The organism is Arthrobacter sp. NPDC093128 (genome assembly GCF_040683875.1).
GTDB lineage: Bacteria > Actinomycetota > Actinomycetes > Actinomycetales > Micrococcaceae > Arthrobacter.
In genome coordinates this window covers 224,214-281,884 of sequence record NZ_JBFBEY010000004.1, presented here as the reverse complement: position 1 = coordinate 281,884, position 57,671 = coordinate 224,214, and the positions used below count along the sequence as shown (strand labels likewise).

Below are 57,671 nucleotides of genomic sequence, written 5' to 3'. Positions count from 1 at the left end.
GTTGATTGTCGAGGCCGCATGGGCTTCCAGAAGCCGGAGCACACGATCGTTGGAGGCGGGATCGGCAACGGTGATCCGCACGCCGTCGCCCTGGTACGCCCGGACCATGATGCCCGCGCGGTCGAACGCGTCCACGAGCCCCGCCAGGAGGGTTTCATCGGCACGGATCCACAGGAAATTGCCCTGGCTCGGCTGCAGTTTCCAGCCCTGGGCCTCCAGTTGCGCGGCCATCCGTGTGCGCTCCTGCCTGACGGCGGCCACCCGCGCTTCCATGTCCTCCCCCGCGTCCAGCGATGCGACGGCCGCCTTCTGGGCCAGCGCGCTCACGGAGAAGGGAAGGGCGGTCCGGCGCAGTCCCTCGGCGATGGCCGGCGCCGCCACGGCGTATCCCACGCGCAGGCCAGCGAGTCCATACGCCTTGGAGAAGGTGCGCAGGATGCAGACGTTCGGGTACTGGCGGTAGAGCGCCAGAGATTCGGGGCCTGTGCCCGCTTCGGCGTATTCCACGTAGGCCTCGTCGATCACCACGAGGATGTCGGAGCGGACGGATTGCAGGAAGGCCTCGATGCGCTCGTGGCTGATCGGCACGCCGGTGGGGTTGTTGGGGGTGCAGAGCAGGATGACCTTGGTGCGGTCAGTGACGGCCGCGGCCATGGCGTCGAGGTCGTGGCCCTCAGCGCGGTCCAGCGGAATGCGGACCGGCCGGGCGCCTGCCAGCTCAACCAGGATGGGGTAGGCCTCAAACGAACGCCACGCGAAGATCACTTCATCCCCCGCGTCGCAAAGTCCGGTGATGATCTGCTGGAGGACGCCGACGCTGCCGGGTCCCACCGCCACCTCTCCGGCCGTGACGCCGAGGTGGCGGGCAAGCCGTTCACGGAGTTCGACGGCGGCACTGTCCGGGTAGCGGTTCATGGTACCGGCCGCTGCGGCCACCGCAGCGGCGGCAGCGGGCAGTGGCTCGTAGTGGCTTTCGTTGCTGGCGAGGGCTGCAATGTCCATGCCGGCGCTGCGCCGGCCCGGGACGTAGGGCGGAAGTCCGGCCACCGCACCTCGAAGGGTTGGGAGCGCGGTGTCCGGTGCGGTCTGGAGCTGATCACGGGTCATGAGGACTGATCATGTTGTGACCCGGCCCACAATGCAAGATACGCTCTACCCATTGGGACTTCTGCTCAACTTCTACTGTCTGCGGTGAAAATATGACCATCCCGAACCCTCGAACCTTGGATTCCCTTGATGGCAGGATCATTCTGGCCCTCGACAAGGATCCGGAAGCCAGCGCCCTGGCACTCTCGCGGACGCTCGGCGTCGCACGGAACACGGTCCACGCCCGGCTTTCACGGCTCGAGCGCAGCGGCGCCCTCCGCTCCTTCAGCCGCAGGCTGGATCCCGCCGCGCTTGGCTATGACCTGATGGCCTTCCTCTCACTGTCCATCAGCCAGACCCGGACAGGTGCGGTGGAAGACGGGCTCGCCGCGATTCCGGAGGTCATCGAGGTGCACGCCACCACCGGGGACGCGGACCTTATGGCCAAGGTGGTGGCGCGCAGTACGGCCGATCTCTACCGCATCACCAACCAGATCCTGGAAATCGAGGGGATCCAGCGGACCAGCACGGCCATTTCCGTGCTGGAACTCATGCCGCCCCGCTACGACGGCCTCCTGAGCCGCCTCTCGGAGCAGGAATCCCGCCTTTCGACCTAAGTGCTGGTGATGCACGCCACTAGTGCGCATATTTTCAGTTCAATCGGCACTCGCCTGCCAAATATCCCAATCTAACTCGACTCTCTTGCCTATTTGTGAACCAGCACACAAGATTCCTGCATGACTACACTTACCGTCTCCGGCCGCGTGGCACAGGTTCTCAGCAGCTACCTCAGCGACGTTTTCGGCGTCATGGGCAACGGAAATGTCTACTTCCTGGACGCCGCGGAAAAGCTGGGCCTCCGCTTCTCCGCCGTCCGGCATGAGGGCGCCGCCATCGCCGCGGCCGACGCCTACTACCGGGCGTCAGGACGCCTCGCAGCAGGCACCACCACCTACGGCCCCGGCTACACCAACGCACTCACCGCCCTCGCCGAGGCGGTCCAGGCCCAGATCCCCGTGGTGCTGGTCACCGGGGACGCACCGAGCAGCGGCGCCCGGCCCCAGGACGTGGACCAGGCGGCCATCGCTGCGGGCCTGGGCGCGGCGACCTTCACTGTCACCCGCGAGGCCGCGGGCTCCATCACGCAGCAGGCGGTGGAGTACGCGCTCACCAAGCGGACCGCCGTCGTCATTGCCATTCCCTACGACCTTGCGGCACTCGAGGCTGCGGACGAAGAGCTTCCGGCGCCACTGGCACCGCAGGTGACGGACGACGTCGTCGGCGGCCTCGTGCAGGTGGCCCGGCTGCTCGCCGGGGCGAAGCGGCCGCTGGTCCTCGCCGGCCGCGGTGCGCATCTCGCCGGCGCCGGCCCAGAGCTCCGGGAGCTCGCCGACCGCCTGGGCGCGCTGACCGCCGGAACCGCCCTGGCGCTCAACCTCCTCCGGGGCGAGGGGTATCTCGGCGTCGCGGGCGGCTTCGGCACGGACACCGCGGCCGGGCTCATGGGTGAGGCCGATGTGGTGCTCGTGGCCGGGGCAAGCCTGAGCCCCTTCACGATGCGGTTCGGGCACCTGCTCGGCCCGGACAGCACCGTCATCCAGATCGACGCCGCCCTGCAGCCGACGCACCCCCGCGTGGATACGTTCGTCAGCGCGGACGTGAAGTCTGCCGCTAAACGCCTACTCCGGATTCTGGATGGGCCGGCCTCGCCGGACGCCAGCCGCGGAGAAGCCTGGCGTGCGGAGGCCCGCAAACGCCTGGCCGAGGGACCGGCGCACCACCCAGGCTCCGATGAGACGCCGGACGGTCGACTGGACCCGCGTTCCCTTGCCACGGCACTGGATGCGGTGCTACCGGAGCGCCGCACGGTGGTGCAGGACGGAGGGCACTTCGTCGGCTGGGCACCCATGTACTGGCGCATCCCGAGGCCGCAGGATCTGGTCATGGTGGGGACCGCGTACCAGGCCATCGGGCTGGGCCTTGCCAGCGCCGTCGGGGCAGCCCGCGCAGTGGAGGACGGCCGCACCCTGGTGCTGGCCTCCGGCGACGGCGGTTTCCTGATGGGCCTGTCCGACCTCGAATCCCTGATTGGGGCGGCCAGCAGCGCCGTCGTGGTGATCTACAACGATGCCGCCTACGGCGCCGAAATCCACCAGTACGGCTCCCAGGGCCTGACCGAAAAGCCCATGCTGATCCCCGAGGTGGACTTCAGCGGCATCGCCCGTGCGCTCGGTGCCGAGTCAGCGATCATCCGCTCGCTGGCGGACCTTTCCGCGCTCCAGGAGTGGATCGACGCCGGCGCCCAGGGGACCTTCGTGGCCGACTGCCGCATCACGTCGAGCGTCCGGGCCCCGTGGCTGAGCGAGTGGATGAATGCCAAGCAGGAGGCAAAGGCGGCGGTGGCGGGGTAGCTGCCAGGCTGGCACGAAAAAGGAGGCCGACGACGACACCCAGTGTCGCCGTCGGCCTCCTTTTAAGCCCGCGGTGGTGCTATCCCACGCAGGGCGCTGGGGCTCTATGCCGCCATTGGAAGCGATACGTAGCTGCCCTCGATGACGCTGGCGGCAACAACGGGAGTGCCGTCAACTGTGACATAGCTGCCACGGGTGACGGGAGCCAGGTTTCGGGCGCCAGCGACGGTGACATAGGTGCCCTCAACGCCGACGGGGACGCTGCCGGCCGGGAGAGTCACGTAGCTGCCGCCGCGCACTGCGGTGTCAGCGACAGCGGTAGCGGTCGTAATGGTGGTTTCGGTGGTGGATGAGGAGGTTGCGGGGCGTTCGGTCAGCAAAGTCATGGGTTCTCCGTGGGGTTTCGGGATGAGGGCTATACAAGTTCTTGTGCCGCTCAAGCAGGAGGGCGGTCGCGCATTGTGTCGCCTGCCCCGCTGGCCCGGGTGTCTTCACCGGTGCGGTACTCAAGGGCTACGGCGGCCTGTACCTAACTTTACAGGCTTATCGCGAGCTACTCAGAATAAGGTGGGAAGGCTCACGTTTACGCAAGGCGGTTGACCAGAACGGGGTGAGGGAAAGATCAGCGCAAAATTGCCTCAAGAACGAATCTTTCAATCCCCTGAAGAACTAGCATCACGGTATTGGCTGCACAAAACAGTAGGGGAAAAGATGAGCGAATATGGTCTTGCGGAGGCAACGGCAGTGCTTGACGAAGTCAACGGGTGGCGGCCGAACACCCCCGAGACGCGGGTCTTCGATACTTCGTTTGACTACAGGACCGACCAACCGGCGAAGAGCAATCCCGACCCGGACAGGGACAGTCCCAGGCTCCGGTCGCTCCATCAGCGGCTGTGGACCAAGCAGCTAAACTCCGGCGTCCTTTTCGCCCCGACCGTGCCGCCGAATCGTGGGGACGGCTACCTCATCTTCACCGACACCTCCGGGAGGAGGCATTGGTACGGCAGCGACGCCATCACCGCCTCCTACACCCACTGGCTACGTCCGAGGCCTCTGGTCGACGCCATCGCCGGGCTGAACGACGAACAGCGGGCCCGCTACCTCAACCCGCCGTACACCATCGGCAGTGCGATGATCTGGCCCGTCAGGAAGGCGGACCGACCCACCATAAACCAGGCACGAGGGATCAGGTCGCTGATCGCCGACCGGATGGACCTCACCCTTGAGTGCATCCGGCGCCATTACGCAGGAGAGCCCGAAAGCCCCCTCGCCGATGTCATCGACGCCTACGCTGACTTCTTCGCGCTCTTTGACGGGTTCAAAGAGCTCGTGGACTTCTTCCACCTGCAAGACCTCGTGTCGCCCGACTACGACAAGGTTCTGTTCTTCCTGCCCTTGGACAACTTCAAACGCCCCGGGACACCGGCCACAACGGAGGAGTACGTGACGTACCGCGAGGCCACGCTCGAGTTCATCGCGAAACGAGGTCAGCGGATAGCAAGGTGGCTTAGGGACAACGGCCCCGAAACCGGGGTTGGCGCGGTGGTTCCTTAGCGGGGCTTCCAAGAACGGCGCCGGCCGCCTAGAGGAATTCACAGGTCCACGGCACCAGCGCGTTGTTCGACGGACCGGGCGCCGCGGACTGGCCGGCGTCGTGATTCCCGACGGCGGAAGGTTGTGACTAGCGGCGAACAAGCCGCCACAGGGACGTGACCTCGGCCGAGCGCGCCTCGAACAGGGGATCCTCGCGGTCCGATGCCTTCGGATGCGTTGGCTTGGTGTCGAGCCGTTCCACCACCTTCAGCCCGGCCGCAGTGATGGCGGCCAGCAGATCGTCACGCGTCCGAAGGCCAAGGTGCTCGGCCAGGTCGGAAAGGACAAGCCAGCCCTCACCGCCCGGCTCCAGGTGGTCGGAGAGTCCGTTCAGGAAGCGGAACAGCATCCTGCTCCCGGGGTCGTAGACGGCGTTGTCCAGGGTGGAATGCGGCGTGGCCGGAATCCAGGGCGGGTTGCACACGACAAGCGGTGCCCGCCCGGGCGGGAACATATCGGTCAGGACGGCCTCAGCACTGTCCTGGACGCCGAGGTTCCGGAAATTCTCAGTGGCGCAGGCGATTGCACGCGGTTCATTGTCCGTCGCCACCACGCGGTGGACGCCACGGCCCGCGAGGACGGCAGCGAGCACCCCGGTGCCGGTTCCGACGTCGAACGCCAGCGTGTCAGAGGGCAGCGGCGCGGCGGCCACGAGATCAACGTACTCACTCCGGGTGGGGAAGAACGTGCCATAGTGCGGGTGGATGCGGCCCTGGAGGGCATCGACGTAGACGCCGTTCCGTCGCCACTCGTGGGCGCCAATTGCCCCGATGAGCTCATGCAGGGACACAATGGAAGATTCGCCGATCTCACCGTACGCTTCAGCGGCGGCCTGCCGGATGTCCGGTGAGCGGCGCAGCGGCACCACCGGGCCTGGATCAAGAGGTATCAGCAGCAGGCCGAGAACGCGTGCACGATGCGAGCGGAACTGGCGGTGCCGGTAGAACTTATCGGCCGGAGTTGCTGCGGTGTCTTTCTTTCCGGCGCCCATCCGCCGGTCCATGGCGTTGAGGATCTGCCGTGCGTTGTGGAAGTCACCGTGCCAGAGCATCGCGATCCCCTGCGACGCCATCCGGTTCGCTTCATCGGCCGTGAGCGAGTCGGAGACCACTTCGACTCGCGTCGGCGCCGGTCTGCCGTTCGCCGAACGCCATCGCGCGGTCATGCTCTCACCGGCCTCGGCCCAGGTCACGACGGCGGGATCATCCACCGCAACTCCGCGTGAGGGCTTGCGGACCGACGTCGGGATTTCCGCGGGAGCTGGCGTGTCGGTAGCGATAAAGATCCATTCCAAGCGTCTGAGGAGCCGATCGGCGACTGACGATTGCGGCGGTGATTCCACGGCGTGGATGGCTGCGGCCCAGGGTCCCGGACCGTCATCCGGCCGTGAACCGAGCTTGGTTGATGGCCGCTGTAGCCATTCAACCTGCATTGTCAGGATACAGGTGTCCTAGATCCCACCCAGTCCCCTGCGGGAATTCACAGGTCCACCGCCTACGATGATCCGCATGAAGTCTGCCCGCGACGCACGCTCTGCCGCCGTTGTGATCAACGCCGGATCACGCCGAGGGGCGGCACACGAACCTGCTGTGGACGCGATGCGCAAGGCAGGCGTGCCGATCTCCTCCGTGCACACGTCCTGTCCGGGGGCGACCTGGCCGCGACGCTTGACCGGGTGGTTGCGGACGGGCACGACATGATTGTTGTCGGTGGCGGCGACGGGACAATGACCTCCGCCGCCGGCCGCGTTGCCGGCACCAACGTTATGCTCGGCGTTCTTCCCCTGGGCACCGCCAACGACTTCGCCCGCACGCTGGAGATACCAAATATTCTTGCCGAGGCGTGCGCCACCGTCGCAGAAGGGAAGGTGGTGGACATCGACCTCGGCAGGGCTAACGGTGAGCCATTCCTCAACGTCGCGTCCGTGGGCCTGTCGGTGGCTGTGACGGAGGCTCTGAGCCCCCGCTTGAAGCGTTACATCGGGCCATTGGCGTACAGCATCGCCACGCTTCGGGCTTATGCCCGGCACAAGCCGTTCCGGGCCCGCCTCGAGTTCCCCGAGGGGGATCACGAGCCGATGGAACTGGAAAACCTGCTGCAGGTGGCCGTCGGCAATGGCCGGCATTACGGCGGCGGCAACACGGTCTCTCCCACTGCAGGGATCGACGATCACACCCTCGACATCTACGCCATCCTTGCCGGCCCGCTCCGGGAGCATGTGAGTATCGCGCGGTTACTCAAGGACGGAAGCTTCATCGAACACGACCGGGTGTACCACCTGACCAGCCGACGTGTCCGACTGGTCACCGAGCCGCCGCTGCCGGCAAACCTCGACGGCGAGATCGCCACCACCACGCCGGCCGATTTCACTGTCCAGCGCAACGCCGTCCACGTCGTGGTACCTCAGAGCAGCACCAGCGCATTGTTCGACGGACCGGGCGCCGCGAACTGGCCGTCCGGTTGAAAGCTTCTTAGCTAGACTCCCCTCCAACCTGAGGCCCCAGCACGCAACCTGCCCTCCCTAGCGTGGACGGGGCACCGGCCACCAGCCGGCCCCCGCCACCCTAGGAGGAACCACCCATGCGCCCAGCCCTGACTGCAGCGCCAGCCGCCGCCCTGATCTCGCCCTGGCGAGCCCTGCCTCGCCGCCCCTGTGAACGAAACCGGCACGCCGTCGTCGAACGCTGTAGGAACGGCCACCTCGACGATCGAGGTTGGCAGCTGCAGAGGGGTACGACGCCGTCTCCGTCAGTTGGAGGACACCGCCCACACCTCCCCCATCGGCGCAGGGAGGCTGGCCGGCATCGACCGCCGCAGCGCCACCGACGCCGACCGGCTGCGGATCGGCATGGCGATTTCACTGGGGCTGCTGAAACCAGGTGAGCGACTTCCCGACCAGGAGGACGTGGCCCTGGGCCTGTCGGTCAGCCCGATCACCGCCCGACGCGCGCTGGCGAGCCTGGCGGGGCAGGGCGTGGTGGTCCGCCGCCGGGGCCGGGCCGGGGGAACATTCGTGGCGGATGAGCCTCCGCGGAGCGTGCTGGCCGAACTCTCGGCATCACCGGCCGAGTCCCGGGCGGTGAACCGGCTGGTGGACCGCAGGCAGCTGTTCGAATGCGCCTGTCGCACTTCACGACGCTCAATGCCACGGCTGAACAGCTTGATGAGCTCGACCGGCCGACCCGCGACATGGCCGAGTCCTTGGACTGGTCCGACTACCATCAGGCCGACGAGCAGTTCCCCCAGCTGCTGGGCACAGCGTCCAGGCTGGGTGCCGCCGTCGAGGCGTACCACGAGACGCTGGCGGAGCTCTACGCCTACTTCATCCCCTACCCCATCGAGCTGCTGCACAAATCGAACTGCGACCACGTCGCGCTGGTGGCAGCCCTGCGTGCCGGCGATGTCCAGGAGGCGGTGGAGGTCTCGCGCAGGCACGTTGATGTGCTTCACCGAACGATATTTATGGGGCTGACGGAGGGCGGAGCTCAAGCCAGCTACGAGGGATGAACGTCTGGTGGCGTATTCAGGCGATCAAAGGCAATTACCATAGCCGACGGTCACGACTTTAGCTTCGTCGTCCGTACCAGAGGAAACTTTTGGCGTCAGGATGTCCTTGTGGACAACTACGTTGTCAGAGCTGACGAAGCTGGAACCATTCTCGGCATAATCTGGCAGACACCAAGGCAACGACCCCCGGCCGAGCACCCTTCGGTCCCCGTCAATTTCCTTTCTTTGCCAAACTTCCTTGCGCTTTCTTGACTCGGCGCATTTCCGAGAAATGAGTCGCCACTTCTGGGGACATCGGCAGAAATTCCAGCGCATTAGGTGCCTATGCACGGCGTCGCCGGTTACGGTTGTGGCAACCGCGGACATGACCGAATACATGGGGGACATTTGATTCGTCGAAGATCAATCTTTCTGGTTTTTTTCGCGGCCGGTTTGCTGCTGCTAGTGGCCGTTCTGGTTCTTTGGGTGATTGGATCAGCCAACACCGTGGAAACAGCCAAGGAAGCGCCCACCCAGGCCCCAAGTTTGCCGTCACAATCACTTTTCCCCTCACCTTCCATGCCGGCAGGTAGCAACAGCGCCGCTCCACCGTCCAGCCAGGAGCTTGACGAGCTTGAAGCTGCTATGGCCTCTTCCAAGCTGTCAGTGGTCGGCCCGTACCTTCCCCTCGGCCCTGGCCAAGACGCCGAGGCTGACTTCGCTGCCCAACTTGCAGATTTGGGCCTAACAGTGCGCACCTCATCCTTAGAACAAATCGAGCCAGGCCTGTGGTCAGTAGTTGCAACGGACTCGTCGGGCCAAGGATGGTCCATAGGGCTTGTCCGCGCCGAGGGTCACCTGCGAATGTTCTCTGCGGAAATGGTCGCCGAATGAAAAAGCTATTGTCTGTACTGCTGCCATTGCTCCTGCTGGTGACACTGCCGGCTCCCTCTGCTTATGCGCAGGACGAGGCAAGTACTCAACATGAATGCAGCCACGCCCAACCGTCCCCGCTTCCGACTCGAATATCAGGCCGGCCCGTAATTTACGTTCATGGGTGGCTGGGCTCCTCGTCCGGCCACGAAAACGGACCAGAATTGCTGGAGGAGGGCCTGGAACCCGGGTACGAGGTATTCGCATTCGACTATTCGTTCGCCAACACAGTTTGGGGTGCCTCTGGAGAAGCGGCATCATGCCTCGCCGACTACATTCGCCAGGTGTCTGCCGCGATGACCGGTGGCGACGGAAAAGTCCTTGCGGTGGGACATTCAATGGGCGGCATTGTCATCCGGGCGGCCGGGGGAATTTTGGCCGGGTCTGGTCAGGGCAGCATCCTCGGTGGGGTAGTGAGCCTGGGGACCCCATACTCTGGCTCACCATGGGGCGGAACCGTCTATGCGGAGATGCTGCAAAACATGCGCAGCACCGGCATTGATCCCGTGAAGGTTGGCATGCCTGAGGCTGAAACCTCCGCAGCAGTTTGTCTGGCTGTCCCCCTTCCAAATAATTGCGCTCCGCTCCCTTATCTTCCAGGGAGCACAAAATATGCCATGGTCGGATCGCAAATCATCATCGAAAGACGACTCTTCGGACTCAAATTCATGTCAGCTGACATACCGCTCTTCGGTGACGCAATAGTTCCCAAGCTGTCGGCGACGGGGTACGTGAATACTTCCGCCGGCACACGGCCATCGGGCAAATTTTGGGGAGAAACGATCGTCGAATGCAAACATACGGCTGGTTATCTTTCCCAGCAGTTGTTGCGGACCCGATCAATCGCAGGCACCGCTGCTTCCTTGATCGGCACCACCATCGAAGCGCTGGGCGACCAGCGGGCTCTGGACATGATGAGAGAGGGCAAGGCCGATGTGTCGCAAATGCCCCTACTCGTATACGGGCTGTTCTCAGACTGTTTTCACATCGCACTGCCCGACAACGAAGATGCAATGACGGCGGTGGTCGGCTACTTGAAAAAGATGGAGCCGCCGATCACCGCAACCGACGGGTCAGGAGGCACTGCTGATGATGGCCAGAGTCTGGGCGACCTCTCGGCTCTGACGGGGTTGTGGCGAGGTCCTGTCTATGGTTCACAGGATGGCTACGATCTCGTACTTGAGCTGACCCACAAGAACGGAACGCTCTCAGGAACTGTTGACTACCCGCAGCTTGCCTGCAGCGGAACATGGACCCAGACTGATCGAACCGGGATGACGGTGCGGTTCGAAGAGCAGATACTAAAGGACGAAAGCGGGCGCTGTGTGAGGCGACTGGATGCGACGCTCACGCGAACCGCGACAGGACTCCACGTCCGGATCAAACGGTTCTGGGCAGTCATCGAGGCCGACCTTGTCCGGCGCTGATGTTGAGGCCCGTAGCCGAGGGACTTCCCGATCCGTCCACGGCGCGGTCTCCCGGCCCCGGGCATGCCAACCGTCAATGGCCCGCACCGAACCACGAAACCTCACCCGCAACACCCTGTCGCCCGAGCTGCGACGATGACCGTGTCGATCGCCGAGCCCGGACGCAGTCAGCGCGGACATTGTCGCCTTCGCTGGCACCCGGAGGGTGACGGCTTGTTTCCCCGCCACCCTCCGGGTGACGCGGATTCAACACGCTGACATAGCGTTCGGGCCCTTGGGCACGCTCTGGTCACCACTGCTTCGCGGACCAGTCGACAGCCTTGTCGAGCGGGTTGCTGCCGTTCTTTTTGGCGGCTTCTTTGTCCTTGATGCCAGTCATCCCGCAATATGAGTTGATGGCTTGGGAAACGCCCAGTGCATTGCCCATCGCGTTGGGCTCAAGGTCGTGAGCTTCGAGAAGTCCTTTCTGCGTTGCTGACTTTTCGGTGCGGGACTGTGCCGCGTATTCGTCACAGGTGACGGCGCCTGGGTTTGAGCAGCCCGACAGGCTGACAAACGCGAGGGCGAGGAAACCGGCGACGGTTGCCGCTTTTCTTCGGCGAATCGGCTGTGCGCGGTGGGACATGGGTGCATCCTTTCCCGGGGCGTTAACTAAATTTCGGCCAGCTATTTGGAAGGGAGTTTGTGCCCGATGAAGGCGCACACACTCCCAACGATTAGAATGCCCACAAACAGCGGGACCTCACGTGGGTAGTAGCCGATGATGGACATTTTGATGATGCCGATGCCAACCAGCACGATGCCGATGGCGCTAAGGATTCGTTTCGCGTTCATTGGAGCCCTTTCACGTGGCGGATTTCATGCGTGCTTCGGGGTATCCGCCTCTGCGCTTTCACCCCTGCTGGATGGTAGGCACGCGGGGACCGGCCACTGAAGGGGATCGACAGTTACTGGGCCAAACTGTCCCCGGAAGCGCGTACTATCAGCTTCTTTGTGACACGGGCCAAGATCAGTTTTGGGCGTGCCGTTCCGGGAACTCTACAAAGGTCGCATCGTCCGGGTTCTCCGGCGTCGACGCGTAGATAGTGACGGCGAGGGTCCCTCCCTCGGGCCTGGCACGCGCTGTGACCGTCCCTGTCCGGGCTTCATTAAGGATCTTCACCACGCGGTCTGAGACGGCGGCGAGCATCCTGGGTGCAAGGTCCTGCCGGCGGTCATCCAATAGCTGCACCGTCACACCGCGTTCGCGTGCATGCCGCGCCGCTTCGACCACCTCGTCCGTAGCCAAGACGCGGCCGCGTATCTCGTCGCGGAACTGCGCCTCGATGAGCTTGAGTTCTTGCCGTTCAGCCTCTGTGACGTCATGGCTGGCATCGGCGATCCGTCTTAGTCCCGGTCCTGCAACATCCCTTACGTGCTCCAGCCATTCGGTCCGGGCAATGTGCAGGGCCTGCTCAGTTGCAAACCAGTCGGCTGCCCTACGGGCGTCAGCGCTGTACTGGCCCACCCTCCGGTCGTTGGAGCGTAGGAGGTGGCCAATTCCGGTACTGACCGTAACCCAGCCGGCTGTCGCTATGTTCAGCATCAAGCCGCCCACCACTCCCATGCTGGTGCCAGAAGCCCACAGCGTCATTAGGGCCGCCGAAAGGAGGACACCGATCCAGGACACGAGAACTCTGCCTCGAACGTTGAGGATCACCAGCACTGTGTAGGTCGCAGCAAGGTGCCAGGAGGCATACCCGGGCCAGCGGTCCGTGGGCAGCACGCTATTGACAAGTAACGTTACTAAGACGACAGCAACCAAGGCCGCGATAGCTGAGCCCAGCGGGAGCTTGCCAGGGCGCGGGATTAGCAGCAGAGCCACCGCGCCGAGGTAAATGGCCATCGCGAAATAGACGGGTCCCGATGCGGAGACCATGTCCAGCGAAAGCAGGCCAAGCGTGATGTGCACGGCAACGAACACGGCGCATAAGAGGCTCATGACCTTCGTAGAAATGGCCCGGATCATGCCGTATCCCCTTGCCATTCCAGGCGCACTTCGGTGCCAACCCGGTGTCCAGAGTGGATCACTGCAGATCCATCGGCCGCTTGCATTCGCCCGAGGATGCATACTTTAATGCCGAGCCTGCGGTCCGAGACGAGTGCCGGATCAAAGCCCGTGCCGTTGTCTTTGATCGAGACGCTCACCCGTGTCTGGCCTGCACAGTGGTGCCCGGCCAAGCGGACGTCGCATCTCGTAGCTCCGGAGTGGCGCACTGCGTTCTTGACGGCTTCGGTGGACGCCTCGAAGATGGCTCGGACGGCGGCAGTGGGCAAAAGAAGGTCTTCTGGTGAAACGCAGGCGACGGTAACGACGGGATGCTCCGGAGCACTGTCAACGGTGAAGCGGATTCGAGCAGCGATTTCGGTGAGCGTGGCCGGGGCTGCCTCGGACACGGTTCCCTGCTCCTCCAACCTTTTGAGGGCGCTGCCTGCCAGCCGGGCACTGGCATGACGCTCTTCGGCGGACCCGGCATGGGCGGCGGTGAGCAGCGCCGTCATCACGCTGTCGTGCAGGAGTCCGTCAAGCCGCAGCCGTTCATTACTCAGGGCGGTGGCCGCGGCGGCCTCCCCATATCGGCCAATGGCATTTTCCGCGGCAGCGTCCGCCCGGGCAGCGGCACGGCGGAGAATACCGATTGTGACGCAGATGATGAGGCCGAGAACGGTGGCAAACAGGGCATCCTCTAATGCGACCAAACTGGATGCAGCGCCGCCCTGACGGGTGGTCCGTACGGTGCTGAACACCGCCCCGATGACCAAGGTGTAGGCACATCCAACGCGCGTACCGGCTCCGTATGCGCACCAAGCGGCGCCGACATTGATCATCGCCCAAAGCCACGGCGTGCCGAAGCCCTCCGGAGCAGTGTACGGGACGGCCAGCGGCCACAGCGCGAGCCCAGCCAGAACCAGTATCGCCAAGGCATCAGCGATCCTCACCAGGCCGATTCCCTTGACCGACGCGCCCGTGAACGCGGCCACAAGCGCCAGGAACAGCCAAAGAAACAGGATGTTCCACCAGTCGGCGACCTGCGGTGTCTGGCTGATGATCGATCCGGCTGCCTGGAGCAGGAGAAGCAAGGCGAACGCGCTGATGCCCCTGCCCATCAGGCGGTGTGTGTCGAGGGCCGAAACGCCGCTCAGCGCCGGCGCGAGCCCTCTCACTTCTTCCGCAGGGGAAGCAGAGGAGGCAGTATGCCGTCCTCCACGGCCCGGCGGTAGAGGTCAATCTTCGTGCTGGCAGGCCGGCCGGCTGCCTCGTACTTTTCGCGGATCCGGTCTATGTTCTTCTTCACCGTGCTCTCGGCGATGTTCATCCGGCGGGCCACCTGGTACTGGCCCAGACCATCCGCGTACAGTCCCAAGCACTCACGTTCGCGGTCGGACAGGTTTGCCTCCACGAAATCAGAGTCCACCTCAATGGCGGCGGCCAGCTCCTGACTGGCAATGGTTTCCCCTGCCGCAATCCGTCGCAGCTTGGAGAATGTTTCCGCAACGGGCTCAGATTTCAGGGATACCCCCATGGCACCGTTTGCCAGGGCGTCCTGCAGGAAGCCCACGTTGTCACCCAGAGTGAAGATCAGGACCCGGTAGCCGGCGGTGGTTAAACGGACCACGTTCTCTCCCGGCCGCGAACCGTCGGCCAAGGACATGTCCAAGGCCACGACGTCGCAAATGTCCCTGCCGGCACCCAAAAAGGCGGTGACGGTCGGCGCGCCGCCTGTCACCGTTACCGGCGTTGCATTCAACCGGGCATCCCGGCCGGCTGAGGCCGCAAAACCGATCCGCACCGCTTCATGATCGTCGATGATTCCTGCGCGCACTGGTTCCAATGCATTGCCCCCTTTGCAATCGGACGGCTCCGATGCACTTAGTTTGGGGCGAACTCCAAGATGTTCCAAGTGTGACGCCCTTCATGTCCCTAGCTCGTCACAGGAACCACTTTTGTCCACTCTTCCGGTGACAACGGTTTGTTCCCTGCGCCGAAGGGGTGTCTGCCCGCAGCCCGGCGTCGCTAATCTCAAGACTAGGCCTGGAGAATGGCCACGACCACGGTGGAGGCAAACATGAAACAGTCATCGAAAACGGCCCGGGCCTTCTACGCGGCCGCCGGGCTGATAGCCGTTGCGGCCGGGCTAACGGGTTGCGCCGGAACACCGGACCTGACCGGAAACTGGGCACCGGACGATGGCACCGGCACAAAAGTCATCAACGAAGCGGGATCCTGCGAGGGCATGTTCTACTCCGGCAACAAGCCCTTGGACATTGGCGGCGGAATGTCCTGCTCCTTGTCCGACAAAAAAGGCAGCAACGGCAGGTACTCTCTGGTGGTCTCGCAGCCACCGAACCGCGCTTCTTACCAGGTCGAGTTCGACGGCGACGACGCAGCAACCGTCTTCGACGTCTCCGGTACGCGTATCTTCTCGATGAAGCGTCTCTGACCAAGATCCTCTTGCGATGGCGGCCGGGAATCGAGCAGTTCATTTGGGGGCTGTTGGGCCCCGGCCGCTTTCCGCTCAAACTCACCCATCTCTACGACAGGAAAGACAATGGCAGCCATCGACGACAAGATCCAAGCAACGAAGTTCATCGTGCAGACCCACAAATCCTTTGATCAGATCCGTGCCGCTGGACTGGCAGCTGCCGCTGCCGCCTCCGGGGGGCTGACCAAGGTTGTGGAAAATCAGGTCGATACAGACGCCAGCATCCAGTACTCCGTGAAACGGGGAGGCTTTCTCGACGTGATGTCATTCGGTCTGGTCTTCAGCACGACCTCGGATGAATCAACCAACACGGTCCTCCTCGTGCCCGGTCAATACTTCACCAGCCAAGCGACCTTCCTATTCATTCCTGTCGGACCCAAGGCGTCCGCGGGCTACGCCCCGCTCAAGAAGTTTTCCGACCATGTTCGGGCATCGCTGTCCTGACGATGACGTCCGTGAGAATGTAATGTTGCACCACGGTTGGGCCTCCCGGCGTCTAGAGTGTAGCTCCGACTCCTAATGGCGGGCGCCGCACCAGTTCTGCCATGAACGGGCCCCGGGCACATCCGAACCGCGACTTTGGACAGCTGTTCGTTAGCCGCACGTCTTCATTCCCGAGGACTCCATGTCCAGGAGTTGCCAGGGGCCGGGCTCGAAGGGTCGTCGGCTACTGATGTTCCGCTGGACCATATTTCGGGACGTAGAGCCGGACCCGCTGGGAGAACGGACTCCGAAGTGTCTGGGAGTTTTCGACAAGCCAGCTGAGCGGTGACCAGAGCCAGGACAACCACACCGATGGCGAAGACCATCATCAAATACCACCCCGTTCCAACACCGAATTCAATGTCCTTTAGCGGGGCTGCCAGATTCATGTCGTCTGCTGTGAGTGGGGTGCTGGGCAGCCCGAGGGCCGCCGGGTTAATAACCTCCGGAAGCACAACCACAGCTGAGCCGGTATCCACGCCGGCCAAGGCTAGAATGTCACCCACCGTGAATCGGAGCGCTCCAAGGGACCTTGCCAGTTCAAATGCAGGCCCCTGAACAGCCAGGACGACTCCGGACATAAAGAGCCACGTGGTTCCGAGACCGGCCAAGACGACGGCTGCTGCCTTGCTGGGGCGGCGCGCAGAGAGCACCCCGGTGAGGAGAATCAGCAGAAGGGAAAGCCCTAGGGTCACACCCAGGAAGGTTCCGGGCGCCCTGACGTTTAGCTTGGGAACTCCAGGCAGCCTGACAACGAACCACGCCACGAAGAAGCCCGTCACAGCCAGGCCGCAAAGTACAGCCAGGGACGCTAAGACAATTTTTCCTTGCCTGGTCCTCCAATGCCAAGGAACTCCCTGGACCCGGCCCGAGGAGGGGTTCCGGCGGACGATTGCCACGATGGCCAGAACCATAACACCAACAAAGGGCAGTAAGGCGCCTAGGGCTATCCCCTGCCAGGGTTTGAAGCGCGCACCCGACGCCAGGACATAACCGGCTACGGCACCGAACAATGCTCCGGTCAAAACGGCGAGACCGGCCGCCTGCATCAGGAAGTCGAGCCAGAGGCTTAAGTTCATATTCGTTGACCCCACGGCTTGAAGCGGATGTTGGAAGGGCGCTGCTAGATGACTCCATTGAGGCTCAAGATCCACTTCACGGGGTCCACACAACGGAAAGGGGCAATGCCCCGAGCGTTGACCGTCTCGCCGCGCGGCGACTCGCCCAGGGCCGACACTGCAAAATACCTATACGGAATCTTGTGGCCTGAGTTGGGTTGCTCGAGGCTGAGGACAAGGTGGTTGGCATTCAACCGGTGCAAGAGGCTTCGCACTTCCTCGTGCAGCAACTCGCCGTCAGCGTGATCGTACGAAGCATGGTCAAGGCTAGGGTCACGCATGAACGCCGCTCCCGAGTTGGACATGATCGACTGCCAGTGCACATCGTCCACGTTCCGCAGCTCGTGCATGGCGTCGAACTTAGAAAGTATCACCGCTAGCGGCGGAGTAGCTGTGCCAATGATATTCAGCAGGTTACCCAGGACCACGTTGGGGTCTCCGCCGAGACGGAGCTGGGTGGGGACGAGGTCCTGGACTTTCGCCCTGATATCGGAAACAGCGAGGGGATCGAACATGAAGAACACTCCGTCTGCGTGCCGCAAAAACTCAAGCGGCTGCGTGTCGACCGGAGGTGATTCCATGTCCTCGCCCGCCACATCCCGGATGACCAGATACCGCCTGACACCTTTCAACACACCCAAACTGAGAATCAAAGGGTGTGTCTGATAGGAACCGTCGCTGGAAGCACTCATGGTGGGTTGCATGAGGCTGCGGGCCTCGAACAGTGGTTTTTCGTAAACCTCTTTGTATGCCTGTTGCGTGCGGGAATCCGCAAAATGGATGGTGCTATTGACTGTTGCCAGGAGCTGGCCCAGGAGTTTGACCAGAACCGCGATGTAAAGAGACTTTCCCGTGGCACGGGCGCCGTTCATCGCGATGCAGGTGGCACTGGCGCTGCGCCATCCGTCCAGAAGCCCGTAGTGGCAATGCGGGCACGCTTCCTGTGCCGGCTCGTGGCACTGCGGGCATTCGACCGGACGGACCGGAGCCCAGTTGCGCGGCGCCGCCTGCGGCTTCTCCTGAACAACGAACGGACCGTTGCCGACGTCTTTGCCGGTGAACTTCTTGGCCACCGCGTCCAAGGTCGGCGGGCATTTGCCGGACCGGCAAACCCAGAGGTAGCTGTCGTCAGGAAGGTGCCGGAAACACGAGGGGCAACGCGTCGTCATCGGCCAATCCTTTCGCCGTGAGACGCGTTTGTATCCAGGCTTCCAGTGAGCAGCGACGCGACCACGCGACGCAAGAGTGCCGGATCTTCCAAGAGGTGGGTCCTAAGTTCTAGGCCTGGCCTTGGCTCAATCACTGTGCTGGGCAATTGGGTGCCTCCAAGCAGGTCCCATGCCCGTTCCGACGTCACGGCAACGATGTGGCACTCGTGGTCCGACGTTTCCCGAGCCGCTTCGAGTTCGGCCACGTCGGCGGGCACCGAACCCGTCAGTAGGTAGGTCACGGATCTTCCGTTCGCAGCCTGCTCACCCGGGGAGGACATCGTCGAACGGAACCCGACGGAAGAAACCCGCTTTGTCAGTTCGGCGTCAACCGCTGCACCGATGGCACCGAAAGCCGCTTTTATCGACCGGCCCCGTCCGCTGCCTACGATCGTGGCGGTCATGTGGTCGTCACGGGTAATCACCTGCGAGACTCCACACAGGAGATCCATTACCGCTGCAGTCGCCCCCGTTGTGGCCAGATTGGCAGCAGAACCGGAACCGTCGACGGCGACACTCACTTTGACAGCGTCCATGTCACTTAGGCATTGGACACCGAGGAGCTCCCGCGCCGCCACACGGGCGGCATTGCCGAGAGGGCCGAGATCGGCGTCCTCTCGGCTTTGGGCAGCCTTGAGGCACAGTCCGCCGGATGCAGGCTCCACTGAAATTAGGTCCTTACGGTCCAAGCCCGATACGTCGACAGGGACCAGGACCGCCCGCTGGGGGTCGGCGGACTGACGGTCCTCTACCACCACCGACAAATGCACGATTGTAGGCGACGGGAAACGTTCACGGCCCACCGGAACAACCGAGATGGTGGTCGGCGTGCGGACACTCGGCAGGATTACCATATTCGGCGGCCGGACAACGGAATCCAAAGGGCGCCCTCCGGCCGTGACGTCCAGCCAGGCCGCCTCACCGCCTACTCCCTCAAGGCGCAGGCCGATGCGAAGCGGGCGTGCCTCGAGCATGATCTCGTTTGTGCCCTCCAGCAGATATGTAGGCATTAGCGGTCCTTTCGATTGGACGACTTGAAGACGCCGAAGAATGCCGGCTTGGAGTTGTCCTCGACAACGCCAAAGGTGTCGGGGTACATCGATTGCCACCATGAGCGAAGGAAACGCTCGCGGTCCTCATAGACTTTCTCAGCGCGTCGTTCGTCTCCTCGGCGCTCGACCGCTCCGGTCATCGCGATATTCAGCTCCCTGGCCAGCAGGGAGTTCAATAGTCCATGCCCGGACCGGCGGCCGGCGAGTGCTCGGCGGACCGGCACTTCGAGCAACTTCACCGGACCGTGAGGAGAAGTCAGCACTACCGTTGACAGCGGGTGGTTTTGCGTTGCGTGCGGGTATCCCGGCGCAGCTTCTGCTGCTGCCACCACAATGCGCCCCAACGCCAGTTCATCGAACAGGTCCCGGTCCACCAGCTGCTCCAGGATGGCTGCAGCGTTTGAGTCGGGGTGGGCCCTGTAGTCGCGGAAGAAACCGTCAACAAGGTGCGACCATCGCTGAGCGGCGTCCGACTCCCCCAAGGAAATGATGGCCGATACGAGCACGGCATCGCAGACTTCAGAGGACAGGTCATCGTGGGCAACATATTCCATTGCAAGGTGGGCGAGCTCCAGCAGAGTGCCAGCCAGTTCCGACGGCGTCAGATATGTCGTCCCGGTCCAGGAACGGCCGGCAAGGCTCCGGAGTTCGGCCAGTGAGACCTCGGGGCCAGTGACCTCTTCGCTGCCACGTTTGTGCAGTATCAGGTTAACCAGTGAATCGAGCTCGGGCGAACGATCAGCACTGGTAAGGGTGCGGAGGAAAATGCTCCCAGGCGCGCGGCAAGGGTACCGCTGTTCAATATCCAGCAGCTCGCCGACGTGCCACTCCCGGGCCGGATCGAACACTGCGTCCCACGACGCCTGGCGAGGGCGGACATCCGGTCCCTGAAGTAACGCAAGCGCCGCTACCGTTCGTGCGTTGCCGGTGTTGTCTGTGCCCGTTTGGGTTTGCCAGATTGCTGCCTCTCCCAGCGTGGCAGGGACTTCCTGAGGGGCTACCCGAAGGAAAGCATCGAAGTCCGACGACGGGACGCACCAGAGAAGCCACGAGCGGAACGGTGCAGGAACGCGATCGCCCGGGACCGCTCTGTTGAATCGGTCTGTGCGCTGTACGGCCTCCAGGCCAACGCGGGTGAGCCACTCCGAGGACAACTTTCCGGCGTCCGCAACGAGCGCGCTGCAACTCGCTTCGTCGTCAATGCTGGCCGTCACCACTCTCTCGACGATGTCCGTGGCTGCCTCGTCGATCGCGTGCTCGACATCCGACCGGCCTGCACCGTGAAAGCCCACCAGACCCGCCCGGCAGAGAAAGTCAAGCAACCGGACGGCCCCGCTGGGCGATGCCGGGCCGGAAACCGACGAGAGACTCCTTGAAATTCCGGTCAGCGTTTCAACTGCTGCAACCTTGAGTTCGGCGTTTACAAACTCCGGGCGGAAATCCTGAGGCAAGGGCACTGGGCCGGAGCCCGTCCATGAGCCCGCGTCGGCCAGTACCCGCTCCACATAGATTTGGGCCAGTGAATCCCGCATCAGCGGGGATACCTCACCGTTTTGCAGCTCATCCCAAGCGACGCTCGCCTTTCCACCGCTCTCCCGACGCACGGTCAGCATTGCGAGTGCCATTAGTTCCGCATCATCTTCCAAGGCCAGCGGAGAGTGCCGCTTGACGGCTGCCGCAGCCTCAGTCTGCAGGTCCCCAAAGAGGTTCGGCAACCTCATTGCCGCCATGGCGAGGGGCCAGCACGGATCCAGCTTCGGATCCCCGAGTCGCGACGATATGGCGTCCAGTTCCGCGAAGGCGGCCTCCGCCGTCGAGCGGTCCACCAGTGCTGCCTGGGCCAGCTCGGACCACGGCGTGGGCGTAATCCGCGAACCTGCCCTGGTCTCATGCTGCTGGCCACCGACCTCGCCAAGAGAAGGCATTTCGTGTTCATCAAGGATTACAAAATCCTCGGTTTGTGTCAGTGACGCGCTGTCTTCCTGCGGCACGCAGGCCACGTGCACGCCACGCTCAAACAATGCCGTCAACACACCTGCCCGTTCATAGACGGAAAAGCTCAGGGCGCGGGCAGTGCGGGGCGACGTCAAGGATGATACTGCGGCAATCCACAAGGCGCCGGACTCCGCAGAATCGGTGAGGAGCACAACACTGCGGTCGCCCTTCATGGCGGCGTCAACCGCGTCAAGAAGGACGGAGAGGACCCCGACCCGCCATGTTGCCGGGTCGAACAGGAAATCCAGCACGGCCGCACGGTCCAGTTCGTCGCCGAACCGAGGGCAGCCTGGATTCGTGAGTATGGCGCCCGATACTTGATCCGGGCCGTACGGGCAGAGCAAGTCAGGTGATCTCCAAAGTTCTATGGGCCGGATCGCAGGGTTGGGAGCGTCCACGGCACGGTCTAGGACAACATGGCTGAAAACATTGCCCGGCCTGCCGGTGGAGTCGCGGCCGGCCATGACACTGTGCCAGTAGGCTCCTCCCCCGTGCTCATCGGCCACGTAGGTCAGACGTCGCGGCATCGCTTTGAGTTCACCGGGACTGGGAAAGGGGCTCAGGGGTTTCACGGGGTCGAACCAGGTCACGACGCGTGAACGCAGGTTTTGGATTTCGCCGTTGCTTAGATCCCCTGATGTTTCTTTCAGCTGCCAACCGCCGCTGGCACCGTTCCCGGGATCAAACGAGGTGTACGTGAGTTGTCCCCAGCGCTGACCATCGGTGTCCGTCATGGACTGTAAACCTTCCTTGTCACCGAGCATCGAACATCCCCCTGAACGGGTTCAGGGCGCCGGCACCACTGATGCGAAGTGCTTTCATCGGCGGGTCCAGGAGGGCGACCATCCTCAAGATTTCTGGCGGCAGGTCCGCAAACAACCGGACGAATCCCCCGTCAGGGGATACCGTCTCCTGCCACGCCTCAGGCTCTGTCTTCCACAGCCCCGTCCCGTCCGAGCTGGGTGTGAACCTGCGGGCGGGAGCGGGGCCGCCGTCCAAATCGCTCATCATGCTCACGGGCACGCCGTCGCTGACAGTGAGCGGCAACCGCTTCGGATTGTAGACGAGCACGAAGGACGGCATGGACGGAGTGGGGTTGATTGCCTCGACTCCTACGGTCAAACCGCTGAGTCCGCCGAGGAGGCTTCTTTTCGCTGTCACCTGGTACTTCAACCGCAGGATTTTTTGGTACGTGATGGTGGTGGGCGCACCCGCAATGCGCTTACCCGCTTCAAAACTGACCGGAACCATATGCAGGTCACAGCCCTCCGACGGGAGGTTGCTGCCAAACTGCAGCCCTCCTCGTTGTTGGTAATCCGGCTCAGTGATCTCATGAGGGTGTCCGGCCATAGCAAACTCTGGCTCCAGCCCCGTCTTGCCGACGTACACGAGCACCGCAGCCGCTCCATCCGGCCACTCAAAGGTTAGGATCTGGCTGTTGACACGCTCGAGAATTTTCGGGTTTCGGACCGGATCCCGCCACGATTTGGAAATGGTGGTGCCCACATGAGCCTGGCCATTGAGAATTGTCACCGGCGTAAAGTAAGCCCGTGTCCACCCGGTTGGCCGTGGGACTCCTTCCATGGTTGCGCGGCCGCCATCGACGATGATGGGGTGCGCCAGGCGCGACTCTTCAAGGAGGCCGTGTGCATTGAGCGTTTCGGTCGAGAGCGGCTTCAGCTCGAGCCCGGCGTCCGGCGGGAGCTCTGTGCGGTGAATCACCACTGTCCCACCGGGCGGAACCGTCCACTGGAAGTCGAAGCACGGAACATCCGTTTCCTGTGCATGCTCGATGGCAGCCAGGTCCGTAACGGGGCGCAGAATCGCGGAAACCCGAACCGGGCGTACAACTGGGCTGGACAGCCGGGCGACGTCACCCACTACAGCCTCGGCATAGACCTGGTAAAGGTACTCCCGTCCGCGCTCGGCCTCGCCGTCTATGAAACCGCCCAGATTGTTTGATGCTGTCTGGATCCTGTACTCCGGGTCTCCGCTTGCGTAGGCGGCCTTTTCAGTCGGCAGCCGGAAGACCTGAACGTTCCTGGTCCCGGGTGGGGCGATCCATTGCCCGATCACACGCCCTTCGTCTTCACGGATTTCCACGTTGTGCACTTCGCTCACAAATGCACCTTCGGCGTGAAGGACCGGCTGTGCGGCGATTGCTTCGGCAGCGGAGCCGCCCTGGTTGGCCCAGACCTGCACGTACCTGACAGCCGACCGCGCGGGACGGCCATCGGCTGCCGTCTCCTGATTGGTGACCGTGACGAGTTCAGCCCGGTCCGGCGAGTAGGGCGGGTGGTCTTCGCCAGAGACAACACGGTAAATAGTGATCGGCTTGTCCGAGGAACTCGGATCCCACGAATAGCGCCGAGTCCCGTCCGCGGCCTTGCCAATCGCAATCTTCCCAACGGGCGACGTGGATTGACCGTACTCGAAGAGGGCGAATGCGTGCTGGTCAATCCCGTCGGTGGGTAGGGCAGCGGCGTGACTATTGGCGGATTGTGCAGCTACCGGCCTCGGCAGGGCCGGCGCCGGTGCTGCCGACGGTGGTGTTGGTTGCGACTGCAGGTCGACGGCGGACCGCAGGGGCGCGGCCAGCGAGGGTGATGCCTGCGCCACTTGCGTCGTTGGATTGTCAATGACGGGCGCCGCAAGAGAGGTCTTCGGTATTTCGCTGGAAGGCACATCAATGCTGCTGAGGATCTGCGCTATTTCTTCCGCGAACTGACCAACTGCTGGCATGAATTTCTGGATTTCCTCGACAGACGTCCGTTTGGACTGCACAACAAGCTTGAGTTGCGATTCCTTGACGTTCGATATCAAGGGCCGACCCTTGGCGCTTTCCCTGTCCCTCCACGCCTTTAGCGATTGGAAGGCCTTTTCCTCGTACGTCTCCGGCAACGACGAATCTGGTCGGGGCGCCACGGCTGGGCTGGGCGCGACCCAAGTCGGTTGGGGACGTCCCGCAGCCCCTTCCGGTTCATCGAATTCGGAGCCAAGCTGACGGTGTGGCTCGGCGATATTGAACGCTACCTGCTTGAGGACCTCCTTTATTGCCGCCTGCCATGCCCCGATTAGGGCGGCGTCCAGCCCTGATGCATTAACGCTCTTTTCACGCGCGATGATGGTCAAATCATCCAGTTTTGGGGGCACAAATCCCCTGGCGGAAACATCGGCAGCCCACGCCGTCAGCCCGGCGAGACGGGCCTCGAACTTCTTGTCAGTCATTTGGGGCACTCATCGGCTTTGGCCTGCCAGCATCAGTCATCAATAACTCCAAATTAGTCTCAGAAAACCGGGCCGGACGGCACAACAATATTGCGGGCATCAATCTCATCGTCGTCGCCACCATCGCCTCCCGCAACGACCACAAAGTCGTGCTCGGGGATACCTACGCTGAGCTGCACCAGAGTCATTTGCTTACTCAGCCCCGACTGGGCATCGGCGTAGAAACTCTGGACTACTGCAGCCTGATCAGAGCTCTGCGCTCCATCGCTCAGGACAGCACCGTCGAAATAGTGGCGACCCTCTCCGCGGCCTGCTGCGGCAAGTTCCGACATGAACTCGTGGAGCGGGCTCTCCGCCGGCGCGGTGGAGCGGACTTCTGTCACGGACCGGAGAAGGGCTCCGGCGGTATCGCTCCGGCCGTCGGTCAGGTGGGCCAGCGCGGCGGCCCACAGCTCGTCACCGGCTGTTGTTCCGATGCCCCGGTCCTGCAGTATGCCAATCCATTCCGGCAGCAGCGACATGTCCCCGTCGCCGGGCTGACGGAAGATCGCGTCCTGCTGACCGGACAGCTGATGCCCTCGCGCACCCAGGACCCTGCCGGCATCTGAAATTGCCAGTTCCCATGAGCGCGTGAGCCATCCAACGACAAAAAGATCGTGTCGCAGCTGAGCGGCAGCCAAGTCAAGCGCCGCCCCGTCCGCGGTAGCGGTAGCAACCCGCACGTTGAGCGGCAGGCCCTCGACAGAAGTGGCCTGTCGCGGCCCGGACACGGTGACACGTCCGAACGGCTCTTTCAGTACCATCCCCACAATGCTGGACCACGCCAGAAATTGGCTGTAGGCCTCTCCGAGCCTCCGCAGGTCGCGCAGGGCATGCCGCAAGTTCTTTCGTGCCACTTCGTCCCCGTTGACCAGCTGCCTACGCGCGTGGAGCAGGCGGAAGAGCTCCTGCTGCCCCTTCATGAAAGTCACCATGGTCGCGACGAACCAGCCTAGGAGAGCCACTGCAAAGGCGATGACCGCGACCGCAGGGTCGAGCACGGCAGCCACAAGCAGGATACCGATAACCACGGTGACCGCTACTAGGACTCCGAGCAGCGCCTTCATCCAAACGGACAGCCGTTTCTGCCTTGCCACGATTCCGGCGAGCATGTCGTCTGCCGAGGCCGCGCTTCGGACCACGTGCAGGAGCTGCTGGACCTCCTCTGTGACCGCCGCATGGCTAGCGGCGATCTTCGACCCGACCCGGAAGGCGTAAGTATCCTCGAATGGTGCCTTCCAGTTCCGCAGTGCCTGTAGGGTGCCCGCAGCGGCCACACCGAAGGCGGGGTCGTCGGCTGCTCGGCGGAGGCGCCGCTCCATGTCGGCAGCCCCAAGGACATCGAAGGGCTTGACCTCTTCCAGGTCGATTGCTGCCGCCAAGTGGGGTGGAATCTGGGCGAAGCTCTCGGAGGCAACCGGGACCGCCTGTCCGCCGTGCCGCAGCACGGCGCGCTGAGTGCCCACCTGCGCTGGCGGCAAGGCATCGGTGCGTTCGCCGCCGTCAACCAGCGTCATGGCACCGTTGGCGTAGTCCCGCCACAGCGTAGAGAGATCGTAGGGCGCTTCGTGCTCTGCCCGGAGTCCGGCGCTGTCCAGCGCACGGTCCAGGGTCGAGGCTGCGTCGCGGACATCCAACCACGTCGCTGGCAGCCCCTGAGGCGTGACGCCGCCAACGATGACTGTGTACTTCGACGGAGCGGAGCCGAAGACCACTCCGTGGACCGCCGCTGCGGCCTGGGACTTGACGCTGGTCGCCACCCTGTTGACCCAGCTTCGCGGTGCATTCTTCAACGCGGCCCACAAGTAGCCGAACATCATCTTGAGCGCCTCTAATGCACCAATTCCCCGCGACACGTCCGCGGGCGGCCGCTCCCTAGGCCCGCGTAAGACTCCGTGGTGCTTCGTCCAGAGAGCTTCGGACATGTTCCGCGCTGCCAGACCATGTTCCTGGATATAGGTGACCGCCGAACCGAAATGGACCGGCAGTGGCAGTTCCATTCCCTGGGACGTAAACCGCGCGCGCAGCTGGTCTTCGACGGCAGAGGCGTCCAGCCGCCGGAAGTACGCTCGCACGAGTGCGGCGTTTTGTCCGGGAAGTGTCTCGAGATCATCCAGCGGCGAGCCGCTGCTGTCCCGCCACAACCCAAAGATGGAGGCGAACGCCGCAGCGCAGTGGACCCCGAACGTTTGCGGATCATTGTCGTCATACAACAGTTTTGTTCCCCGGCCAGGGCCGGAGGATTCCTCTGGAGCGAGCACCAGATTGTGCCAGCCTCCCAGTGTCATCCCTGCAAGCTGCCCTTTGTCCCCTGCCCGGGGAAGCACCAACCGGGAACGGACGACGCTGATCGCTCCCATGGACGCGTCCATGAATTCCGCGATCCGCTGTCCCAGGCCGATGTCTATCTGTTCTTCGTCCGCCCCTCCCGGCACCAAGACGCAGAGTCGCGCCGAGTTGACGCCCCCTACGCCCGCCAGTTCCTGGAGGGTGGTTGCATGCTGAGTGCCGTCTTCCATTAGCAGACATGCTATTTCGGTGCCTCGCACCATTTGCGGCTCCACCCACACGAAGGGATGGACCATGCCCAGTCCGGACAAATCCAGGAGAGCTTCGCGGATGCCGGCTGAGGTGCCCCGGGGGGCCAGCACTACTGTCAGGTCGGCCACTAGAAAGTTCCTATCTCCGGAAGTGCAGAATCGATGCGACCGGAGCCGGCATCCATGGCACGCCCGTAGGACGTGTCGAGAAGCTTCAGCAAGTCCCCGGCTACGGAGTAGACATCGTCGGCAAGGTCCCGGAAGAGCGGCGTCGAACTGGCTTCGTGCCGGCTGGTGATCTGCGAAAAGACGCCGCCGCCTGCGTTCCCCGCCTTGTCCGGCGCCATGAAATGATCGCCGGCCAGGGCCCGGATCGATTCCAGCCATTCAGTGGCGAATTTAAGGCGGTCTTCCGGGGTAGCCCCAGGCGCAATGTTCGGAACCCTGCTCGGTGAGCCGGAGACCGTCCGTCCTGTGCCGAGCCAGGAGCTGAGGGTCTGGATCGCAGCAACCTCAAGAAGGCCCGCTGCCGGCTCCTCCGGCGTGGAATCGTAGAGCCCGCGCAGCAGCTGATACGGCCTCAAGGACGACAGCACCGGGGGCCTGTGGCTATTGGCAATGGCGAGCAGGAACGACTCCAGTACCGCCGGAAGCCAGTCATATGACTTTGCGAGGAACTGGGAAGGCGGGGTCAACAGCGGGTTGGGAAACTGGATCCACCTGCGGTTCTCGGCATCCCAGATTTCGACGGCTTCGTCATATGGCGGCTCCGGCAACCGAAGTTGGCCCGTGATCTGCCCCACGAACCAACCGCTGATCATCGCCCGCCGCTCGACCTCCCCCATGGGCAAGGATGCTGCCAGCGGCCGCGACCTCCGATGTGCCCAGAATCCCTTGCGCTCTGGCAGGGACGTCTGCGCCCACTGTTCGGCGACCGGGCTCAGGACAGAACTGAAGGCAAGCGGCGAGTAGTTCCGGTACGAACCGAAAATGTCAATGCGCTGGACCGTTTCGTCATCGGTTAGGGACCGGGCCAGGATGTCGGCGGTTTCCGCTCCGATACTCGGGTTCTCAGCGCTCTTGGCGATCAGAAGATCGACGACGTCCCCGGTTCCTTTAAAAGGTATGGATGAGAACTTGAACCGGTACGCCACGGGCTCGCCATGAACCTCCTGCACAACATCCGAATGCACGCTGATTAGAGGCACAGCCCGATGTAGGGCACGATTGAATTTTTCCACGATGTCTGCCCGGCGGCCCGGCAGCTCGGACCCGCGTGCGTCCTGGCCCTGGGCGTAGTGACGAAGCGACAGTGAGCAGAACTGGTGAAAAGGCTCACCCGTGCGGCGGACATACTGCCGCGAGCGGCCAAGGATCTCGGCCGGGGAGGCGTGCAGCACGAACTGTGCCCGCGACGGGCTATTCGGGACCCTGGTGAGCGGGTCACGGCTGAATTCCCCCGGACGCCAGGCTGACGTTAGCTCGAGCAACCCGCCTGGGGCCCGGGACCCGCCGGCGTCGGGCCACGTTCCGCTGATCGTCTGTTGGGTGAGCAGGTCCCTGGCTTCCCGGAAGCCCAAGAGCCCGAGACCGGCGCCCCCGCTGGCGGCCACGTCGGACTCATACTGAGCACCGAAAGTACTTGGTTCCGTCACCAGAATTTCGTTGTCCGCCACCCCAAATCTGTCCGGGACGCGGGCGTCCGCGTCCGAGGGCCATGCCGGGTAGTGATCTGTCGCCACGCTGGCCAGGCCAACCGGGCTTGCCTCTGCGCTAACCTGATTATTCAGGACATCGATGGCCTCGCTGAGTGCATCGTTCATCGGGGCGAGGACATCAGTCACGAACGCGGCCAACACCCGGGCAGCAGATCCCGCTGCCTGCGAATACAGCACATCTGTGGCTTGGCCCCGAAGCATATCCACAAGCCTGTCAACCACTGCCGGGCCGTTGGCAATGATCTTCATGGAGCCAATTTCGCCCTCAAACTGGCTCGGCACTGAGGAAACGTCCGCAATTGCGTACTCGGCCATCTCCTTCAAGGTAACGATGAGTTGGTCCCGTACCGACGCTTCCAACCGCGCGACCACAGCTCGACCGAAAGGGAGGCCGAATTTCGTCACTGCCTGTTCAATCTGCGAGACGAACCGGCTGAGAAGGGCGTCCTTGTAGTCGTAGGCCCAAACGTACGCGGCTTCAATGGTTGCTGTTGTGACGGCGGCCTTTCGGGCCTGCAGCTTGCCCCGAACGCCGCCAATCCACTGCCCTCCGTGCATTCCTCCGGCTGCCGGGATGAAAGGCGCCAGCTGATCGTCGGCTATGCCGCTTGCGAGCCTCGCAGCCTGAGATCTCTTGAATGCCGATTCCGTGAACCACTTCAGCACGTCCTGATGACTGGCCGGCCCCTGGTTCAGCACCGGCAGCTCCAGCTCTTCGCAGATAATGCTCCACTGGCTCACCACGAGGGCGTTGACCTGTTCCTCAGACGATGCCGTGTTTCCTTCCTGCATGTGACCACTCCTCAGGCGGTCAACGGCTGACCGGGCCAGGCGCTGGGCAGAGTACTCGGCGTACCGGTCCCGGCCCATGCTCAGGCTGGCGAAGCCAAAGGCGCCCCATGGGATTTTGGTCTCATCGGCGCCCCAGCCCAAGTACTCGAGCCGCGGGGGGTTGTCAGATAGATTGCCGAGATCGTAGTGGACGAATTCATGGGATGCCTGGTCACTGCGCATCAGCGCAGAGAGACCCCGGCCAAGGCCGCGATACAGCGCTTTTTGCGAACCGTCGCCGAACATTGTCCTCTCAATTCCGGCGAAGCGGCCCACAGGGAAAACCCTGGCGAAGGGACTAATGCCAGCTTCCCCGCTTTGTTCTCCTAGGGCGGCCAGGATTTTCGTGTCGTGATCGTCGGCAGCGGCTGTCTGGGCCGCCACGATTTCTCCAAGCATCGCCAGCGCATTGGCCCGGACTCCGCCACGTGCGGACTGCGGCAAACCGTCGAATGCGTCGGCCGCGATCATGAAAACGCCCACCATTCCCGGGTTCACGCCAGGAACAAGCGACAACAGCCGGCAAACGTCCAACGCCATCGATGCCCCGGCGCCACCGGCCATCGAGGACACCACCAAAACCACCGGCGGCTCCGCCGATTTGAACACACCGGCACCTGGAAGCACCTTGCTGACTTGCTCCATGCGCGTATTGGTTTCCACCAGGTTGAGATTCTGGTAGGCCTGCTGCAAAGCAGCACGGATCTGGTTGGCCTTACTCAGCGTGATCATTCGTCCGACGGAACGCATCTGGCCGGCGCCGCTGTGCACTGGAACCGAAATCCGTTTCGGCTCTCTCGGCGCCCACGTGCCGATTTCGCCAAGGGTCTTTGATTCCTTCAACGTCTGGCTGACGGCGTTGTCCAGCACAGGATAACTTCCGCTGTTGGGACCGGTTGCCACATAGCCACCCCCTTGTTGGAAGACGTTCCCGATGCCGGCGATCCTCGTGTCAGGTGCCACCGGCACATCGATGTGCAGGAACTGCCATCCGGCAGGGATTTCCGGGATGCCGTATTCGTACAGCTCAGACTTCAGCTGATCCATCATGAAGGCCAGAGTCGAGCCGCCGGATCCGCCGCACCCTACAACCAGGAACTTACGCATGGCTATACCTACTTCTATCTCGTCGAAATGATGCTTCCGAAAGCGGGAACTTCACGGGCGTGGCGTTCCCCATGGACTCATGCCGCCCTGCTCCGGTGGAGGGACTTGCCGCTGCTGTTCCGAGCCGGCAGATGTCGAGGGGTTGCCCCGAGGCACCGTGTCCCCGGGCCCGGCTGACCCGCCGGCTGGTACGAACACGGGGATCTCGTCCGGGTCCGCAACAGCGCCGCCGAACCCGCTGAACGGTTGGCCCGGAACGGCCTGAGCAGCCGAGCCGAAGGTTGGCGAGGCCGATCCCAACCCCGGTACCGGCGACGCCTGGAGAAGTCGCTCCCACAGCCCGGGCAGGCGGTTCAGGATGTCGTCCTCAAGGCGGGCAGTTTCGGACAATGTCGAATCGCCACTGGCCAGCACCAGCACGTGCGCCTGGATTCCGTCGGCATCCCGCAGCAGCACCCACTTGTTATGGACCGCCAACGGCAAACGGGGTTTGAGGCCAGTACGGTCCGTTGCCGGATGGGCTGACCCGGCGCCAATCCGGCCCGCCGCCGCGACGGAGACAAAGCCGGCCCCGACGGGCGACCAACCGGTCCTGGCCTCCAACTCGATGCCGCTGGCAACAACGGATCGGGATCCCTTCGGACTCAGCGGCACGAGGTTCGTCAAGTCTGTCGGACGAAGAGCGAATGTCCCGCCATCGCGCAGCACCTGGCCATCCTGAACCGTGATGGGGATGAGTTCCGATGACAGAGCGCGGCCGGGAATTCTCGACACCAGCCACTTGGCACCGTACAGGAGGAGCAATGGAATGCCCGGGCCAAGAACGAGGGCTATCACGAGTGCCAGCACGAAGTTGGTGCTGTTCAGGGGTTTCGCCATACTGGCCGTGAACTCGACGCTGACCGGAAGCGCCCGATCCGGCTCATCGTCCGGTGCCGTCATGACTTTGACGCGGCCAACAACCGAACCGTTGTCCGCACCGTCAGCCTTAAATGTCACGGGAATGCTGCTGTTGTCGTTGACATGCAGACAGGTCTGCGGGCTTGTCGCGGAGCCGAGAGCGAGTGAAATCGTACCGGCGTGCTCGGGGGACGCCGCGATTTCCGGCTGATCATCCGGTGAGATCCAAATGCAACCCTGCCCGGAGACCTGCAGGCTGCCGACTGCCTGGGAGTCTCCGTCCAGTTTGCCGAAGTCAATCTTGGGTGCCAGCACCGGAAATTCGGCCGGAGGAATTAGGCTCAGGGGAATCGAAACGGCCGACGGCGCCAGCTGGGTTCCCGGGACCACGGAACCGTTGACGGTGGTTGACGCCGTTGTAATCGACAGCTCCAGCCTCAGTTCAGCCGCGCCAACCGGGAAGTCGCTCAAATCGAGCGCCTGCGGTTTGGCCAACTCACTCTTGCCGATGGCATCTGCTACGACGGCCTTTTTCCCTTGTGGGTCCTGCACGAACGCCGTCAGCTTTGCGTCGCCCAGCAGGGAGGCCGGATCCACGGCCGCCCCGTTGGGACCTTCGAGACCAAACATAAGGTCAGTAACGTTCTCGCCAGCATGAAGTTTGGTACCGCTTTGATTGGTCCAGGCGGGCTTGAGCCCGCCCGTGATGTGGATATTGGTGCGGGACCGTTTTCCGCTCGACTGCCCCGAGGGATCCGTAAACGCAAGCTGCCAGAGCCCACTCCACGACTTAGCATCGGGCGAAACGGCGAGCGAAATCGCCAACGATTTGTCCGACAGCCAGGTGTACTTGAGTGCGTTCCCGTCGGCGGAGAGGGAAGACTCAGTGCCGATCAACTTGGGAAGCTCCAGGACCTGTCCGGACGGCGACATGATCGACGCCGCAAGGCCGAGAACATCGGCCGTAGCCAACAGACGCACTTCCGGGGTCGATTGGTCCAAGACGAAGCGATGGGCACTGTCAATGCACCGGGTGACCTGACAGATGCCTTGCTCCTGGACTATGGGGCTGCTTCCGGTGGAACTGATTCCGTCAAACGCAAGGAGCAGCCCATCAATGTCCGAAGCCAGGTAAAACTCACCCGGCGAGGGAGTGATGAACTTGCCGCAGGTGGCTGAGTCGGTGGACGATTTGCCTGTGGTCACGGATTCCAGGAACGCGTAGTCAGCCGGGGCTGCGTTTCCCGCCGATAGGCCTATACCAAAAACTGTCACCCTGGAGGAACGCAGTTGATCAGCCAAACCGCCATCGCGGCAGATGCTGGACATTGCAAGTCCGCGCGCCTCGTCCACGGCAGCCTCGCTCGTCAGCTCAAGTTGGGGAGCGAATGGCTTAGCAGCGCCGAAGGCCGTCTTGTCCTCATCACTACCTCGTACGGTGTAATTGAGCGCGCCGTCAGTGAACCAGACCAGGGCCTGGCAACTTGTCACTCCCGGTCGGGCGGCTGACCTGGCCGCCAAGTCTGCCCGGGCGCCGTCCAGGGCGGACCAATAGTCCGTCTCCATTCCGTGTACGTGGTCTCGGAGCGACTCGATGCTTGTCTTGACCTGCGGCAACGTGGAGTTGTTCAGCGGCCGCCATGGTTGGACCTGCGAGTACCCCTGTGCAAACACCGCGAGCCCAACGTTCACATCCGCCGCGGAACGTGTCGCAAACTGCGCCAGCTGGGTTACCAGATAGTCCGCCGAAGTCACGCGGGCGTTTTCAGGATCACTCCCCTGCAGGCTGGATGACTCGTCAACGAGGAGCAGGATATCTGTGGGTCCGCCGCCTCCAACGCAAGCACGGAAGTCGTCGGCTGCCGTGACGACTGCCGGAACGGTGCGGCCAGCAACTCCGGCTTTTCCCTCCGGTGCAGCGGCAGCGGGTCCAGCCATGAGCGCCATTGCAATGGCTGCGCAGCCGAGGGTTACAGTCAGTCCCCGCATCAGAGCCGGCCTGCCCAGTTCGCAATGCCCCATGCGCTGACCACGACTGCGGCCAAGCTTGCGGCCACGGTGACCCGGTAGAGCCACGGGACCATTTGACTGGCGGAGTACAGCGGGAACGTCCGGGATTTCGTGTCATTTAGCGTGAATGCCGCCACGAGCGCAATGGCGATAGGACCCCCGAGAACCCATGCGGAAATGGCTGCCGCCGGAAACATACCCAAGAGCGACGCAACTCCGAGGGAGACGACAGCAGCGGCGAAGGCCGAATACAACCACAGGACCGGCGCGGCGACTACACCACGGTCCGGGGCAACACTACCCAACGCCGCAGGCGAGGATCCGAACCCGGAAACGCCACTACTCCAATCCACATTTCCTTGCGGGACTCCGTCGGACCGTTCGGTCAGCGTGGGCGTCTGATCCTGAGTCTGAGACCCGTTGTATTGACTGAAGTCAAAGGGACTTTGCCCACTCGACATACCAAATTCCCCCGTTTTTCATTTTTGGCAACCCCACTCAACAGCGTCGCCGAATAGCCCGTAGCGGATATTCGGCCTTCGCACAAGTCAAGCGCAGCCTTTGCGGACATACTATGTGCCAAAGAGCGACCCGCACAACGGCTCAACGGGATGAGTCTTCCACCTGTTGGATCATGTCCGCGGTTATGCGTACAAGGGGTAGAAATCCGAAAATGATCCGCTACCATAAGGCTTGAGTCTTGGGGGAGCTCCTTCAAGGCTGGGAATTATGGCCAGGAGCTGCGCAAATGTTCGTAAAGACCTTCGGCTGGTCATTCGCCGTAACGGCTGTTGCCTTGCTTACGGCAGCTTTCTACGGCGGCATCGAAGCCCTCATTTTGTGTCTCATTTTGGGTATTTTGGAAGTGAGCCTCAGCTTTGACAACGCAGTGGTCAACGCTCGGATCCTGGAGCGAATGAATCCCTTCTGGCAGAAAATGTTTCTGACCGTTGGGATCATGATTGCAGTGTTCGGAATGCGAATCATGTTTCCGCTGCTCATTGTTGGAGTGACGGCAAACCTCAACCCAGTCGAGGCCATTGATTTGGCCATGCAAAAGGGGGACGCTCATACTCCGGGGACGTACGGATATCTGTTGCACGAAGCGCACCCGCAGATTGCGGCGTTTGGCGGAATTTTCCTCCTGATGCTGTTTCTTGATTTTATTTTCCAGGATCGCGACATCAAATGGATCAGGATCCTGGAAGTACCCCTGGCCAAACTGGGCGCCTTACAGGGCGCGTCCACGATCGTCGGGATCATCGTCCTGGCCGTGGCTGGCTATTTGTCTGGGGAGAAGCAAGCGATCGTCCTGTTGGCGGGCCTCCTGGGCTTGGTCACATACTTCCTCGTCAACGGTCTAGGCAACTTCTTTGATGTGGACGAGGACGGTGACGTGGATGCCGACGATGCACTTCTCCGCACGCATGCCGGCCCCTCGGGTGCGGCCAAAGTCGCCGGCAAGGCCGCCTTTATGTTGTTCTTGTATCTCGAAGTCATCGACGCCTCCTTCTCCTTCGACGGAGTCATTGGCGCCTTCGCAATTACGTCCGACCCCATCGTTATTGCCCTGGGCCTCGGCCTCATCGGCGCAATGTTTGTTCGTTCGCTGACTGTATTTCTTGTACGTCAGGGCACCTTGGATGAGTTTGTGTACCTCGATCACGGCGCCCATTGGGCGATTGGTGCCCTAGCCGTCATTCTGCTAATCACTATCGAATTTCCAGTGAATGAAGTAATCACCGGGTTGATCGGCGTCGTATTCATCGGAGCAGCCTTTATTGGGTCTCTGATGCGGAATAGGAAATCTCGTTCGATTCAGGCTGACAAACCGTCACAACCAGCTGTTATCTAGTAATATCCGACACAGCATCTGCACCTTACCGGGAAGCGAGAAATACCATGGGATTGAGTTTGTTGAAGGGCCAGTCGCTGTCACTGACCAAGAACGGCGAATCACTGACAAAAATCCGGTTGGGACTTGGTTGGGACTCCGCTGTCCCTGCCAAAAAGGGCCTCTTCGGAGGCTCAAAGACCGTCGAAATTGACCTCGATGCCTCCGCCATATCTTTTGATGCAAACGGACAGCATGTTGACACGGTCTTCTACAACCAGCTCACGAGCAAAGATAACGCCATCCGCCACACGGGAGATAATCTTACGGGCGCAGGCGACGGTGATGACGAAACAATCCTGGTGGATCTCTCCGGAGTTTCGCCGGCAGTCAAGAATATTGTTTTTGTCATCACCAGCTACAGCCAGCAGACTTTTGACCAGGTTCAAAATGCCTATTGCCGTGTGCTCGATGACGCAGCGCCTGGGACCCCCGAGGTAGCCAGGTACAACCTCACGGATTCAGGTCGTTACACTGCCATGATCATGGCCAAACTATCCCGGATGGGTGGAACCTGGAACTTCCAGGCAATCGGGCTCCCGGCCCAGGGCCGGACACCCCAAGACGTGGTAACAACCGCCGCCAGCGCGCTCTAGCCCCAACCGAACTAAAAAGGAGAAATTCGTGTCAACCCTTACCCTCAGCAAAGGCAGCAATCTCTCGCTCACGAAGACCGATCCGGGAATGCGTCAGGCCATGATCGGCCTGGGCTGGGATCCCCGCACCACAGCCGGCGCCGCCTTCGACCTGGACGCGTCTGCCTTGTTGGTGGGAGCATCCGGCAAGGTCCGCTCCAACGATGACTTCATCTTTTACAACCAACTCGCCTCCAAGGACGGGTCCGTCGTACATCAGGGCGACAACCTCGATGGCGGAGGTGACGGGGATGACGAACAGGTTCTCGTTGACCTTTCTACTGTGGCAGACGACGTCGACAAGATCGTCATCGTCGTCTCGATTCACGACGCCATTGCCCGCGGACAGAACTTTGGCCAGGTGCGCGATGCATACTGCCGAGTGGTCAACCAGGAGTCCGGCAATGAAGTCGTCCGGTTCGACCTCACCGAGGACGCCGCAGCCGAAACCACCATGATCTTCGCAGAGATCTACCGCAACAATGGCGAGTGGAAGTTCAGGGCCGTAGGCCAGGGATACGCCACCGGACTGGCGGGAATTGCCTCGGATTTCGGAATCAGCCTCAACTAGCCTCAGCCAAATGCTTGGGGCCCGGGGGCTGCCGGGCCCCAAGCATCTTGTTCGCCCAACTTCCAAGGAGCATTGAATTGACTGGACTGACTCTCGCCAAAGGCGCCAACATTTCCCTCACCAAGACTGCCCCAGGCCTGAGCAAGATCCTTGTTGGCCTTGGCTGGGACAAGCGCACCACATCAGGTGAGGACTTCGACCTGGACGCTTCAGCACTGCTGGTGGGCGTCGACGGCAAGGTCCGTTCCTCGGCCGACTTTATTTTTTACAACCAGCCCAAGTCCGCCGATGGCGTTGTGGTTCACCTCGGTGACAACCGCACGGGAGAGGGCGAAGGCGACGATGAAGTCATCTCCGTCGACCTGGACAGCGTGAGCGCTGACGTCGATCGCGTGGTCTTTGTTGTCTCTATTGATAAAGCAGATGATCGCGGACAGAACTTCGGGCAGGTGCGTTCGGCCTATTGCCGTGTACTGAACGAGGGGTCGAATGCGGAAGTAGCACGCTTCGACCTGAACGAGGACGCATCGTCCGAGACCTGCCTGATTTTCTCAGAACTTTATCGCTACAACGGCGAATGGAAGTTCAAAGCCATTGGCCAAGGATACGCCTCCGGCCTCGCAGGCGTTGCCAGCGACTTCGGCGTTCAGCTTTAAGGACCGCTCCCCATGCAGCTAACTCCACCTGAAGTTTCGTCGTCGTCTCCACTCATTCTCCACGCCCCTGACTCCCCCGAAATCATCCGCGAGGATTCGGCACCGGGCATGGTACCGGTTTCGGCCGAGCGCCAACTGGAGATCCACACCCAAGCCCGGGCGTTCGTTGAAGAGATTGCTGCGCTGGACCCGAACAGTCCGGAGTACACCCGGAAAATTGACGGCATCAACCAGCTCGCCGGGCAAGAACTGGTTGCGTCGTCTAGCACGTCCAGCCGATTGCTCGAGCGCTCCAGTACGTCCGTCGCCGGTGCCAAGAAGGCGGGCAGCAGTGCACAGCAGCACGTGGCTGCCACGCTCGGTGAGTTGCGTTCAACTGTGGAAGATCTGACACCGAACCAGGCTGATCTCAGTGTGGGCCGTAAGATCCTCGGCATCATCCCTGGCGGCAACAAGCTGGCAAGGTACTTCCAGAAATACGAGTCGGCTCAAACTCAGCTGGACAACATCATCAAGTCGCTGATGGCGGGCCAAGACGAGCTGCTCAAAGACAACGCCGCCTTGGCGCACGAGAAGACCCAGTTGTGGGAGACCATGCAGGGGCTCAGCGAGTACGCGGTGTTCGCCAAGGCGCTGGACGCCGCCACGGCCGACGGAGTCAGATCCTTGACCGTGTCCGGTCAGGTTGAGGCTGCCAGCAAGCTTGACTCTGATGTCCTCTTTCCGATTCGCCAACGCCACCAGGACATCCTGACGCAGCTGGCAGTCTCGGTACAGGGGTACTTGGCCATCGATTTGATCCGCAAGAACAACACCGAGCTCATCAAGGGAGTGGAACGCGCACGGACCACCACCATCTCGGCCCTGCGTACAGCGGTGATCGTGGCCCAGGCATTGGCCAACCAGAAGATGGTACTGGACCAGATCGACGCGATTAACACCACAACAAACAACATGATTCTGCAGACCAGCGAGATGCTCAGGGACCAGACAGGCCGCATCCACCAGCAGGCAGCAAGCTCCGGTGTCAGCGTCGATACGCTCCAGAAGGCATTCGATAACGTCTTCCAGACCATGGACGCAATCGATACGTTCCGATCCCAGGCCAACAAGAATATGGAAGGTACTGTGCAGGCCCTTGAATCCGGGCTTGAGCGTGCACGCCCCTACCTCGAACGTGTCCGCCAGCAAGAGGGCCAGTAGCCGGCCGCCCACGGCACACCAGGCTCAGCAACCATGGTCGCAAAATTCTTCGGCGCCCTCTTCAGTAACGGACGGGCGCCCCAGCAACCCACCGAACTGCCTTCTGGCGCTCCACCGAATGACGATCTAAGGGATTCAGCCGCTGCATTAGACGACCTACGGACCTTGGTACTCCGCAGCGGAGCAGAAATGCCCACCATCGTATTTTCCCGGCTGAGGCAACTGGATGACCTTTTGCGCCCTCTCATCGGTTATCTGGAGGGGGCTGCCCCCTCCACCGAACAGATCGTATTACTGCAATCGATTGTTATGGATTATGTGCCTTCGCCGTTGCGAACCTATCTCACGCTTTCGCTTCCGCACCGACAGGACCCGTCCCGCGAGACCACGGTTCTACTGGACCAGCTCGGTGCAATCTACTCGGCCGCACGCAAGCTCGACACGCAGGTACGAACCGGCGCCATCACAGAACTTGAGGTGTTTGGATTATTCCTTGAGGACAAATTCAATGTTGACGGACTGCGCTTGGAGGGAAGCTAAGTTGGTTTCGATGATTGCTGGCACCAACGCCGCGCTCACGGCGGAGAATCCCGGGCTCACCAGGGTCCTGATCGGGCTCGGCTGGGATGTCGTGGTCAGCAACGGGCCACAATCGGAACTCGTGCCGATGGCCATCATGTGTGGCCCCAACGGACGGGCGCTGTCAGACGAGCACTTGGTGTTCTTCAATCAGATACACAGTCCGGAAGGCAGCGTGCAGTTCGCCGGCACCGAAGACGAGGAGCAGATCGACGTCGACCTCGCTTTGGTCCCCGCGGCGGTATCCAAGATCTCCGTGCTCGTCTACATTGACCCGGATGTCCGGGGTCCCGGCACCTTCGCTGCCGTGAAAAGCGCCTACATCAGGGTGGCAGATCGAACGAATCGCGAGCTGGTTCGTTTCGCTGTACCGACGTCCGGCCGGGAAAAAATCAGTGCCATGGTATTCGGCGAGCTTTACCGCCACGGAGCAGGCTGGAAATTCCGCGCCCTTGGACAGGGATACGAAAACGGATTGGCCGGAGTGGCCACAGACTTCAGATTGAAGCTCTGACGTGGCGCCGGATAGGAGCAGTTCACGTGAGGACCTCCGCTATCTCTCCCGCCGGATCAAGCCCGAAGCAAGCACAACGGCAGGCAGCGCGGCCGTGTCAGAGCCAGCGCCGGAAATGCCGGCGCCGGTTGCCGGTCGAGCCGCCGGGTTATGGCTGAACCCCAGTCCGAAGCAGGTCCGAACGGGCACCGCGCCCATGCGTCCCGAACAGGCACCAGACGCCGACATTTCATTGCAGGCATTCGCCGCACCGACGCTGGGTACTATCCGGCATTTGTCGACAGTGGACCCAGTGGTCCGACTCACCCCCCGCCAGTCCGGCATCGGGTCATTGCTGGTGGCCGTGCCCCGCTCAGCCGCTTGGGAGGACAACGCACTCCTCACAGGTGCCGTGACAAATGATGGGCACACCGCCGGAATCCGCTTGGCTACGTCCGGAAAAAGATCACTGGTGGACTACCACGAAGGGTCAGCCGTGGTGAATCTGCGTCATGTGAGGAGTCTCCGCCGCGCGCTTTTCATTGCAGGCGAGACCCCGCTCACAGCAGGGGTCTTCGACAGTTCCTCAATCACCTGCCCCGGTCGAACCCAGTCCGGCGATCGAGCTGTGTTGTACGTCTGCCGAATCGGATCCGTGCTGGAATTCCGTCTCGAGACCGTGCCGTGGCCTGCAGAGGACACGGACATCTGGGCCGCATTCGGCTTCACAATGTCCACTCCTTTAGACCGACGCGCTGTCCAGACCTAGCCGCCCAGTCCAACTCGAAACAACAAAATGGGGAACCATGCAACACTTCAGTGCGCTAGACGCGTCCGTGCGGGCAAGACTCTTCCATGTTCCGCCGGAGCCGCTCGGAAGGAACTCGGATCCGCGGCTGTTGGCGATCGCGTTGGGCGCCACCCTCTATTCCCCCGCAACACGGCCGGAGTTGGCGCAGGACGTCCTGAAGCAGGCAAGATCCGGATGCGTCAGCACCGTGATCTGCCTGGAGGACTCCGTGGCGGACCAGGACGTATCTGCGGCCGAAGAGAACTTACTGGCAGCGTTGAAGGACCTGGGCCGAACAAGTGCCGAACACCTGCCGCTAATATTTGTCCGCTGCCGGACTGCCGAACAGCTTCTGGACATCGGACGCCGCGCCGGGGCAGATCTCGACGTTGTCTCAGGATTTGCCTTGCCCAAGTTCGAAAACGAAAGCGGACGCGGGCGGGCGTTCCTTGAGGCCGTGCAGATGCTGAACGAGGAGACTGGACGAAGCGGCGCTCTGGGGGCGTTGCGCGCAATGCCCATCATCGAGGATCCAAGCACCACTCACTTGGAATCGCGGATTCGGGTCCTGACCGACAATCTGGCTCTCCTAAGTGAATTCCGCAGCATCGTGCTGTGTGTCCGCCTTGGCACAACGGACATGTCCAGCGCCTTCGGCCTTCGGCGTTCACAGGATCTGACCATCTACCATGTCAAAGTCGTAGCCAACATCATCGGCGACGTCGTCAACATCTTCGGCCGCCCGGAGGACGGGTGGGTAATTTCCGGTCCGGTGTGGGAGCACTTTTCCAATACGGAACGGGTGCTGAAACCCCAACTACGGGCCACCCCCTTCGTGGCCGCCAATGAGACAAGGCTGCGTAAACGGATCCTCGTCGAAAATCTGGACGGTCTCATACGCGAGATCGAGCTGGACCAGGCAAACGGGCTGGTCGGGAAGACTGTGATCCACCCCAGCCACGTCCCTGTGGTGCACGCCATGTACGTGGTCAGCCACGAGGAATACATCGATGCCTGCGATATCGCTGGAGGAAGCGGCGGCGGTGTGAAGGCATCGACCTATCGAAACAAGATGAACGAATTCAAGCCGCATCGGGCCTGGGCGGAAAAGACGCTCCTGCGGGCCCGCGCCTTTGGAGTAGCGAATCCTGGCGTCAGTTTCGTGGAACTGCTCGAAGCGAGCATGAATTGACAACGGTGGGCCACGTCCAGCCGTGGACGGGCGAGTTTGTCAGCAGTGCCTTGGGCGTCGAGATAGTCACGGGAGCTGACCAAAGCCTGCTCCCTGTGGAATCGCTGGTCGGGCTGGCTTTGCGCAGGAACCCCCGGCGTGCGCATTTGTTGGTATCGCGAGTTCTCGCCAAGCATGTCCCCACCGAACCTGGACTCGCGACGGCGGCGGGCTGGCTTCTGGGGTTGCTTGTGCGCGCAGAACTGGATTCCGACGCAGGTAGCGGCTTTGCTTCGGCCGCCCCTCAGCTGCGCCATGTCATTGAGCCCGCCGCTACCATGCTCGGCGCCTTGCTTGCAGACGCTGAAGAACCGTTGCGCACGCAAACATCCAGGATCGCAGCGATCACCGACCTCTGTGATTTGCTGGAGCCACATCACACGGTGTTTCCAGGGTTCGCTACCATCGGTTATGCCGAGACGGCTACGGGCTTGGGAAGCCTCGTGGCCGAATTCCTGGGCACCTACTACATCCACTCCACGCGGGCGGCCTCGTCAGGAACCGGCGCCGTGAGGCCGTACGGGACGTTTGAGGAAGTTCACTCGCATGCCACGTCCCATCAGCTTTTGCCCACCAGCCATGCGATGCTCAACAGAGCGGACACCGTGATTCTGGTGGATGACGAGCTGAGCACCGGTGCCACAATTATCAGCACCATTCGTGAGCTGCACAAAAACGCGCCCCGTGGCAGGTACGTGTTGGCCTCGCTGGTGGACCTTCGCTCGACCGAGGACCGGCAGAAAATCGACTCCTTGGCCGACGCGCTCGGCTGCCGTATCGACGTGGTTGCGCTTGCCCACGGACGGGTCGTGCTCCCGGCTGGACTGCCTGCCGCCGCCGAGGCGCTCATTCGGACGCTCCCACCAGCCGAAACGTTGGCCCCCGCCTCCGGCAAAATCGATGTATCCGATTTGACCGGTTCAGCAACGCCGATCCGGAGTGCTCGCTTCGGCGTTGCGGGACAGGCCGAGCCACAGCGGATCGACGTCGTAGCCACGGAAATCGCCGCCCGGCTTACTCCCGACGAACGGGTACTGGTGCTGGCGACCGAAGAGTTCATGGCGATCCCACTAGCCGTTGCGGCCCGGCTCCAGAAGCTCCTGCCGGACGCCGCCGTGAGATTTTCGTCCAGTACCCGTTCGCCGATAGCCCCGCTTGACGCGCCCGGCTACGCCATCCGGTCAGCTGTGAGTTTCAACAGCCACGATGCCTCAGTGGACGGGCCCGGCACCCGCTTCGCCTACAATTTCTCCCATCCCGAAGGTCTGTTTGGCACGGTCGTGATCCTGGCAGAGCCTGGCTCGACGACGTCAGACCTCACCGGTCCCGGCAGCATCGCCGCCGCGACCGCTGCCACCGGCGCCAACGTCCGGCTGGTGATACTTCCGCGCGACAGGCCCTTCCCGGAGCCGCTGACGGGCCCAAAGTTCGGCTCCTACGCCGCCGGCGACGTCAAATGGCTCCTCAAGGACCTCAGCTCGGCCCCGCTGGAAGCTCCGCCCGCAGAGCGTGAAGCAGCCATCCAATCAGGCAGGGCAAGCTATGCTGAGTCGCTGCCGGTGGAGTATGAGCCAACACCTGAGTATCAAGCACTGTTTCGTGAGGCCCTCGACCGCTCTTCCACGCGCCTGGCACACGCAGTAGGCGTTGTCACTGAACAGGCGCTGAGGTTGCGCAACGGTGCTCCAGTGCTCGTATCTTTGGCCCGGGCCGGGACTCCGATCGGAATCCTCATGCGGCGCTGGGCCCTCGCGATGCATGGGCTGGACGTACCCCACTACACCTTGAGCATCGTGCGGGGGCTCGGCATCGACCCCACCGCCCTCAGTTACCTCGCCACACATTATGATCCTGAACGGATCATTTTCGTTGATGGGTGGACCGGCAAAGGTGCGATATCCCGCGAGCTGACTGCCGCCGTCGCGCTCTTCGCCCAGACCGATGGTGCAACATTCTCGCCCGAACTGGCCGTTCTGGCCGACCCGGGGCACTGTGCCCGGATCTTCGGCACGAGAGACGACTACCTGATCCCGTCTGCCTGCCTGAATTCGACGGTGTCGGGGCTGGTATCCCGGACTGTCTTCAACACCGACCTGATCGGGCCGGGCGACTTCCATGGCGCAAAGTTCTATTCGAACCTGGCCGGCAAAGATGTATCCGGGGTTTTCCTGAAAGCCGTAGAGGGGCAGTTCATGGCAGTTCGGGATGAAGTCCTTGCAGCTTCTGCGACATTACCCACCGACATACAGGGCTTGCCGACGGCGGACTGGACCGGCTGGGCATTCGTTGAGAACATCAGCCGCCGTTTCGGCATCAACAATGCGAATCTGGTCAAACCGGGCGTGGGAGAAACCACCCGGGTCTTGCTGCGGAGGATCCCATGGAAAGTCCTCGTGCGCCCGGACGCTGCGAACGATCTGGACCACGTCCTGCTTCTGGCCAGACAGCGTGGAGTGGAAGTACTGGAAATGCATGACATGCCCTACAGCTGTGTGGGGCTGATACGGCCGCAATCGTCTGGGACAACTGGAGCCGGTGGAATGTCTGTGGTGGGAGCATGATGCCGGGCACACCCGCTGCGCCAGCCCCTGTTCTGGTGGCTTGCGACCTCGACCGGACGCTGATTTACTCAGCCAAATCCCTGTTGCTCAGCGGCGACGACTCTGCGGCACCGCCGATGGTCGTCTCCGAGGTGTACGACTCCGCACCGCTTTCCTTCATGACGCGGGCGGCAGATGTACTTCTTTCGCAACTCGTCGAACGGGTGCTTTTCGTACCAGCGACCACTCGAACCAGGGCCCAGTTCTCACGGGTGCGGCTGCCGGGCGAAGGCAGGGGCTACGCAGTGACTACAAATGGTGCCGTGATACTCAAAGACGGTGAAATCGATATGGACTGGTTCGGCCACATCAACCGTTGTGTGGAGGAGGCGTGCGCGCCGCTGGCTGAAGTGTTGGGCTATCTGACAGGACCCCGGGCCGTGCCGGAAGTCCTTCGTGTGCGTGATGCCGAAGAGTTATTCGTCTACTGCATCGTCAACCGGCAGGAGCTTTCCGCTGCATATGTCGAGGATCTCACGGGGTGGTGCAGCCAGCGAGGGTGGAAGACGTCGCTGCAGGGCAGGAAATTATACTGCGTTCCTGAACCCATCAACAAAGAGTCGGCAATTGCCGAAATTCAGCGGCGGACGGGCCCGGGACTGATGCTCGCTGCGGGCGATTCGCGGCTGGACGCCGGCCTCCTGGACCTTGCAGATATAGCGATTCGCCCTGCCCACGGAGAGCTTGAAAGCGACGGATATTTCCGCGAGCACCTCGTCGTAACTGGCTCGCCCGGAGTATTGGCCGGTGAGGAAATTTTGCGTTTCATCACACAAGCAGCGAGACAAGCAGACGCCGGACGATTCGTCCCGCTTTCCGAAGCGACCTCGGCCTGAAGTCGGTCATGAACGATTGACTGTCATAGGCGACAACATTCGTACTTGACTGACGCACTGCGTGGAAGTTAACGCTGCGGTGGAACTGGTTGGACGAGCTCTTCCTGCCGACCCATGGCATAACTGAGTCCTCGGACTGGTCTGACTACCACCAGGCCGACGAGCAGTGCCGAGATGCCGTGGATACCTTCCAAAGAAGTGTATCCACGGCACCTTCTATCAGGTCCGGATTGGCTGATCCTCGCAAGCGGTCGATCTGTCGTGCGGTCAGGGTGGACTTTGCACAGCCCTGATGCTGATCCGAGGCCTGCGCCGTCGGCTATTTATCGCAGCCGATACCGTCGCCGTCCCGGTCAAGATGTTTTCCATAACCTGGTGTGCCGGCATAGATCGGTGCGGCGCCTGCTGCACGCGCCGCAGTGCAGTTGGCGTAGTAGACAGCGGCTGGCGCCGGGACAGCCTGTTGCACTGGAGTCTGCGGGACGGCCTGCTGCGCCGCCGCTTGTTCGGCGGCCGCCTTCGCGGCAGCAGCAGCCGCATCCGCTGCAGCCTTGTCCGAAGCAGCTTTATCTGCCGCAGCCTTGTCAGCCGCTGCCTTGTCCGCAGCAGCTTTTTCGGCGGCGACCTTATCTGCCGCTGCCTTTTCCGCCGCAATCTTGTCAAGGCTCTTGACGCCGATTTTCACGGTGGAACCCTTTGCCACTTGGGTACCTTCGGCGCGGTCCTGGGACGTCACCTGCCAGTTCTTCTTCACAATGATTGACTTGCCGTCCACGGTGTCTTCAGCCTCGACCTTGAGCCCGAGATCTTCCAGTTGATCCTCGGCTTTATCCAGCGTCAGGCTCATCACGCCGGGAACCGTGACGGTATCAGTAACCTCTGCGACAGCCGTCGTTGATTCTGTCGGCTGCGCTCCCGTCTGCTTGCCGCCGCATCCGGTCAGCATGAGGCCGGCCAGCACAACTAATGTCAAAGTCTTCTTCATTTTTCCCCCTTGGAAAGTTTTGAAAGTGTTGAGTGATGGAATCGGTCTAGCTTTCGCAGGCCACGCCGTCGTGGTCTCGGTCAAGCGCGGCACGGTAACCAGCTGACCCCGCGTACAGCGGCGCGGCACCTGCGGCCTTCGCCGCCGTGCAGTTGGCGTAGTAAGCAGCTGCCGGTGCAGGCGCTACGGGAACCTGTACTGCAGGTGCGGGAGCAACAGGGGCCGGCGCAACGACAGCCGGAGCGGGCGCTGCCGGGGCGGGCGCGGCCACCACAGGTGCGGGCTGAACGGCAGCGGGAGCTGGTGCCGGCGCCGCAGCGGCCGGTGCCTTCTCGTTGGTCGGTGCGAGCTGGCCGGAGCAGTCGGTCAGGATCCTGGCCATGGCGTCGTGCTCCGCCTGGGTAACCCACAGGCTGTACGTCGCCTTCACCGAAATCTGCCGGGCAACATATTCGCACCGGAAACCCTTGTTCGCCGGCAGCCAGGTGGCTGCGTCGCCGTCGCCCTTTTTCATGTTGGTCGGGCCGTCCGTCGACTGCAGGTTCAGCGGGTCATTGGCGAAGGCTGTCCGCTGTTCGGTGGTCAGCTGCTGTGCGCCCTTCTGCCAGGCGTCGCTCAGCGCAACGACATGGTCGATCTGAACTGCGCTGCTTGTCGCAGTCCCCCGCAGGAAGTTGACGCTAGTGCCCGTGTAGGGGTCAGCCAGCGTGCCGGACTGCACCTTGCAGGGCACACTGTTGGTGTACGTGATGCCGGTCAGGTCGCGTTTGAGCATGTCATTCCGGGTGTCGCAGCCGTTGCGGTCGACGTCTGCCCACGCCTGCCCGAACAGCGCGCGGTCGTATCCCGTCTTCGGTGCCCGGCCCTTGATGGGAAGGGTGGCCAGGAGGTCCACCGCCTTGGTGGCGAAGGCAGGCTGCGTCTTCGGAGCCGTAACACTGGCGCCCTGCGCCAAGAGGTAGGGGCTGTCAGGATCCAGCGGAGCGCCCGTCTCCTGCGTGGTTGGAGCGGACGACGGCGTCGGCGTGGCTTTGGCAGTCGCGCTCGCTTGAGCGGAGGCTGACGAGGCAGCGCCCTCCGACGAGGCCGCCTCCAGATCCGCCGACGCAGTGCGCGGTGTCGCCAGGCCGCCCGCGATAAGCAGGGCAAAGGAGACGGCAAGGGCGACGGCGCCCGCCTTCCGCGTGGCCGGGAGCCACGCCCATGAGCGGCGTCCGGTTGCCAGGACATATAGGCCGGTGAGGCCGGCAGAGATGGCCAGGAACAGCAGCGCGCCGCCAAGGCCGCCGCTGAACGCCCCGATGATCATGAATAGCGCAGTTATGCCCCCGACAATGAAGGTGGAAGCGCGTTGCTTCTTAGGCGGCCGCTGGCCTGGTCCCGCGCCCGCGGGCTGTGACCCCCAAAGGGTCTCGTAGTTCGACATTCTTCCCCCATTAAAAAGACCCGGCAAATAGCCGGGCCTTTTGCTTAAGCCGAAATCTTGCTAATCAGAAGCGTATTTCTCCGGCGCTGGGGAAAACGCAAACTGCGGTGAACCTTGCACAACCTTGATTGAGTCTTGAGCCAGTCTTGAGGGTGCTTGTCACACTGTGAATTCAATGCATGCCTGCCACGCATCGTGTGCGTAAGACGCACTCACCGGTGGCTCGTCTCGAACCCTCGTCGCTGGTGAAATCCGTGGGCCGGCTTCAGCAGCCTGCGCCAGTAACTGCCCCGGAATGCCCGGAAGCGACTGGGATAGGCTCGCTTGGGACCGGAACACGCATTGACTCAAACGCTCAGGGCGGGGAATTCATTGGATCTACTGGGCGGCATGAGCCGCGACGAACTCCGCATCTCTTCTTGGGTTGCCGCCGCCGTCTTCGCGCTCGCGGCGGGCGTCTGGCGCCCGCGCCGGCTTCCTTGGACTGCCCTTGGTTCCGTCCTGCTCTTCGCGGCCCTCAACGCGGGTGCCGGGATCTATGTCCTGAACCATTTCAGTGACTCGCGCTGGTCCACAGGAGAACCGCCGCTGAGCGTTCCGTCGTTTTCCGGGACGCCTGTCGTGGGGCAATTTCTGGAGCCCCTAGACTCCGCTCTGAACGGAGTGGTTGGCGGAGTGAACGAGTTCCTGGCATTCAAGCAGGCACTTCCCGTCGCGCTGGATTTCCTCGCCGCGTCCGGCTGGGCCCTGCTGGTGGCGTTCCCGATCGCCATTCTCGCCGCCACCATCAGTTACGCCGCGGCGAGGCGCCGAACGGCGGACTTCGAAAAATACCGTGCCACCGTTGACCTGCTCCAAGAGGAGGTTGAGCAGCTCAAGCGGCAGATCTCATCAGGGAATTCCGTCCGGTGAACACTTCCTCCGTCGCTGATGAATCTCACCATTAACCACCGGAACGCCAAGGGCCGTGTATATAGACTGCTGTGGTACGTGTACCTCGACTATTAGGAGAAGTTCATGAGCTACAGCGGAAGTCAGTCCGAGAAGCCGGTCGCAGCCGGCGACCTAGACCGCAGCCATATCGGTCAGACTGTGAGCTTTGAATCGAACGACTTCACGGTTGTCTTCGGAACACTCTCCGGCATTGCCCGGACCGAAGCCATGGTGTACCTGTCGCTTCAGGGAGTGGGCGGCGGCACCCATCTGAAGGACGAGTACGACCTGCCTGTCGGCCAGAACGTCTACGTTCAGATGGATCCCCTGAGCACCGCCGGGAAGACCCTCGCGGAGGCGGAACGGGTCATCAAGGAGAAGTTCGACGAGATCAAGAAGAACCTCCGGGATCGGGAACAGAAACCGGATTCCGAGTAACCGGCATCCAGCCAACGGGGAAACCCCGCAGTGCCTAGCACTGCGGGGTTCCTCTTTTTGTCACTGTGCGCTGGCTCGCCGACGCCCGCCCCCTACCCGTCGGTGATTGCAGCGCCCACCAGACCGAACAACGTCCCCGCCGCCAAGGCAATGAGGGCACGTTTCCGGTTGGGATACAGCCAGCGCACTGCGAACATGGCTACTGCCAGAATGAGGCCGTTCACAACGCTCAGGATAACCGCGACCCACTCGGTCCCGGTGGCCACCCCGAAACCTCCGCCGCTGCAACCGCTGACCCCGCACCAGAAAAAACCGGCCACCATCCACTGCGGAAGGCTCAGAAGAACTGCCAGCGGCACGGCCCACCAGAGCTTTCTGACGTCCGGGGTGACCCCTCGCAGCGTCTCCCGCGGATACTGAGCCGAGGCGCCGGGCATGCCGGCGACCCGAACTGGTGTGACCCTCCGGGAGCTGAGGACAATCGATCGGAAGACACCCGCGTTGACCACCGCAAGGAGGAGGTATCCGAAGTAGTAGAGGACCACAGTCAGGCTCAGTACGGCGCCGGAGCCAAAACTGCCGATGACGAAATACGCAGCCGAAACGGGCAGCGTCAGGACCAACATGGCGAGCAGCAGGCCCTCCTTGAACCCGGCATCCAGGTCCAGTAAAAAGCCCCTGCTAACCAGCGCACTTACAACAACAGCAAACGTCACCGACAGATAAACGACGACGGCGGCTCCGGCCCAGCGCGGCAGGGCCCTTGCATTGGGCCGGGATCCTCTACTCACAACGCTCCCCCTTGACGTCATTCCGGCCCGCTCTTTGCGAGGGAGCCGATATTGCCGGCACACGCCCTGGCTACCGGCACCTTGATGGTCGCACGCCGGGCGCCCAAAGTGCTGTGGCAGCTTCAAACCAGCAGCCTGGCCACCAGCTCACCGCGGCTGCCCACGCCCACTTTTCCGTAGAGCGCCTTCAAGTGGTCGTGCACCGTGTGCGGGGAGATGAACAGATTCCGGGCGATGTCCACTGTCGGATTCCCAGACAGGACCTCCAAGCAGACTTCCCGCTCCCGGGCGGAGACGCCGTAGGCCGATAGCAGGAGGCTGACCACGTCGTGCGAGGTGGCCGGCTCCACGGTGACCACCATCTGCTCGGGGTCGTCGCCCGTAATAAGGCGGCTGGCCTGCAGCACCACCCAGTTGCCGCCGGCGTCGCGCGTTCTGGCCCGGGCAGTGCCTGAAACAGAGGCGTGGGCCTGCGCCACAACAGAGTGCAGCGTCATGGTGAAACCGCCCGGCGCCGCATCCTCCACCTCGGCCAACCACAGGACCGCGGCGGGGGTGGCCGCCCGCAGTTCGCCGTGGACCCCGGCGATCACGATCACCGGGCCGCCCGCAGCCGGGCGTGGCCCGCGCTGCACCCGCACGGCCACCCGGGTGGCAGCTGCCAGCGTGGCGGTGACGGCGTCCAGGAAATCCACCTCACGGTCCGAGAAGTCCTGGCCGCCCTCCCGGAAGATACTGCCCACACCCCAGCACGCCTCGTCCACGCGGAACGCCGCACGCAGCTCCTGATGCAACCCCAGGGGTCCCAGCAGCTCATTGATCTTCGTCCGTCACCGGCCACGGCCGCCAGATGGTCACGGACGTCATCCCCAGCGTGTCCGGGTCCACCCCGGCCCAGCAGCCCTGATCGAACGGTACCGCCCGCCGCACCACGGCCAGCGCCGCAGCGTAGAGCTCAGCCAGGTCCAGGCCGCCCGCGGCGAGGTCGCCAATCTCGCGCCGGGCACGCTCAGCGCGCTCCTCCCACATACCTCCAGTATCCGGCCGGAGGGCCGGACCGCAATCCCCCACACCGGGGATTGAGCGGGTCTCCCGGAACCCCCGGTGAGGGGATCGCAGCGGCGCGTTCCGCCGTCGTACTCTTCCTCCATGAACGCCGTATCGCAGCTCTTCGCGGTGCTTGCCGCACTGGTCTACATCGTGGTGTTCCCGCTGGAAAGCTTCTTCCTGCGGCACCCGGCAGCGCAGAAATTCCTCAGCACCCCTGCACAAAACGTGCCGGCCGTGATGATGTGGGCCATCCCCACCGGGTTCCGCAACCTCCTGATCGGGCTGGGAAACATCGCCGGGGTGGTCGCGGTGAACACGGGTTACGTGGTAGTGGGCTACACCCTGGTGGTCTACTGCTGCGCCAATATGGGGCTCAGCGACGCCACCATGGGGCTGGCGGACTGGCTGGGCCACTACCCCAGGAAGGGCGACAGCATCCCCGGTACCCTCGGCTCAACCGTCCCGCCTCTTATTGCGCTGGCGGCGCTGCCGTTCTGAGCAAGATGGCTCTGAGCAAGCTGGCGCCGTCGCCCTGTCCCGTGATGTCCACCGCGGGTTCCCCGCAGTGCCGCCCATAAGATGAGGCATGGACTTCGAGGACACGCTCTGGACGGTTTTGGGGGCCGGGCTGGTTCTGCTGATGCTCGTTGATGTCTTTCGTACGCTCCTATATCCGCACGGTTCCGGTCCTGTGGGCCGGGCGATCATGCGCGGATTCTGGCTGATGTCGAGAAAACTACGGGGCCGGGGCTCCTTCATCGCTGCACCTTTGGCCATGGCCGCCGTCATTGGCGCCTGGGCAGGCCTGGCGGCCATCGGCTGGGCCCTGCTCTATCTGCCCCACCTGCCGGAAGGTTTTGTCCACGGGGCCGGGATTCCGCAGCGGGCCGACTTCGCCGAAGCGCTCTACATCTCGCTTGTCACTCTTTCCACTGTGGGGTTCGGCGAAATCGTGCCGGCGCATCCGGTGCTCAGGCTGGTTGTGGCACTCCAGGCCGTCACCGGTTTCGGGTTGCTGACAGCAACGGTCACCTGGATCCAGCAGACCTACCCTGCCCTGAACCGCCGTCGGGCCCTTGCCCACCAGCTGACCCTGTTCAGGGAGGCTGCAGGTCCGGCGGGCGTCTTGTCGCTGGATCCCAGGCATGCTGCGGGGCTGCTGGAGTCAATGGCCGGAAACGTGGCTTCGGTGAGCATCGACCTGCTTGCGTTCCATGAAACCTATTACTTCCGTGAAGTCGAGCAGCGCGGCTCCCTGCCGGCCACAGTCGCCTACGCCCAGGAACTGGCGTCCCAGGCCCAGCGCAGCGAGAGCCCTGAACTCCAGTTCGCCGGACGGATGCTCCACGCGGCGCTGGACGGACTCGCGGAGGTCCTTCGCGGCAAATTCGGCCACTCTGGCACAACCTCGTCCGATGTGTTCGACAGCTACGAGCTGCACCACAGACACCGGCGGCGTGGGGAACCGAACGCAAAGTAGAGTCATGGCTATTGCGGTGTCATGAGTTCCGGGGCACCACGGGTTAGACGGCGTCGGCTGCGCAGGGCGTCCTACCCGGACCACGATCCGGGTAGCCGCGGCGGCGTACCCTGAGGCTATGGATTCCGAGGTCCGGGATCTCAAACTCCGCACCGGCATCACAGTGCCGTGCCGGTCCTGTGGGAGTGCCCGGACCGGGTCGCCGAGGATGCGGTAGCGTTCTTCCGGTCCCTCGACTGAAACCAGCTTTGGTCACACCCGTACCAGCAAACGCCTTCACTTTGCATCGACGACACGGCGCAAAAGCCTCAAGCAACGTTAAGTTGGCTTACTGCCCACGGGCGTTTCTCGCAGCAACAAACGGCGAGCGCTATGCTGTTCCCCTCGGCTGAAGACGCCCGGCCGTCGGATCGCACCACCACGGAGCTGCCATCATGACCGAGGCACCAGCCCCCGCAGTCCGCACTGACACAGTCCCCGCTAACGCAGTCAGCGCTCAAGATCCCGACGCCAGCCTCCGCCAGCTCGCGGCCGATACCTTCGGACTCCCCCACCTCCGCGCCGGCCAGTTCGCCGGGATGCGCGCCCTCGTCACCGGCCGGGACGTCCTAGCCGTTATGCCCACCGGCTACGGCAAGTCGGCCATCTACCAGGTGGCCGCGCTGCACCTGCACGGAAAGGTGCACCGAAACCAGGCCCAGAACAAGGCGGCCACGAACCCTAGCGGGCCGGGCAGCGGAAGGCGCGGTCCCGCCGTCGTCGTCTCCCCGCTGATCGCCCTGCAGGAGGACCAGCTGGACGGTCTGCTGGAAAGGCTGGGCGGGGACGCCGCCGTCGCCATCAACTCCGGCCGCAGCGACTCCGAGGTGAACGGCGCCTGGGACGCCGCCGAGCGCGGCGACGCCGTGTTCGTCTTCCTGGCCCCCGAACAGCTGGCCAGGACCGAAACCGTGGAACGGCTCGCGGCCCTGGACGTTTCGTTGTTCGTGGTGGACGAGGCGCACTGCGTCTCCTCCTGGGGCCACGACTTCCGGCCCGATTACCTGCGCCTCGGCGAGGTCCGCGGGCAGCTGGGAAACCCGCCCGTCGTCGGCCTCACCGCCACCGCCTCTCCCCCGGTCCGCGACGAAATCCAGCAGCGCCTGCGTATGAAGGACCCGCTGGTGCTGGTGCACGGCTTCGACCGGCCCAACATCCGGCTGGAGGTGGTCCGCCACCACTCAGACAAGGACAAGCGACGGGCCGTGACGGAGCAGGTGGCCGAGCTCAAGGGCCCCGGCCTGCTGTACGCCGCCACCCGCAAGGACACCGAGGCCTACGCCGCCGAGCTCACCAAACACGGCCTGCGCGCCGCGTCCTACCACGCCGGTCGGAAGCAGGACGAGCGGGATCGCGTCCACGAGCAGTTCCTCGACGACCACCTCGACGTGGTGGTGGCCACCACCGCCTTCGGCATGGGCATCGACAAACCCAACGTCCGCTTCGTCATCCACGCCGACATCCCCGAATCCCTGGACAGCTACTACCAGGAGATCGGCCGCTCCGGACGCGACGGCGAACCCGCCGCCGCCGTCCTCCACTACCGGCCCGAGGACCTGGGCCTGCGCAAGTTCTTCCGCACCCATACCCCTGACGAGGAAGCGCTCCTGGCCGTCCTTCAGGTGCTGCGCGGCGCCGACGGGCCGCTGAAGCAAAAGGCCCTCGCCGAGCAGACCGGCCTCTCCCCGCGGAAGCTCACCGGGCTGCTGAACCAGCTGCAGGAAACTGGCGCCGTCAAGTCCGGCAAGCGCGGCATCCGGCTCAAAACCAAAGCCGAGCTGCCCGCGGTGGTGGAGCGCGCCGTCGAAGGCGCCGAAGCACGCCAGCGGGTGGACCGCTCCCGCATCGAGATGATGCGCGGCTACGCCGAGACGGACAGCTGCCGGCGCCAGTTCCTGCTGGGCTACTTCGGCGAGGACCTCCCGGAGCCCTGCGGCAACTGCGATACTTGCACTGACGGTTCCGCCTACGAGGAGGATTACGACGACGGCGCCGCGGCCGCCGCGGGCGGGGAACCTTTCCCGCTCCAGGCCGCTGTTGTGCACAAGGAATGGGGGCCGGGCTTGGTAATGCGGCACGAGGAGGACGTGATCACGGTCCTGTTCGAGCAGGAGGGCTACAAAACGCTGTCCCGCCGGGCCGTGACGGAGGGCAAACTGCTGACGCTCGCGACGTGAAGGGTGCCGACGTCCGGACGGCCAGGGCCCGCTTCGCTTCCGTCAGCGCCGGTCCTAAGCTGGAAGGGTGCGGTTTACTCGGTCTGCGCTAGATTCGTTCCGCGGCGGGAGCCTGCCGGACCTGCTCGCGGACCACACGCGGCTTCTGTTCGTGGGCATCAATCCAGGCCTGCGGGCCGTGGCAGTGCAGGCGCATTTCGGCGGCGGGAGCAACCGCTTCTATCCTGCGCTATACCGGGCGGGCATCGTCGACCGGCGGATAGATGCTTCCGCGGGCTTCCTCCCCCACGACCTCGCACATCTGAATGAGCGCGGCCTCGGCATCACCTCACTCGTTGCGGGAGCGTCGGCACGCGCGGACGAACTCACCGCCGAACAACTCGTCGCTGGAGCCGATGCCCTGTCAGAGCGCGTCGGACGCATCGCTCCGGCAGTGGTGGCAGTTCTGGGAATCACCGCCTACCGGACCGCCTTCGCCCGGCCGCAGGCGAGGGTCGGGCGTCAGCCGGATCCTCTCGGCGGCGCCTCCGTCTGGGTGGTCCCCAACCCGAGCGGGTTGAACAAGCACGCGAGCCTCACCGACCTGGCAAACGCCTACCGAGAAGTCGCCATCGCAGCCGGCATCGACGTCTTCACAGCATCAGACTGACCGGCGCTGCTCACGCCTGATCGTGGATTCTTTTCGACGTCACAGTCCGTCGACGATGCCGTCGACGACGGCGCCGAACCTCTCCGACGGCCCGCCTGCCTTGACGAGCACGCTAAGCCCGACCACAGAGGCAAGCAGCTGACTAGCGGCGGTCTCGGCATCCCGATCCATGCTGAATTCTCCAGACTCCCGTCCCTGCACGATTGCTTGCCGAAACACCGCTTCGATCCGTGCGAAGAGGTTGTCCGCAATGCGGTTCACGTCGTCGTCGCCGGTGCCGAGTTCCGCGGCAGCATTGACCATGACGCACCCCCGCTGGTGCTCGCCTACGCCGGCAAGGACCGTCATCGCCCCTTTGAGACGCGGCCGGACCGGCCCGGGCGCTGAGAACAGATCGGTCAGGTACTCGAGTCGCATCTCGCTGTAGCGCCGAAGGGCACGTATAAACAGCGCGTGCTTGCTCTCAAACGTGTTGTAGAGACTGCCTTTGCCGATCCCCAGCTCCGTGGCCAACTCCTGCGGCGTGGTCCCGGCGTAACCCTGTCTCCAGAACAGGTCCATCGCCCTGTCGACGGCCGTGTCCGTCTCAAACTGCATCGGTCTACCCATGGGAAAAGCGTAACCTGCGTGTTATTGTACTTCAAGGTCAAAAACTGCTGATGCGACCATCCCGGGTCCCCTACCCCCTCTCAGGAAGGCATTCCTTTGTCTGCTCAACTGCTCTCGGCGCACGTCCTCTCCGCGACAACCGTGCGCACGCGCGTCCCGTTGAACACGCTCGCCATCCCACTGGGCTTGGCGGGCCTCGCCCAAGTATGGACCGTGGCGACTTCCTCGCTCGGCCTCCCGTTCGAGCTCGGGCAAGCGTTCTGGCTGGTCGCTGCGATCGCCTGGATCTGGACCCTCGCGGTGCACCTGTATCGCGGCCGGAGCACCGATCAACCGCTCACCCATCAGCTCACGCACTTCGCCCAGGGCCCGCTTGCGGCATTGCTTCCCATCGCCGCGATGCTGCTTGGAGCGGCCCTTCACCGCACGATTCCGATTGCCGGAACTGTGCTGACGCTCATCTCCCTCGCCGCCGCGGCCGCGTTCGCCGCATGGATGCTGAGCTTCTGGATGCGCGGGGAGATGCCGCTCGAATCCGTTCACGGCGGGTACTACCTGCCCATCAGTGCAGCCGGTCTGGTCGGTGCACTCGCTGCCGCAGAGACGGGACCTGAGTGGCTTGCCGTCGGAAGCTTCGCAATCGGCATCTTCTTCTGGCTGATAATCTCGGTGCTCTTCTTCCTCCGGCTCGCGCTCCGTCCAACCATGCCCGCCCCGCTCGTCCCGACACTCGCGATCCTGATGGCTCCCCCGGCCGTCGCGGCAGCGGCGTGGCTTACGATCTCCGGCGGTCGACCCAATCATCTTTTCGAGGGGTTGACGGCAATGACGGCGCTCATGGTGTTGATCCAGGTGATGCTGTTGCCGCGCTATCGCGCGCTGCCGTTCTCGCTCGGCTTCTGGTCATTTACCTTCCCCGCGGCGAGTGTTGCTGCGCTGGCAATCACGTGGCTGCACCTACTCCAGCCGATTGCTTGGCAGGCCATCACAGTCGGAGTGCTGGCCGCCGTTACGCTCCTCGTCGTGTCGATCGCGACGAAGTCGATCCTCCTGCTCATCGCCACGACCCGCGCGGCACGGAGACAACTTCCGACGGCCATACGGGCCGACGCCCCTCACCAATCCGTCTAACAGAAAGAAGAAGGAAAATGGAGTTCCTGACCACCCTCACTACAAACGTCCCCGACGGAACAGCAGACGCGACCGTAGAGGACACCAGGGCGCGGGAAGCGCTCAGGGCCGCAGAACTGGTCGAGCAAGGTCATCTTCTCCGGCTGTGGAGGCCTCCGGTCGAGCCGGGTGCGTGGCGAACACTTGGCCTCTGGCGGGCAGCCAGTGAGACCGAGTTGAAGGGCATCCTCGCCACCCTCCCCCTACACAAGTGGATGACGGTGGAAATCACTCCCCTAAATCCCCACCCCAACGACCCGGCAACCAAGAAGTCCTGACAGCCACAAGCCATCCAAATTTCACCGTGGATCATCGACGGCCAAGCGGATGCGGCTCCTGCCATCAGGTCGCACTGGTGGCGACGCTCCGAGACCGCCTTGTTCGCGTGAAAGTATTCAGTCATGACTATCGACGGCGACACCGCCAAACTCCTAGCCTTCATTGACTCCCACGGCATCGACGCTGCTGAGGTGAGCCGTGGTTGGGCTTCCATCGGTGCGATTATTGTCGATGCCTGCTTGCAGCGACGGCAGAATTACGAGGAAACGGTGAAGCCGCGCGTTGACGCCCTGGTCGCCGCATGGCCGGATGCACAAACCACCAGTGGGTTCCGGAAAGGTCTTGCTACGGGAACCCTCTCGGAGGTCATCGATTGGCCCTCGCCGGGCCGCCTTGCCCAGATAGACGACTTAACGTGTGTGTTTGAGGATCAGGGCATCGAAACCGTAGAGGAACTCCGAGCCAGACT

The 57,671-nt window shown here is 62.9% G+C and carries 49 protein-coding genes and 2 pseudogenes (2 of these 51 cut by a window edge); 28 read left to right on the top strand and 23 right to left on the bottom strand.

Annotation, left to right across the window (positions count from 1 at the left end; translation table 11 throughout):
* Nucleotides 1-1,107 carry the 5' portion of a histidinol-phosphate transaminase gene (gene hisC / locus AB0N24_RS07040; RefSeq protein ID WP_364122300.1) on the bottom strand. 3 nt of this gene lie to the left of the window's left edge, so only the first 1,107 of its 1,110 coding nucleotides appear in the window; its start codon is at nt 1,105-1,107; the stop codon falls past the left edge of the window.
* A 92-nt stretch (nt 1,108-1,199) separates the two neighbouring features.
* Between hisC and AB0N24_RS07035 the strand changes: the two genes are divergently transcribed.
* Nucleotides 1,200-1,703 (top strand): Lrp/AsnC family transcriptional regulator, encoded by a 504-nt coding sequence (locus AB0N24_RS07035; protein WP_364122298.1) that lies wholly within the window; start codon nt 1,200-1,202, stop codon nt 1,701-1,703.
* A 120-nt stretch (nt 1,704-1,823) separates the two neighbouring features.
* Nucleotides 1,824-3,497, top strand: a complete 1,674-nt coding sequence (locus AB0N24_RS07030) for a thiamine pyrophosphate-binding protein (protein ID WP_364122296.1) — start codon at nt 1,824-1,826, stop codon at nt 3,495-3,497.
* 104 nt (nt 3,498-3,601) lie between these two features.
* Here AB0N24_RS07030 and AB0N24_RS07025 read toward each other — a convergent pair whose 3' ends face one another.
* A complete protein-coding gene (locus tag AB0N24_RS07025) occupies nt 3,602-3,883 on the bottom strand; it encodes a hypothetical protein (RefSeq protein ID WP_364122294.1) in 282 nt (93 codons plus the stop codon).
* Nucleotides 3,884-4,208: 325 nt separating this feature from the next.
* Between AB0N24_RS07025 and AB0N24_RS07020 the strand changes: the two genes are divergently transcribed.
* A complete protein-coding gene (locus AB0N24_RS07020; protein ID WP_364122292.1) occupies nt 4,209-5,051 on the top strand; it encodes a hypothetical protein in 843 nt (280 codons plus the stop codon).
* Nucleotides 5,052-5,178: 127 nt separating this feature from the next.
* Here the strand turns inward: AB0N24_RS07020 and AB0N24_RS07015 are convergent, their stop codons facing one another.
* Nucleotides 5,179-6,384 carry a class I SAM-dependent methyltransferase gene (locus AB0N24_RS07015; RefSeq protein WP_364122290.1) on the bottom strand — a complete coding sequence of 402 codons (1,206 nt, stop codon included), beginning with the start codon at nt 6,382-6,384 and terminating at the stop codon, nt 5,179-5,181.
* 214 nt (nt 6,385-6,598) lie between these two features.
* Here AB0N24_RS07015 and AB0N24_RS07010 point away from each other — a divergent pair.
* The 4 genes and pseudogenes from AB0N24_RS07010 (at nt 6,599) to AB0N24_RS06995 (ending at nt 10,936) form a co-directional block, all read left to right on the top strand.
* A pseudogene (locus AB0N24_RS07010) lies at nt 6,599-7,554 on the top strand (lipid kinase).
* 384 nt (nt 7,555-7,938) lie between these two features.
* Nucleotides 7,939-8,043, top strand: a pseudogene (locus AB0N24_RS07005) (FadR family transcriptional regulator); the annotation flags it as partial.
* Between the two features lie 161 nt (nt 8,044-8,204).
* Entirely contained in the window at nt 8,205-8,597 is a 393-nt protein-coding gene (locus AB0N24_RS07000) for an FCD domain-containing protein (RefSeq protein ID WP_364122288.1), read from the top strand.
* An 869-nt stretch (nt 8,598-9,466) separates the two neighbouring features.
* The gene (locus AB0N24_RS06995) at nt 9,467-10,936 is read left to right on the top strand and encodes an alpha/beta fold hydrolase (RefSeq protein WP_364122286.1); all 1,470 of its coding nucleotides are present in this window, start codon (nt 9,467-9,469) and stop codon (nt 10,934-10,936) included.
* A gap of 289 nt (nt 10,937-11,225) precedes the next feature.
* On the opposite strand, the gene AB0N24_RS06990 is transcribed toward AB0N24_RS06995, so the two are convergent.
* The 5 genes from AB0N24_RS06990 to AB0N24_RS06970 form a co-directional block, all read right to left on the bottom strand.
* Nucleotides 11,226-11,561, bottom strand: a complete 336-nt coding sequence (locus AB0N24_RS06990) for a hypothetical protein (RefSeq protein ID WP_364122284.1) — start codon at nt 11,559-11,561, stop codon at nt 11,226-11,228.
* A gap of 41 nt (nt 11,562-11,602) precedes the next feature.
* Nucleotides 11,603-11,770, bottom strand: a complete 168-nt coding sequence (locus AB0N24_RS06985; protein ID WP_364122282.1) for a hypothetical protein — start codon at nt 11,768-11,770, stop codon at nt 11,603-11,605.
* A 175-nt stretch (nt 11,771-11,945) separates the two neighbouring features.
* Entirely contained in the window at nt 11,946-12,944 is a 999-nt protein-coding gene (locus tag AB0N24_RS06980) for a hypothetical protein (RefSeq protein WP_364122280.1), read from the bottom strand.
* The gene (locus AB0N24_RS06975) at nt 12,941-14,140 is read right to left on the bottom strand and encodes an ATP-binding protein (protein WP_364122278.1); all 1,200 of its coding nucleotides are present in this window, start codon (nt 14,138-14,140) and stop codon (nt 12,941-12,943) included. Before AB0N24_RS06975 ends, AB0N24_RS06980 begins: the two co-directional genes overlap by 4 nt.
* Entirely contained in the window at nt 14,137-14,799 is a 663-nt protein-coding gene (locus AB0N24_RS06970; RefSeq protein ID WP_364122395.1) for a response regulator transcription factor, read from the bottom strand. The genes AB0N24_RS06975 and AB0N24_RS06970 overlap by 4 nt, the downstream gene beginning before the upstream one ends.
* Nucleotides 14,800-15,042: 243 nt before the next feature.
* Here AB0N24_RS06970 and AB0N24_RS06965 point away from each other — a divergent pair, with 243 nt between their 5' ends.
* On the top strand, nt 15,043-15,417 hold the full coding sequence (locus tag AB0N24_RS06965; RefSeq protein ID WP_364122276.1) for a hypothetical protein: 375 nt from the start codon (nt 15,043-15,045) through the stop codon (nt 15,415-15,417).
* 108 nt (nt 15,418-15,525) lie between these two features.
* Nucleotides 15,526-15,903 carry a hypothetical protein gene (locus AB0N24_RS06960; RefSeq protein ID WP_364122274.1) on the top strand — a complete coding sequence of 126 codons (378 nt, stop codon included), beginning with the start codon at nt 15,526-15,528 and terminating at the stop codon, nt 15,901-15,903.
* A gap of 164 nt (nt 15,904-16,067) precedes the next feature.
* Here AB0N24_RS06960 and AB0N24_RS06955 read toward each other — a convergent pair whose 3' ends face one another.
* From AB0N24_RS06955 to AB0N24_RS06915, 9 genes are all read right to left on the bottom strand, one after another.
* Nucleotides 16,068-17,021 carry a hypothetical protein gene (locus AB0N24_RS06955; RefSeq protein WP_364122272.1) on the bottom strand — a complete coding sequence of 318 codons (954 nt, stop codon included), beginning with the start codon at nt 17,019-17,021 and terminating at the stop codon, nt 16,068-16,070.
* A gap of 44 nt (nt 17,022-17,065) precedes the next feature.
* Nucleotides 17,066-18,133 carry a hypothetical protein gene (locus tag AB0N24_RS06950; protein WP_364122270.1) on the bottom strand — a complete coding sequence of 356 codons (1,068 nt, stop codon included), beginning with the start codon at nt 18,131-18,133 and terminating at the stop codon, nt 17,066-17,068.
* A 92-nt stretch (nt 18,134-18,225) separates the two neighbouring features.
* On the bottom strand, nt 18,226-19,278 hold the full coding sequence (locus AB0N24_RS06945; protein ID WP_364122268.1) for a hypothetical protein: 1,053 nt from the start codon (nt 19,276-19,278) through the stop codon (nt 18,226-18,228).
* Nucleotides 19,278-22,049, bottom strand: a complete 2,772-nt coding sequence (locus tag AB0N24_RS06940) for a hypothetical protein (protein WP_364122266.1) — start codon at nt 22,047-22,049, stop codon at nt 19,278-19,280. Before AB0N24_RS06940 ends, AB0N24_RS06945 begins: the two co-directional genes overlap by 1 nt.
* A gap of 19 nt (nt 22,050-22,068) precedes the next feature.
* Nucleotides 22,069-24,543 (bottom strand): hypothetical protein, encoded by a 2,475-nt coding sequence (locus tag AB0N24_RS06935; protein WP_364122264.1) that lies wholly within the window; start codon nt 24,541-24,543, stop codon nt 22,069-22,071.
* A 59-nt stretch (nt 24,544-24,602) separates the two neighbouring features.
* Nucleotides 24,603-27,251, bottom strand: coding sequence for a hypothetical protein (locus AB0N24_RS06930; RefSeq protein ID WP_364122262.1), 2,649 nt, complete (start codon nt 27,249-27,251; stop codon nt 24,603-24,605).
* The gene (locus tag AB0N24_RS06925; RefSeq protein ID WP_364122260.1) at nt 27,251-30,778 is read right to left on the bottom strand and encodes a tubulin-like doman-containing protein; all 3,528 of its coding nucleotides are present in this window, start codon (nt 30,776-30,778) and stop codon (nt 27,251-27,253) included. Before AB0N24_RS06925 ends, AB0N24_RS06930 begins: the two co-directional genes overlap by 1 nt.
* A gap of 51 nt (nt 30,779-30,829) precedes the next feature.
* Complete coding sequence (locus AB0N24_RS06920; protein ID WP_364122258.1) at nt 30,830-33,616, bottom strand: vWA domain-containing protein; 2,787 nt, start codon at nt 33,614-33,616, stop codon at nt 30,830-30,832.
* Between the two features lie 50 nt (nt 33,617-33,666).
* A complete protein-coding gene (locus AB0N24_RS06915) occupies nt 33,667-34,041 on the bottom strand; it encodes a hypothetical protein (RefSeq protein WP_364122255.1) in 375 nt (124 codons plus the stop codon).
* Nucleotides 34,042-34,436: 395 nt separating this feature from the next.
* On the opposite strand from AB0N24_RS06915, the gene AB0N24_RS06910 reads away from it, so the two are divergent.
* The 10 genes from AB0N24_RS06910 to AB0N24_RS06865 all read left to right on the top strand — a co-directional run bounded on the left by AB0N24_RS06910 (nt 34,437) and on the right by AB0N24_RS06865 (nt 45,176).
* The gene (locus AB0N24_RS06910; RefSeq protein WP_364122252.1) at nt 34,437-35,543 is read left to right on the top strand and encodes a DUF475 domain-containing protein; all 1,107 of its coding nucleotides are present in this window, start codon (nt 34,437-34,439) and stop codon (nt 35,541-35,543) included.
* A 59-nt stretch (nt 35,544-35,602) separates the two neighbouring features.
* Nucleotides 35,603-36,178: a TerD family protein gene (locus AB0N24_RS06905; RefSeq protein WP_364122249.1), complete on the top strand. Its 576-nt coding sequence runs from the start codon at nt 35,603-35,605 to the stop codon at nt 36,176-36,178.
* 28 nt (nt 36,179-36,206) lie between these two features.
* The gene (locus AB0N24_RS06900; protein ID WP_364122246.1) at nt 36,207-36,788 is read left to right on the top strand and encodes a TerD family protein; all 582 of its coding nucleotides are present in this window, start codon (nt 36,207-36,209) and stop codon (nt 36,786-36,788) included.
* 77 nt (nt 36,789-36,865) lie between these two features.
* On the top strand, nt 36,866-37,444 hold the full coding sequence (locus AB0N24_RS06895; protein ID WP_364122243.1) for a TerD family protein: 579 nt from the start codon (nt 36,866-36,868) through the stop codon (nt 37,442-37,444).
* Nucleotides 37,445-37,456: 12 nt separating this feature from the next.
* Nucleotides 37,457-38,647, top strand: coding sequence for a toxic anion resistance protein (locus tag AB0N24_RS06890; protein ID WP_364122241.1), 1,191 nt, complete (start codon nt 37,457-37,459; stop codon nt 38,645-38,647).
* Between the two features lie 189 nt (nt 38,648-38,836).
* Entirely contained in the window at nt 38,837-39,187 is a 351-nt protein-coding gene (locus tag AB0N24_RS06885; protein WP_364122238.1) for a hypothetical protein, read from the top strand.
* 10 nt (nt 39,188-39,197) lie between these two features.
* The gene (locus tag AB0N24_RS06880; protein WP_364122235.1) at nt 39,198-39,740 is read left to right on the top strand and encodes a TerD family protein; all 543 of its coding nucleotides are present in this window, start codon (nt 39,198-39,200) and stop codon (nt 39,738-39,740) included.
* Between the two features lie 785 nt (nt 39,741-40,525).
* The gene (locus AB0N24_RS06875) at nt 40,526-41,701 is read left to right on the top strand and encodes an HpcH/HpaI aldolase/citrate lyase family protein (protein WP_364122232.1); all 1,176 of its coding nucleotides are present in this window, start codon (nt 40,526-40,528) and stop codon (nt 41,699-41,701) included.
* A 5-nt stretch (nt 41,702-41,706) separates the two neighbouring features.
* Nucleotides 41,707-44,301 (top strand): phosphoribosyltransferase domain-containing protein, encoded by a 2,595-nt coding sequence (locus tag AB0N24_RS06870; protein WP_364122394.1) that lies wholly within the window; start codon nt 41,707-41,709, stop codon nt 44,299-44,301.
* On the top strand, nt 44,298-45,176 hold the full coding sequence (locus AB0N24_RS06865) for an HAD family hydrolase (RefSeq protein ID WP_364122229.1): 879 nt from the start codon (nt 44,298-44,300) through the stop codon (nt 45,174-45,176). The genes AB0N24_RS06870 and AB0N24_RS06865 overlap by 4 nt, the downstream gene beginning before the upstream one ends.
* Before the next feature lie 319 nt (nt 45,177-45,495).
* On the opposite strand, the gene AB0N24_RS06860 is transcribed toward AB0N24_RS06865, so the two are convergent.
* Entirely contained in the window at nt 45,496-46,161 is a 666-nt protein-coding gene (locus tag AB0N24_RS06860) for an excalibur calcium-binding domain-containing protein (RefSeq protein WP_364122392.1), read from the bottom strand.
* 46 nt (nt 46,162-46,207) lie between these two features.
* Entirely contained in the window at nt 46,208-47,587 is a 1,380-nt protein-coding gene (locus AB0N24_RS06855; RefSeq protein WP_364122226.1) for a DUF1524 domain-containing protein, read from the bottom strand.
* Nucleotides 47,588-47,977: 390 nt separating this feature from the next.
* On the opposite strand from AB0N24_RS06855, the gene AB0N24_RS06850 reads away from it, so the two are divergent.
* On the top strand, nt 47,978-48,499 hold the full coding sequence (locus tag AB0N24_RS06850; RefSeq protein WP_364122223.1) for a hypothetical protein: 522 nt from the start codon (nt 47,978-47,980) through the stop codon (nt 48,497-48,499).
* A gap of 105 nt (nt 48,500-48,604) precedes the next feature.
* Nucleotides 48,605-48,958 carry a hypothetical protein gene (locus AB0N24_RS06845; RefSeq protein ID WP_364122220.1) on the top strand — a complete coding sequence of 118 codons (354 nt, stop codon included), beginning with the start codon at nt 48,605-48,607 and terminating at the stop codon, nt 48,956-48,958.
* Nucleotides 48,959-49,050: 92 nt separating this feature from the next.
* On the opposite strand, the gene AB0N24_RS06840 is transcribed toward AB0N24_RS06845, so the two are convergent.
* From AB0N24_RS06840 to AB0N24_RS06830, 3 genes are all read right to left on the bottom strand, one after another.
* Nucleotides 49,051-49,749 (bottom strand): hypothetical protein, encoded by a 699-nt coding sequence (locus tag AB0N24_RS06840; RefSeq protein ID WP_364122217.1) that lies wholly within the window; start codon nt 49,747-49,749, stop codon nt 49,051-49,053.
* Between the two features lie 122 nt (nt 49,750-49,871).
* Nucleotides 49,872-50,543, bottom strand: coding sequence for a helix-turn-helix transcriptional regulator (locus AB0N24_RS06835; RefSeq protein WP_364122214.1), 672 nt, complete (start codon nt 50,541-50,543; stop codon nt 49,872-49,874).
* A 19-nt stretch (nt 50,544-50,562) separates the two neighbouring features.
* A complete protein-coding gene (locus tag AB0N24_RS06830; RefSeq protein ID WP_364122212.1) occupies nt 50,563-50,778 on the bottom strand; it encodes a hypothetical protein in 216 nt (71 codons plus the stop codon).
* A 120-nt stretch (nt 50,779-50,898) separates the two neighbouring features.
* Here AB0N24_RS06830 and AB0N24_RS06825 point away from each other — a divergent pair, with 120 nt between their 5' ends.
* The 4 genes from AB0N24_RS06825 (at nt 50,899) to AB0N24_RS06810 (ending at nt 55,144) form a co-directional block, all read left to right on the top strand.
* Nucleotides 50,899-51,297, top strand: coding sequence for a DUF1304 domain-containing protein (locus AB0N24_RS06825; RefSeq protein ID WP_364122209.1), 399 nt, complete (start codon nt 50,899-50,901; stop codon nt 51,295-51,297).
* Nucleotides 51,298-51,385: 88 nt separating this feature from the next.
* A complete protein-coding gene (locus AB0N24_RS06820; protein WP_364122206.1) occupies nt 51,386-52,279 on the top strand; it encodes a potassium channel family protein in 894 nt (297 codons plus the stop codon).
* 434 nt (nt 52,280-52,713) lie between these two features.
* Nucleotides 52,714-54,495 carry a RecQ family ATP-dependent DNA helicase gene (locus AB0N24_RS06815; protein WP_364122203.1) on the top strand — a complete coding sequence of 594 codons (1,782 nt, stop codon included), beginning with the start codon at nt 52,714-52,716 and terminating at the stop codon, nt 54,493-54,495.
* Nucleotides 54,496-54,562: 67 nt separating this feature from the next.
* The gene (locus AB0N24_RS06810) at nt 54,563-55,144 is read left to right on the top strand and encodes a mismatch-specific DNA-glycosylase (protein ID WP_364122200.1); all 582 of its coding nucleotides are present in this window, start codon (nt 54,563-54,565) and stop codon (nt 55,142-55,144) included.
* 39 nt (nt 55,145-55,183) lie between these two features.
* Here the strand turns inward: AB0N24_RS06810 and AB0N24_RS06805 are convergent, their stop codons facing one another.
* The gene (locus AB0N24_RS06805) at nt 55,184-55,753 is read right to left on the bottom strand and encodes a TetR/AcrR family transcriptional regulator (protein ID WP_364122197.1); all 570 of its coding nucleotides are present in this window, start codon (nt 55,751-55,753) and stop codon (nt 55,184-55,186) included.
* 96 nt (nt 55,754-55,849) lie between these two features.
* Between AB0N24_RS06805 and AB0N24_RS06800 the strand changes: the two genes are divergently transcribed.
* The 3 genes from AB0N24_RS06800 to AB0N24_RS06790 form a co-directional block, all read left to right on the top strand.
* Nucleotides 55,850-56,884, top strand: a complete 1,035-nt coding sequence (locus AB0N24_RS06800; protein WP_364122194.1) for a transporter — start codon at nt 55,850-55,852, stop codon at nt 56,882-56,884.
* 17 nt (nt 56,885-56,901) lie between these two features.
* On the top strand, nt 56,902-57,201 hold the full coding sequence (locus AB0N24_RS06795) for a muconolactone Delta-isomerase family protein (RefSeq protein WP_364122192.1): 300 nt from the start codon (nt 56,902-56,904) through the stop codon (nt 57,199-57,201).
* A gap of 123 nt (nt 57,202-57,324) precedes the next feature.
* Nucleotides 57,325-57,671, top strand: partial view of a hypothetical protein gene (locus tag AB0N24_RS06790; protein ID WP_364122189.1) — the 5' portion only. Its footprint extends 289 nt past the window's final position; 347 of the gene's 636 nt are visible here — the first part of the coding sequence; its start codon is at nt 57,325-57,327; its stop codon lies off the right edge, out of view.

What these genes read in the sequence shown, in the direction of transcription:
- AB0N24_RS06945 (WP_364122268.1), bottom strand. Translation starts at nt 19,278, where the DNA reads ATGCCTACATATCTGCTGGAGGGCACAAACGAGATCATGCTCGAGGCA.
- AB0N24_RS06890 (WP_364122241.1), top strand. Translation starts at nt 37,457, where the DNA reads ATGCAGCTAACTCCACCTGAAGTTTCGTCGTCGTCTCCACTCATTCTC.
- AB0N24_RS07035 (WP_364122298.1), top strand. Translation starts at nt 1,200, where the DNA reads ATGACCATCCCGAACCCTCGAACCTTGGATTCCCTTGATGGCAGGATC.
- AB0N24_RS06855 (WP_364122226.1), bottom strand. Translation starts at nt 47,587, where the DNA reads ATGTCGAACTACGAGACCCTTTGGGGGTCACAGCCCGCGGGCGCGGGA.
- AB0N24_RS06910 (WP_364122252.1), top strand. Translation starts at nt 34,437, where the DNA reads ATGTTCGTAAAGACCTTCGGCTGGTCATTCGCCGTAACGGCTGTTGCC.
- AB0N24_RS06885 (WP_364122238.1), top strand. Translation starts at nt 38,837, where the DNA reads ATGCCCACCATCGTATTTTCCCGGCTGAGGCAACTGGATGACCTTTTG.
- AB0N24_RS06990 (WP_364122284.1), bottom strand. Translation starts at nt 11,561, where the DNA reads ATGTCCCACCGCGCACAGCCGATTCGCCGAAGAAAAGCGGCAACCGTC.
- AB0N24_RS06940 (WP_364122266.1), bottom strand. Translation starts at nt 22,049, where the DNA reads ATGACGGACACCGATGGTCAGCGCTGGGGACAACTCACGTACACCTCG.
- AB0N24_RS06965 (WP_364122276.1), top strand. Translation starts at nt 15,043, where the DNA reads ATGAAACAGTCATCGAAAACGGCCCGGGCCTTCTACGCGGCCGCCGGG.
- AB0N24_RS06830 (WP_364122212.1), bottom strand. Translation starts at nt 50,778, where the DNA reads ATGTGGGAGGAGCGCGCTGAGCGTGCCCGGCGCGAGATTGGCGACCTC.
- AB0N24_RS06795 (WP_364122192.1), top strand. Translation starts at nt 56,902, where the DNA reads ATGGAGTTCCTGACCACCCTCACTACAAACGTCCCCGACGGAACAGCA.
- AB0N24_RS06845 (WP_364122220.1), top strand. Translation starts at nt 48,605, where the DNA reads ATGAGCTACAGCGGAAGTCAGTCCGAGAAGCCGGTCGCAGCCGGCGAC.
- AB0N24_RS07025 (WP_364122294.1), bottom strand. Translation starts at nt 3,883, where the DNA reads ATGACTTTGCTGACCGAACGCCCCGCAACCTCCTCATCCACCACCGAA.
- AB0N24_RS06850 (WP_364122223.1), top strand. Translation starts at nt 47,978, where the DNA reads ATGAGCCGCGACGAACTCCGCATCTCTTCTTGGGTTGCCGCCGCCGTC.
- AB0N24_RS06880 (WP_364122235.1), top strand. Translation starts at nt 39,198, where the DNA reads ATGATTGCTGGCACCAACGCCGCGCTCACGGCGGAGAATCCCGGGCTC.
- AB0N24_RS06815 (WP_364122203.1), top strand. Translation starts at nt 52,714, where the DNA reads ATGACCGAGGCACCAGCCCCCGCAGTCCGCACTGACACAGTCCCCGCT.
- AB0N24_RS07000 (WP_364122288.1), top strand. Translation starts at nt 8,205, where the DNA reads ATGCGCCTGTCGCACTTCACGACGCTCAATGCCACGGCTGAACAGCTT.
- AB0N24_RS06995 (WP_364122286.1), top strand. Translation starts at nt 9,467, where the DNA reads ATGAAAAAGCTATTGTCTGTACTGCTGCCATTGCTCCTGCTGGTGACA.
- AB0N24_RS06935 (WP_364122264.1), bottom strand. Translation starts at nt 24,543, where the DNA reads ATGACTGACAAGAAGTTCGAGGCCCGTCTCGCCGGGCTGACGGCGTGG.
- AB0N24_RS06960 (WP_364122274.1), top strand. Translation starts at nt 15,526, where the DNA reads ATGGCAGCCATCGACGACAAGATCCAAGCAACGAAGTTCATCGTGCAG.
- AB0N24_RS06805 (WP_364122197.1), bottom strand. Translation starts at nt 55,753, where the DNA reads ATGGGTAGACCGATGCAGTTTGAGACGGACACGGCCGTCGACAGGGCG.
- AB0N24_RS06955 (WP_364122272.1), bottom strand. Translation starts at nt 17,021, where the DNA reads ATGAACTTAAGCCTCTGGCTCGACTTCCTGATGCAGGCGGCCGGTCTC.
- AB0N24_RS06865 (WP_364122229.1), top strand. Translation starts at nt 44,298, where the DNA reads ATGATGCCGGGCACACCCGCTGCGCCAGCCCCTGTTCTGGTGGCTTGC.
- AB0N24_RS07030 (WP_364122296.1), top strand. Translation starts at nt 1,824, where the DNA reads ATGACTACACTTACCGTCTCCGGCCGCGTGGCACAGGTTCTCAGCAGC.
- AB0N24_RS06920 (WP_364122258.1), bottom strand. Translation starts at nt 33,616, where the DNA reads ATGGCTGGACCCGCTGCCGCTGCACCGGAGGGAAAAGCCGGAGTTGCT.
- AB0N24_RS06980 (WP_364122280.1), bottom strand. Translation starts at nt 12,944, where the DNA reads ATGATCCGGGCCATTTCTACGAAGGTCATGAGCCTCTTATGCGCCGTG.
- AB0N24_RS06860 (WP_364122392.1), bottom strand. Translation starts at nt 46,161, where the DNA reads ATGAAGAAGACTTTGACATTAGTTGTGCTGGCCGGCCTCATGCTGACC.
- AB0N24_RS06925 (WP_364122260.1), bottom strand. Translation starts at nt 30,778, where the DNA reads ATGCGTAAGTTCCTGGTTGTAGGGTGCGGCGGATCCGGCGGCTCGACT.
- AB0N24_RS07020 (WP_364122292.1), top strand. Translation starts at nt 4,209, where the DNA reads ATGAGCGAATATGGTCTTGCGGAGGCAACGGCAGTGCTTGACGAAGTC.
- AB0N24_RS06875 (WP_364122232.1), top strand. Translation starts at nt 40,526, where the DNA reads ATGCAACACTTCAGTGCGCTAGACGCGTCCGTGCGGGCAAGACTCTTC.
- AB0N24_RS06985 (WP_364122282.1), bottom strand. Translation starts at nt 11,770, where the DNA reads ATGAACGCGAAACGAATCCTTAGCGCCATCGGCATCGTGCTGGTTGGC.
- AB0N24_RS06820 (WP_364122206.1), top strand. Translation starts at nt 51,386, where the DNA reads ATGGACTTCGAGGACACGCTCTGGACGGTTTTGGGGGCCGGGCTGGTT.
- AB0N24_RS06825 (WP_364122209.1), top strand. Translation starts at nt 50,899, where the DNA reads ATGAACGCCGTATCGCAGCTCTTCGCGGTGCTTGCCGCACTGGTCTAC.